This window comes from Acinetobacter faecalis (assembly GCF_034187745.1).
GTDB classification, from domain to species: domain Bacteria; phylum Pseudomonadota; class Gammaproteobacteria; order Pseudomonadales; family Moraxellaceae; genus Acinetobacter; species Acinetobacter faecalis.
In genome coordinates this window covers 115,344-173,014 of the sequence record NZ_JAXHPF010000005.1, presented here as the reverse complement: position 1 = coordinate 173,014, position 57,671 = coordinate 115,344, and the positions used below count along the sequence as shown (strand labels likewise).

Annotated in this window: 50 protein-coding genes (2 of these 50 cut by a window edge); 27 read left to right on the top strand and 23 right to left on the bottom strand. The window is 36.8% G+C overall.

What is annotated here, in order from left to right; translation table 11 throughout:
* The 8 genes from hcaE to SKM54_RS07325 all read left to right on the top strand — a co-directional run.
* Nucleotides 1-785: the 3' portion of a 3-phenylpropionate/cinnamic acid dioxygenase subunit alpha gene (hcaE, locus tag SKM54_RS07360; RefSeq protein WP_154771787.1), read on the top strand. Its footprint begins 583 nt before the window's first position; only the last 785 of its 1,368 coding nucleotides appear in the window; the start codon falls outside the window, past its left edge; the stop codon is at nucleotides 783-785.
* Entirely contained in the window at nucleotides 782-1,300 is a 519-nt protein-coding gene (hcaF, locus tag SKM54_RS07355) for a 3-phenylpropionate/cinnamic acid dioxygenase subunit beta (protein WP_154771786.1), read from the top strand. The genes hcaE and hcaF overlap by 4 nt, the downstream gene beginning before the upstream one ends.
* A complete protein-coding gene (gene hcaC, locus SKM54_RS07350) occupies nucleotides 1,300-1,626 on the top strand; it encodes a 3-phenylpropionate/cinnamic acid dioxygenase ferredoxin subunit (RefSeq protein WP_154771785.1) in 327 nt (108 codons plus the stop codon). Before hcaF ends, hcaC begins: the two co-directional genes overlap by 1 nt.
* A gap of 2 nt (nucleotides 1,627-1,628) precedes the next feature.
* Entirely contained in the window at nucleotides 1,629-2,444 is an 816-nt protein-coding gene (hcaB, locus tag SKM54_RS07345; RefSeq protein ID WP_154771784.1) for a 3-phenylpropionate-dihydrodiol/cinnamic acid-dihydrodiol dehydrogenase, read from the top strand.
* 65 nt (nucleotides 2,445-2,509) lie between these two features.
* On the top strand, nucleotides 2,510-3,472 hold the full coding sequence (locus SKM54_RS07340; RefSeq protein ID WP_321095004.1) for a 3-carboxyethylcatechol 2,3-dioxygenase: 963 nt from the start codon (nucleotides 2,510-2,512) through the stop codon (nucleotides 3,470-3,472).
* Nucleotides 3,473-3,487: 15 nt separating this feature from the next.
* The gene (hcaD, locus tag SKM54_RS07335; protein WP_321095002.1) at nucleotides 3,488-4,717 is read left to right on the top strand and encodes a 3-phenylpropionate/cinnamic acid dioxygenase ferredoxin--NAD(+) reductase subunit; all 1,230 of its coding nucleotides are present in this window, start codon (nucleotides 3,488-3,490) and stop codon (nucleotides 4,715-4,717) included.
* Between the two features lie 121 nt (nucleotides 4,718-4,838).
* Nucleotides 4,839-5,744, top strand: a complete 906-nt coding sequence (locus SKM54_RS07330) for a DMT family transporter (RefSeq protein WP_154771781.1) — start codon at nucleotides 4,839-4,841, stop codon at nucleotides 5,742-5,744.
* 177 nt (nucleotides 5,745-5,921) lie between these two features.
* Entirely contained in the window at nucleotides 5,922-6,995 is a 1,074-nt protein-coding gene (locus tag SKM54_RS07325) for an MBL fold metallo-hydrolase (protein ID WP_248101955.1), read from the top strand.
* Nucleotides 6,996-7,065: 70 nt separating this feature from the next.
* Here SKM54_RS07325 and SKM54_RS07320 read toward each other — a convergent pair whose 3' ends face one another.
* Nucleotides 7,066-8,586: a catalase gene (locus SKM54_RS07320; protein ID WP_248101958.1), complete on the bottom strand. Its 1,521-nt coding sequence runs from the start codon at nucleotides 8,584-8,586 to the stop codon at nucleotides 7,066-7,068.
* 519 nt (nucleotides 8,587-9,105) lie between these two features.
* Here SKM54_RS07320 and SKM54_RS07315 point away from each other — a divergent pair.
* On the top strand, nucleotides 9,106-9,297 hold the full coding sequence (locus tag SKM54_RS07315; protein ID WP_321095001.1) for a DUF7230 family protein: 192 nt from the start codon (nucleotides 9,106-9,108) through the stop codon (nucleotides 9,295-9,297).
* A gap of 4 nt (nucleotides 9,298-9,301) precedes the next feature.
* Here the strand turns inward: SKM54_RS07315 and ptsP are convergent, their stop codons facing one another.
* The gene (ptsP, locus tag SKM54_RS07310) at nucleotides 9,302-11,599 is read right to left on the bottom strand and encodes a phosphoenolpyruvate--protein phosphotransferase (RefSeq protein WP_321095000.1); all 2,298 of its coding nucleotides are present in this window, start codon (nucleotides 11,597-11,599) and stop codon (nucleotides 9,302-9,304) included.
* Nucleotides 11,600-11,681: 82 nt separating this feature from the next.
* Nucleotides 11,682-12,164 carry an RNA pyrophosphohydrolase gene (locus SKM54_RS07305; protein WP_154771776.1) on the bottom strand — a complete coding sequence of 161 codons (483 nt, stop codon included), beginning with the start codon at nucleotides 12,162-12,164 and terminating at the stop codon, nucleotides 11,682-11,684.
* Between the two features lie 183 nt (nucleotides 12,165-12,347).
* Between SKM54_RS07305 and SKM54_RS07300 the strand changes: the two genes are divergently transcribed.
* From SKM54_RS07300 to SKM54_RS07290, 3 genes are all read left to right on the top strand, one after another.
* On the top strand, nucleotides 12,348-12,998 hold the full coding sequence (locus SKM54_RS07300; RefSeq protein WP_321087702.1) for an HAD family hydrolase: 651 nt from the start codon (nucleotides 12,348-12,350) through the stop codon (nucleotides 12,996-12,998).
* Nucleotides 12,999-13,134: 136 nt separating this feature from the next.
* Nucleotides 13,135-13,383 carry a DUF2789 family protein gene (locus SKM54_RS07295; protein ID WP_216071071.1) on the top strand — a complete coding sequence of 83 codons (249 nt, stop codon included), beginning with the start codon at nucleotides 13,135-13,137 and terminating at the stop codon, nucleotides 13,381-13,383.
* A gap of 45 nt (nucleotides 13,384-13,428) precedes the next feature.
* A complete protein-coding gene (locus SKM54_RS07290) occupies nucleotides 13,429-13,932 on the top strand; it encodes a DUF2628 domain-containing protein (RefSeq protein WP_321087701.1) in 504 nt (167 codons plus the stop codon).
* A 59-nt stretch (nucleotides 13,933-13,991) separates the two neighbouring features.
* Here the strand turns inward: SKM54_RS07290 and SKM54_RS07285 are convergent, their stop codons facing one another.
* Nucleotides 13,992-14,849, bottom strand: coding sequence for a LysR family transcriptional regulator (locus tag SKM54_RS07285; protein ID WP_154771773.1), 858 nt, complete (start codon nucleotides 14,847-14,849; stop codon nucleotides 13,992-13,994).
* 144 nt (nucleotides 14,850-14,993) lie between these two features.
* Nucleotides 14,994-15,221: a DUF2061 domain-containing protein gene (locus SKM54_RS07280; protein ID WP_311918183.1), complete on the bottom strand. Its 228-nt coding sequence runs from the start codon at nucleotides 15,219-15,221 to the stop codon at nucleotides 14,994-14,996.
* A 372-nt stretch (nucleotides 15,222-15,593) separates the two neighbouring features.
* On the opposite strand from SKM54_RS07280, the gene SKM54_RS07275 reads away from it, so the two are divergent.
* Nucleotides 15,594-16,124 (top strand): CHAP domain-containing protein, encoded by a 531-nt coding sequence (locus SKM54_RS07275; protein WP_311918184.1) that lies wholly within the window; start codon nucleotides 15,594-15,596, stop codon nucleotides 16,122-16,124.
* Nucleotides 16,125-16,132: 8 nt separating this feature from the next.
* On the opposite strand, the gene SKM54_RS07270 is transcribed toward SKM54_RS07275, so the two are convergent.
* The 3 genes from SKM54_RS07270 to lgt all read right to left on the bottom strand — a co-directional run bounded on the left by SKM54_RS07270 (nucleotide 16,133) and on the right by lgt (nucleotide 17,789).
* A complete protein-coding gene (locus tag SKM54_RS07270) occupies nucleotides 16,133-16,507 on the bottom strand; it encodes a hypothetical protein (RefSeq protein ID WP_321087699.1) in 375 nt (124 codons plus the stop codon).
* Nucleotides 16,507-16,896 (bottom strand): hypothetical protein, encoded by a 390-nt coding sequence (locus tag SKM54_RS07265; protein WP_321094999.1) that lies wholly within the window; start codon nucleotides 16,894-16,896, stop codon nucleotides 16,507-16,509. The genes SKM54_RS07270 and SKM54_RS07265 overlap by 1 nt, the downstream gene beginning before the upstream one ends.
* Before the next feature lie 83 nt (nucleotides 16,897-16,979).
* Nucleotides 16,980-17,789, bottom strand: a complete 810-nt coding sequence (lgt, locus tag SKM54_RS07260; protein WP_154771768.1) for a prolipoprotein diacylglyceryl transferase — start codon at nucleotides 17,787-17,789, stop codon at nucleotides 16,980-16,982.
* Between the two features lie 93 nt (nucleotides 17,790-17,882).
* Between lgt and SKM54_RS07255 the strand changes: the two genes are divergently transcribed.
* Nucleotides 17,883-18,662, top strand: a complete 780-nt coding sequence (locus SKM54_RS07255; protein WP_321089358.1) for an NRDE family protein — start codon at nucleotides 17,883-17,885, stop codon at nucleotides 18,660-18,662.
* Nucleotides 18,663-18,752: 90 nt separating this feature from the next.
* A complete protein-coding gene (locus SKM54_RS07250) occupies nucleotides 18,753-19,628 on the top strand; it encodes an AEC family transporter (RefSeq protein WP_321094997.1) in 876 nt (291 codons plus the stop codon).
* 57 nt (nucleotides 19,629-19,685) lie between these two features.
* Here SKM54_RS07250 and rdgB read toward each other — a convergent pair whose 3' ends face one another.
* From rdgB to SKM54_RS07200, 10 genes are all read right to left on the bottom strand, one after another.
* Nucleotides 19,686-20,312 (bottom strand): RdgB/HAM1 family non-canonical purine NTP pyrophosphatase, encoded by a 627-nt coding sequence (rdgB, locus tag SKM54_RS07245; RefSeq protein WP_311918188.1) that lies wholly within the window; start codon nucleotides 20,310-20,312, stop codon nucleotides 19,686-19,688.
* An 89-nt stretch (nucleotides 20,313-20,401) separates the two neighbouring features.
* Nucleotides 20,402-20,623, bottom strand: a complete 222-nt coding sequence (locus SKM54_RS07240) for a hypothetical protein (RefSeq protein WP_311918189.1) — start codon at nucleotides 20,621-20,623, stop codon at nucleotides 20,402-20,404.
* Between the two features lie 136 nt (nucleotides 20,624-20,759).
* Nucleotides 20,760-21,350 carry a tetratricopeptide repeat protein gene (locus SKM54_RS07235; protein WP_321087695.1) on the bottom strand — a complete coding sequence of 197 codons (591 nt, stop codon included), beginning with the start codon at nucleotides 21,348-21,350 and terminating at the stop codon, nucleotides 20,760-20,762.
* Nucleotides 21,347-21,940, bottom strand: a complete 594-nt coding sequence (metW, locus tag SKM54_RS07230; RefSeq protein WP_321094996.1) for a methionine biosynthesis protein MetW — start codon at nucleotides 21,938-21,940, stop codon at nucleotides 21,347-21,349. The genes SKM54_RS07235 and metW overlap by 4 nt, the downstream gene beginning before the upstream one ends.
* The gene (metX, locus tag SKM54_RS07225; protein WP_321094995.1) at nucleotides 21,940-23,097 is read right to left on the bottom strand and encodes a homoserine O-succinyltransferase MetX; all 1,158 of its coding nucleotides are present in this window, start codon (nucleotides 23,095-23,097) and stop codon (nucleotides 21,940-21,942) included. The genes metW and metX overlap by 1 nt, the downstream gene beginning before the upstream one ends.
* Before the next feature lie 82 nt (nucleotides 23,098-23,179).
* Nucleotides 23,180-24,877 carry a 2-isopropylmalate synthase gene (gene leuA, locus SKM54_RS07220; protein ID WP_311918192.1) on the bottom strand — a complete coding sequence of 566 codons (1,698 nt, stop codon included), beginning with the start codon at nucleotides 24,875-24,877 and terminating at the stop codon, nucleotides 23,180-23,182.
* Nucleotides 24,878-25,142: 265 nt separating this feature from the next.
* A complete protein-coding gene (locus SKM54_RS07215) occupies nucleotides 25,143-26,246 on the bottom strand; it encodes an alpha-hydroxy acid oxidase (protein ID WP_321094994.1) in 1,104 nt (367 codons plus the stop codon).
* A 34-nt stretch (nucleotides 26,247-26,280) separates the two neighbouring features.
* Nucleotides 26,281-26,964 carry a Fe2+-dependent dioxygenase gene (locus SKM54_RS07210; RefSeq protein ID WP_321094992.1) on the bottom strand — a complete coding sequence of 228 codons (684 nt, stop codon included), beginning with the start codon at nucleotides 26,962-26,964 and terminating at the stop codon, nucleotides 26,281-26,283.
* Nucleotides 26,965-27,087: 123 nt separating this feature from the next.
* Nucleotides 27,088-29,364 (bottom strand): TonB-dependent receptor, encoded by a 2,277-nt coding sequence (locus tag SKM54_RS07205; RefSeq protein WP_321094990.1) that lies wholly within the window; start codon nucleotides 29,362-29,364, stop codon nucleotides 27,088-27,090.
* A gap of 267 nt (nucleotides 29,365-29,631) precedes the next feature.
* Nucleotides 29,632-31,797 (bottom strand): TonB-dependent receptor domain-containing protein, encoded by a 2,166-nt coding sequence (locus tag SKM54_RS07200; RefSeq protein ID WP_321094988.1) that lies wholly within the window; start codon nucleotides 31,795-31,797, stop codon nucleotides 29,632-29,634.
* A gap of 254 nt (nucleotides 31,798-32,051) precedes the next feature.
* Between SKM54_RS07200 and tig the strand changes: the two genes are divergently transcribed.
* The 3 genes from tig (at nucleotide 32,052) to clpX (ending at nucleotide 35,525) form a co-directional block, all read left to right on the top strand.
* The gene (tig, locus tag SKM54_RS07195; RefSeq protein WP_248101987.1) at nucleotides 32,052-33,383 is read left to right on the top strand and encodes a trigger factor; all 1,332 of its coding nucleotides are present in this window, start codon (nucleotides 32,052-32,054) and stop codon (nucleotides 33,381-33,383) included.
* A gap of 195 nt (nucleotides 33,384-33,578) precedes the next feature.
* Nucleotides 33,579-34,190: an ATP-dependent Clp endopeptidase proteolytic subunit ClpP gene (gene clpP / locus SKM54_RS07190; RefSeq protein WP_154771756.1), complete on the top strand. Its 612-nt coding sequence runs from the start codon at nucleotides 33,579-33,581 to the stop codon at nucleotides 34,188-34,190.
* 24 nt (nucleotides 34,191-34,214) lie between these two features.
* Nucleotides 34,215-35,525 (top strand): ATP-dependent protease ATP-binding subunit ClpX, encoded by a 1,311-nt coding sequence (gene clpX / locus SKM54_RS07185; protein ID WP_321094986.1) that lies wholly within the window; start codon nucleotides 34,215-34,217, stop codon nucleotides 35,523-35,525.
* A 126-nt stretch (nucleotides 35,526-35,651) separates the two neighbouring features.
* On the opposite strand, the gene SKM54_RS07180 is transcribed toward clpX, so the two are convergent.
* The gene (locus SKM54_RS07180) at nucleotides 35,652-37,178 is read right to left on the bottom strand and encodes a fumarate hydratase (RefSeq protein ID WP_321094984.1); all 1,527 of its coding nucleotides are present in this window, start codon (nucleotides 37,176-37,178) and stop codon (nucleotides 35,652-35,654) included.
* 679 nt (nucleotides 37,179-37,857) lie between these two features.
* On the opposite strand from SKM54_RS07180, the gene SKM54_RS07175 reads away from it, so the two are divergent.
* From SKM54_RS07175 to SKM54_RS07165, 3 genes are all read left to right on the top strand, one after another.
* Nucleotides 37,858-38,319 (top strand): nucleoside deaminase, encoded by a 462-nt coding sequence (locus SKM54_RS07175; protein ID WP_407061299.1) that lies wholly within the window; start codon nucleotides 37,858-37,860, stop codon nucleotides 38,317-38,319.
* Between the two features lie 172 nt (nucleotides 38,320-38,491).
* Nucleotides 38,492-38,941: a hypothetical protein gene (locus SKM54_RS07170; protein ID WP_321094980.1), complete on the top strand. Its 450-nt coding sequence runs from the start codon at nucleotides 38,492-38,494 to the stop codon at nucleotides 38,939-38,941.
* A 286-nt stretch (nucleotides 38,942-39,227) separates the two neighbouring features.
* Nucleotides 39,228-39,428, top strand: coding sequence for a hypothetical protein (locus SKM54_RS07165; protein WP_321094978.1), 201 nt, complete (start codon nucleotides 39,228-39,230; stop codon nucleotides 39,426-39,428).
* A 128-nt stretch (nucleotides 39,429-39,556) separates the two neighbouring features.
* Here the strand turns inward: SKM54_RS07165 and pta are convergent, their stop codons facing one another.
* The 4 genes from pta to nagZ form a co-directional block, all read right to left on the bottom strand.
* Complete coding sequence (gene pta, locus SKM54_RS07160; RefSeq protein ID WP_321094975.1) at nucleotides 39,557-41,698, bottom strand: phosphate acetyltransferase; 2,142 nt, start codon at nucleotides 41,696-41,698, stop codon at nucleotides 39,557-39,559.
* Between the two features lie 49 nt (nucleotides 41,699-41,747).
* On the bottom strand, nucleotides 41,748-42,962 hold the full coding sequence (locus SKM54_RS07155; protein WP_321094973.1) for an acetate/propionate family kinase: 1,215 nt from the start codon (nucleotides 42,960-42,962) through the stop codon (nucleotides 41,748-41,750).
* A 409-nt stretch (nucleotides 42,963-43,371) separates the two neighbouring features.
* Nucleotides 43,372-44,637, bottom strand: coding sequence for a glutamate-5-semialdehyde dehydrogenase (locus SKM54_RS07150; protein WP_248103805.1), 1,266 nt, complete (start codon nucleotides 44,635-44,637; stop codon nucleotides 43,372-43,374).
* Nucleotides 44,638-44,851: 214 nt separating this feature from the next.
* Nucleotides 44,852-45,874: a beta-N-acetylhexosaminidase gene (gene nagZ / locus SKM54_RS07145; protein ID WP_321094971.1), complete on the bottom strand. Its 1,023-nt coding sequence runs from the start codon at nucleotides 45,872-45,874 to the stop codon at nucleotides 44,852-44,854.
* Between the two features lie 199 nt (nucleotides 45,875-46,073).
* Here nagZ and SKM54_RS07140 point away from each other — a divergent pair, with 199 nt between their 5' ends.
* From SKM54_RS07140 to SKM54_RS07115, 6 genes are all read left to right on the top strand, one after another.
* Entirely contained in the window at nucleotides 46,074-48,269 is a 2,196-nt protein-coding gene (locus SKM54_RS07140) for a carboxy terminal-processing peptidase (protein ID WP_321094969.1), read from the top strand.
* 248 nt (nucleotides 48,270-48,517) lie between these two features.
* Nucleotides 48,518-50,590: a bifunctional diguanylate cyclase/phosphodiesterase gene (locus SKM54_RS07135; RefSeq protein ID WP_321094967.1), complete on the top strand. Its 2,073-nt coding sequence runs from the start codon at nucleotides 48,518-48,520 to the stop codon at nucleotides 50,588-50,590.
* Nucleotides 50,591-51,356: 766 nt separating this feature from the next.
* The gene (locus SKM54_RS07130; RefSeq protein WP_321094965.1) at nucleotides 51,357-55,313 is read left to right on the top strand and encodes a S6 family peptidase; all 3,957 of its coding nucleotides are present in this window, start codon (nucleotides 51,357-51,359) and stop codon (nucleotides 55,311-55,313) included.
* A complete protein-coding gene (locus SKM54_RS07125) occupies nucleotides 55,297-55,530 on the top strand; it encodes an autotransporter outer membrane beta-barrel domain-containing protein (RefSeq protein WP_321094963.1) in 234 nt (77 codons plus the stop codon). Before SKM54_RS07130 ends, SKM54_RS07125 begins: the two co-directional genes overlap by 17 nt.
* A gap of 206 nt (nucleotides 55,531-55,736) precedes the next feature.
* On the top strand, nucleotides 55,737-57,329 hold the full coding sequence (locus tag SKM54_RS07120) for a peptide chain release factor 3 (protein WP_154771746.1): 1,593 nt from the start codon (nucleotides 55,737-55,739) through the stop codon (nucleotides 57,327-57,329).
* Nucleotides 57,330-57,414: 85 nt separating this feature from the next.
* A protein-coding gene (locus tag SKM54_RS07115; RefSeq protein WP_321094961.1) for a hypothetical protein crosses the window boundary here: on the top strand, nucleotides 57,415-57,671 show its 5' portion. Its footprint extends 553 nt past the window's final position; 257 of the gene's 810 nt are visible here — the first part of the coding sequence; the start codon lies at nucleotides 57,415-57,417; its stop codon lies beyond the right edge, outside the window.

The window sequence follows — 57,671 nt, the reverse complement described above, 5'->3', positions numbered from 1 at the left end:
GGGAAATCGAATGTAACTGGAAATTTGCAGCTGAACAGTTCGCATCTGACCAATATCATGCTTTGTTCTCGCATGCGTCTGCAATTCAAGTATTAGGTGCTAAACCTGATGATGAATCTTCTAAGAAATTAGGTGCTGCGCAAACTGCTCGTCCTGTATGGGAAACTGCGAAAGACGCAATCCAATACGGTTCACGCGGTCACGGTTCAGGCTTCTTCTTCACTGAAAAACCAGATGCTAACGTTTGGGTTGATGGTGAAGTTGCAAACTACTTCCGTGAAACATACGAAGAAGTTAAAGAGCGTTTAGGTGAAACTCGTGCATTGCGTTTAGCAGGTCACAACACCATGTTCCCAACACTTTCTTGGTTAAACGGTACTGCAACACTTCGCGTATGGCACCCACGTGGTCCAAACAAAACTGAAGTGTGGGCATTCTGTATTGCTGATGCTGAAGCATCTCAAGAAGTGAAAGAAGCATTTGAACGTTCTGCAACTCGTGCATTCGGTCCTGCTGGTTTCTTAGAGCAAGATGACTCTGAAAACTGGATCGAAATCCAAAAAGTTTTACGTGGTTATAAAGCACGTAAGAACAAACTCATTATGGAAATGGGTATGGGTAACGAGAAAATTCGTGAAGATGGTATTCCTGGTATTACCAACTACATTTTCTCTGAAACTGCAGCACGTGGTATGTACCGCCGTTGGGCAGACTTATTAATTCATGAAAAATGGGAAGACGTTGAAGCTGCGGCTGACGAATATGAGAAGGAGCTTATGAAATGAGTCAAATCAGTTTAGAACTTCATCACCAAATTAGTCAGTTCCTTTATCAAGAAGCCAAGCTTCTTGATGATTGGAAATTCCGCGACTGGTTAGATACGTTAGCTGAAGATATTTCTTACACGCTACGTACGACACCAAACGCACAAACCCGTGACCGTCGTCGTTCGGTTGAACCACCTACAACTTGGGTGTTCAACGATTCGAAAGATCTTTTAGAACGTCGTGTTGCACGTCTTGAAACAGGTATGGCTTGGGCTGAAGAGCCTCCATCACGTACAACTCACATGGTGAGCAACGTGATCGTAGAAGCAACTGAAGTAGAAGGCGAATACGATGTGTACGTAACTTATCTCCTATACCGTACACAAAAAGAGAAAGACGTCGTGATTTACTGTGGTAAACGTCATGACAAGATTCGCAAGGTTGAAGGTGGCTTAGGCTTCCAAATCTTTAACCGTAAGATCATGCTTGACCAAGTTACTTACAGCTCACATAACCTGAGTGTGTTCTTCTAATGAATAAGATTTTTGTATGCCAAGTTGATGAATTAGACGAAGGCGAAGCATTAAAAGTGGATTGTGGCGTAAACGGTATCGAAGCGCTTGCAGTATTTAATAACGGTGGTGAGTTCTTTGCAATGAACGACCGTTGTTCACACGGTAATGCATCTATGTCTGAAGGTTATTTAGAAGACGATGGTACTGTGGAATGTCCACTTCACGCTGCACGTTTTTGTTTAAAAACAGGTGAAGCACTTTGTTTACCTGCAACTGATCCAATCAAAACATTCCCAGTAATTGTTGAAGATGGTCAATTGTTTGTAGAGATGGCAGGAGAGTAATCATGGGTTGGCTACAAGGCGAAGTTGCACTAATCACAGGTGGTGGTTCAGGCTTAGGCTGGGCACTTGTTGAACGTTTTTTAGAAGAAGGTGCACAAGTTGCTGTTCTTCAGCGTTCACAAGATAAAGTTGATGCATTGAAAGCACATTTTGGTGACCGCGTGCTTGCAATCGCTGGTGATGTAACCAACTATGAGGACAACGTCCGCGCTGTAAATGCGACTGTAGAACACTTCGGTAAGCTCGATTGTTTCGTTGGTAACGCAGGTATCTGGGATCATTACGCAGATATCGTGAATACCTCAGGCGAAATGCTCGATAAAGCATTTAATGAAATTATGGGTATTAACACCAAGTCTCTTATTCTTGGTGCTAAGGCTGCATTAGATGCATTGATCGCTTCTGAAGGTTCTATCATATTTACTTTGTCTAATTCAGCGCTTTATACAGCAGGCGGAGGCCCTGTATATACAGCATCTAAGCATGCTGCGTTGGGTGTGATGAAAGAATTAGCGTATGAGCTTGCGCCTAAAGTACGAGTGAACGCTGTTGCTCCTTCAGGTATGAATGTGAATATCAAGGGTGCTGCATCATTAGGTCAAGAGAAACTTGGTTTACTTGATGCGCGTGATCCTGAAAAAATTGGTCGCGGTATGCCACTTGGCTTTTTACCTGAACCTGAAGATATGACAGGTTCTTACGTGCTTTTGGCTTCTCGTCAAAACAACCGTGCTTTGACTGGCGTTGTTATTAACGCGGAATGCGGTCTAGGTATTCGTGGTTTACGTCAACCACGTGCTGGTTTCTTTGACGAGTAATCTTGCTCAAAGCAAACAGGATTTATTCGGCAGCCTTTTGGCTGCCTTCCGTTTAGGAGTCTCTCATGGCCGTTAAACTTATTTGTGCATCACATAGCCCTCTTATGGAATTTGCTGCTCCTCAAGAAAAGCATAAAGAGGTAGCTGTACGTGAAGCATTTACAAAGCTTGCAAAAGAAGTAGAAGCATACGATCCAACACTGATCATTACTTTTGGTCCAGACCATTTTAATGGTTTCTTCTATGACCTAATGCCAAGCTTTTGTGTGGGTATCCGTGCGAAAGCTGCAGGCGATTGGGACTATGGTAAAGATAACGATCACATCAATGTACCAGAAGACACAGCATTAAATTTAGTGCGTCGTGTACTTGATGAAGGTGTGGATGTTTCGTATTCATACCGTATGCAAGCCGACCATGGTGTAACTCAGCCACTACATTTCTTATGTAATGGTCGATTAGATCGTTACCCAACGATTCCTGTTTTCATTAATGGCGCTGCTGCACCAATGCCTACAACAAAGCGTACAGTTGCTTTAGGTCGTGCTGTTGGTCAGTTTATTAAATCATTAAATCTTGAAAACGAACGTGTACTTGTATTAGGTACAGGTGGTCTTTCTCATGATCCACCTACACCGCAAATGGGTTCAGTTCCTCCTGAAGTGGAAGAATTCCTAATTGCTGGTCGTAATCCAACAGAAGAAGCACGTAATGCGCGTCAAGGTAAAATTATTGCTGTAGGGCAAAAGCTTGCAGCAGGTGATACTTCAGTTGCAGTGCCGCTTAATCCGGAATGGGATCGTAATCTTCTTGAAACTTTCAAGAATGCAGATTTCGCAACAATGGAAGCAATGACAGAAGCTGAAATTCGTCGTGATGGTGGTCGTGGTGGTCAAGAAGTTCGTTCTTGGATGGCTGCATTTGCTGCATTACACGAAGTGGGTGAGTACGAAATGACGACTCATTGTTACGAAGATATTAGTGAGTGGATTGCGGGCTTCGGTATCGTATCTGCAGAATTGAAATAATTTAAGGTTGAAAGCATGAGCAACATCGAAACTGTTGTAATTGTAGGTGCTGGTCAAGCAGGTGCAAGTGCAATTTTAGAACTTCGAGCTAACAAATACGAAGGCAAAATCATTTTGGTTGGTGATGAAACTCATCTTCCTTATGAACGTCCGCCTTTGTCTAAAGATGTAATTTTAAATCCTGCTGAGACAAAAATTGAAATTTTGTCTGAACAGAAATTAGCAGATTTAGGCGTAGAAGTTATTCGTGGTAACGGTGTTGTGAAAATCAACAGCGAAGCAAAAACAATTGATCTTCAAAATGGCGATAGCGTTGCATTCGATAAATTGTTGCTTGCAACAGGCGGTGCAGCACGTCGTTTACCAAACTTCGATGCTTTGGGTAAACACGTTTATACGCTTCGTAATTTAGAAGATTCTCAAGCTTTAGTACCTGTGCTTCAAGCTGGTCGTCGCATTGTATTAATTGGTGGTGGCGTAATTGGTTTAGAGCTTGCTTCATCTGCGCGTTACAAAGAATGTAATGTGACAGTAATTGAACAAGGTCCTATGGTAATGGGTCGTTCATCTCCACGTGTGTTAAGCGAATTCTTATTGGCTCAACAGCGTTTAGCAGGTGTTGATGTTCGTTTAGAAACGAAAATCGCAGATTGCAAATTGGATGGTGAAGAAGTTGTTATTACGCTTGAGGGCGGTGAAGAACTTCGTGCTGATGCTGTAGTTTACGGTATTGGTATTGTGCCAAATGCACAGCTTGCAGTTGAAGCTGGTCTAGATGTTGATTTTGCAATTAAAATCAATGAAAACTGCCAAACTTCAAATGCTGATATTTATGCGGCAGGCGATGTTGCAACTCAACTTCGCGCAGATGGTGAATTCCGTCGTGTTGAAACTTGGGAAAATGCAAATATTCAAGCAGGTGTTTTTGCACGCCATGTAATGAATGTTGAGCATCCTGTAGAGAATCCTGCATGGTTCTGGACAGATCAACTTAACATCAACTATCAATTTGTTGGTGATATGGCTGCTGCTGAATGGCTTGTTCGCGGTGAGATTAATCCAGAATTACGTCAAGAATCATCATTTGTTTTATTTGGTGTGACTGATGGTGTAATTGTAGGTGGTATCACTGTAAATGCTGCAAAAGAAATGCGTCACTTGAAAAAGTTGATTAGCAAGCAAGCTGCATTTGAAGCGGATAAATATTTAGATATTAGCCAAGATCTTCGTAAGCTAGTGAAGTAATATTTGTTTATACGAAAGCAGACCTTGGGTAACTTCGGTCTGCTTTTTTATGCCTGTTTGATCATGGATTTGAACAATAAGTTGGTTCAATTCTTTCATGTAAAATTTAATTGAGCTATTTATGAATTCAAACTCATCATCCTTAGTTGTTACAGCAAGTATTTATGCTTTGCTTGTTCTAATTTGGGCAACAACACCGCTTGCAATTGTTTGGAGTATTGCCGAATACCATCCAATGTGGGTGCTTATTATTCGCTATTTTGGTGCTTGTATTATTGCATTGGCTATTCTTGCAGTAATACGCAATCCTTTACCTTTCGATAAAATCTCTTTAAAAAGTTATGTGGCAGGAAGTTTAAATTTAATTGGTGCTCAGCTTTTTATTTACTTAGCTGCAAATTATTTAACATCTGGATTAATGGCATTACTTTTTGGTTTTTCGCCCTTAATTGCAGGCTTAATTGGTCATGTCATTTTAAAAACGCATAAGCTTGTTGCTTTGCAATGGTTTGGAATGGTCGTTGCTGTTTCAGGTTTAGTTTTTGTCTTTGCAGATTCAGCAGATTCAAAAGTGAACCCAATTGGCGTAGTGCTTATGCTCATTAGCATGGTGTCTTATATCAGCTCAATTTTTTGGGTGAAGCAAATTAATGCACCACTTAAACCTATGTCACAAGCAACAGGATCTTTATTGGTTTCGGCTGTAGGTTCATTGTTCTTAATTCCATTTATTTGGCAAAGCTTTCCAACTGCATTACCAAGTTCACAAGCAATGTTTGGTTTTTTATTCACAATGATTTTGTCATCTATTGTGGCAATGCTCTGTTATTTTTGGCTAATCAAACGCTTAGCGGCATCAACTGTATCTTTAAGTAACGTAATGACACCTATTATTGCCTTAGTTTTAGGGGCAACTTTAAATCATGAGCACATTAGTACTTATACATTTGTAGGGGTTGCCATTGTGATGTTTGGTATTGTTTTATACTTCTGGAAAGAGTGGAAAGTACAGTATTTTTCGGGCTAATTTTTATGTCTAAAGCACGACTATTTAATATGCTTTTGTTTATCTAAATCACTAAAAAAGAAACAAAAACCTACAGGAACTTGTCTGTAGGTTATAGGTATGATGTTGTCTATAAAAGAAACACCTCTAACAAAGAAATAACATGACTTGTAAAAAATAAGTGGAGGCGCTTAAACCTTGTATAAATCTTCTCATGACTCAAGCGTAACAGAACATCATCATACTCAGTTGGCGACTCAAAGTTGTCTTTCTCACTTGTGGGTGCAACCTAAATTTGAATACTTACAGTCAGAACATTTCAATGGTAAGCAGTTTTTTAATACGGTTAGTTTAGTAGAAAAAACATCAAAATCGGATTTGTACAAATGGCTTCTTACACGTAAATCTTATACGTGGGATGTTGATATTCAAAAAGAATATGAAGATAGAAATGGTTCTGTGCAAGTTGCTCCAGAACAAAGACCTCATGCCAGTTTAGATGATTGGAATGTTTGGTTTATAGGACATGCAACAGCACTTATAAAAATTGGTCCTTATAACTTTTTAACAGATCCTGTTTGGGCAGATTATGCAAGTCCGAAGCAGGGAATGGGACCTCGTCGTGTTTGTCCTGCGGGCATTCGCTTAGAAGATTTGCCGCATATTGATGGTGTTTTATTAAGCCATAATCATTATGACCATATGGATATTGCAACTTTACAATGGTTGCACAATAAATTTGGCATGATGATTTATACAGGGCTTGGAAACTCTTTTTACTTGCCTGATGAGTTCCATGTAACTGAGTTAGATTGGTGGGAATCTATAGAATTTCATGGTTTAAAAATTACGTATACACCAGCTCAACATGGTTCAGGGCGTGGTTTTAGAGATCAAGATTGTGCATTGTGGGGTGGCTTTTCTATTTCTAATGGTAAAGATCATTGTTATTTTGCTGGTGATACAGGTTATGCCTCACATTTTAAAGACATTAAGCAAAAATTAGGTGCGCCAAGAATTGCACTTTTACCTATTGGGGCTTATGAGCCACGTCATATTTTACGTTATATGCACATGAACCCTGAAGATGCTTTTCAAGCGCATAAGGACTTACATGCGAAATGCTCTCTTGCAATTCATTACCGTACGTTCCAACTAACGGATGAAAGCCGAGATCAGCCAGAAGAAGATTTGCATAAGGCAATGCGGAACTCATCTAAATTGGTGAATCCTTTTTATTGTATTCGTGAAGGCAAGAAAATTATTGTCTAACCAAAATAGTAACTGTAAAAAACCACCTCGAAAGGTGGTTTTTTTATTTTCAATTTCTAATATTTAGAAATTAAAGGAAACCAGGGTTGTTACGACCAGGATCAGAATCACGAGCTGCTTGAGCATCTGCAACAGTCATACCTAGTGCTTTTGCAACACCTTCGCCGTATGCAGGGTCACATGCATAACAGTTGCGAATATGACGGTATTTGATGAAGTCTAAAGCATCACCCATACCATCTGCTGTGTTACTAAACAAAGTTTGCTTTTGTTCATCTGTCATTAAGTTGAACAATGCACGTGGCTGGCTGAAATAATCGTTATCATCTTGACGATAATCCCAATGATCTGCATCACCTGAAATTTTAAGCGGTGGCTCTTTATATTCAGGTTGTTGTTGCCACTGACCAAAGCTGTTTGGTTCGTAGTGTGGTAAACCGCCATAATTAGCATCTACACGACCTTGACCATCACGATGGTTTGAGTGAACAGGGCAACGTGCTGCGTTTACAGGAATTTGTTGATAGTTCACGCCTAAACGATAGCGCTGTGCATCGGCATAGTTAAATAAACGAGCTTGCAACATACGGTCAGGTGAAACACCAATACCTGGAACAAGGTTGCTTGGCGCAAATGCAGATTGTTCAACATCTAAATAGAAGTTTTCAGAGTTTTTGTTTAATTCAAACTCACCAACTTCAATAAGAGGATAGTCAGCATGTGGCCAAACCTTAGTTAAGTCAAATGGGTGATATGGAACTTTCTCTGCATCAAGCTCAGGCATAATTTGAACGTACATTGTCCATTTCGGGAAGTCGCCTTTTTCGATTGCATCGAATAAATCTTTTTGATGACTTTCACGATCTTTACCAATGATCGCTTCAGCTTCAGCATTTGTTAGGTTTTTAATACCTTGCTGAGTTCTGAAGTGGAATTTAACCCAGAAACGTTCATTATTTGCATTAATGAAGCTGTATGTGTGGCTACCAAAACCGTGCATATGACGGTAGCTTGCAGGAATACCACGATCCGACATAACAATTGTTACTTGGTGGAACGCTTCAGGAAGAAGTGTCCAGAAATCCCAGTTGTATGTAGCACTACGTAAGTTTGTTTTTGGATCGCGTTTAACTGCTTTGTTTAAATCTGGGAATTTACGTGGATCACGTAGGAAGAACACAGGTGTGTTATTACCCACCATGTCCCAGTTGCCTTCTTCTGTATAGAATTTTAAAGCAAAACCACGGATATCGCGTTCAGCATCAGCTGCACCACGTTCACCCGCAACGGTTGTAAAACGTGCGAACATTTCAGTTTTTTTACCAACTTCACTGAAAATTTTTGCACGCGTATATTTTGTAATATCTTTAGTTACGGTAAAAGTACCGAAAGCACCTGAACCTTTTGCGTGCATACGACGCTCAGGCACAACTTCGCGTACAAAGTTAGCGAGTTTTTCATTTAACCATAAGTCTTGTGCTAAAAGCGGTCCGCGAGCACCTGCCGTTAAACTGTCTTGGTTATCTACTACTGGCGCACCAAAAGCTGTTGTAAGGTGGGATACAGGACATTTTTTTGGATCTTGGCTCATTGCGCTTCTCCGTTAATTCTTAAATAGTCTGTGGAAACAGTTAAGACTTTTAATATAAATATCATGCTTTAAATAGATGAAGTTTATATGTTTTGTAAAGCCAATTATGGCACGAGAATATTTTATTTAGATTAAAATTTTAAATAAAATGATTCTCAATTATATTTGTTCAATTTTTATCATACACGATCTAAAGTACTCATAAATATTGAATTTACTATAATTTAAAGTGAAACTACCTTTTTTACAAATTGGATAAACTGGTGTGCTTGAGTGGAAAGTTCGATAAAAATAAATAACTGTAATTAAATATAATTTCTAATATTTTATTTATAGTTAGGGTGATTTTCATGTGTATAAACACCATAGTGATTTAAAAATAGTGATTAACACGAGAATTAACTTAAACAGCCATAAACATTTTAATTTACCAAGTGTTGAATTGGACTTGAATTTTTTAAATTAGAGCGCATTATATGCACAACATCCTGATGATGTTTCAATTAAAAAGGTGTTCAAATGGCAAAGAAAAAACAAATGCCAGAAGTTGTAGTTCATAACTTTGTGGCAAAACACATGAATGATTTTAACAAGAGTCAAACTTTTGTAGATCGGAAAAAAGATGCCAAACGTGGTTATTCAAAACACAAAAAAGGGAGATACTCAAATGATTATCTCCCTTTTTGTTTCTTTAACTTTTCAATAATTTAAAAAATTAAGCACTCACAATTCGTGTAGATGGTTTTACCATATCTTCTAAACCATGCGTTTTAAAATAATATTCCATCATACTTTTCACAATTAACGGATTATCCATTTTCAAAGCACGCGCTAATAATTCTTGCGCATCTGTCATTGGAATATGGCAAATTGCTTTACGTACACGCAAAATATTACTCGAACTCATAGAAAGCGTATTAAAGCCCATTGCCATAAGTAAGGTTGCAGATAAAGGATCCCCCGCCATTTCGCCACATAAGCTAATTGGTTTTTCGTAGGTATGACATTCTTTAACTAAGCGAGTTAATGCACGCAAAACGGCAGGGTGGTAGTTCGAATATACATTGGCTACACGTGGGTTATTTCGGTCAACTGCAAGTAAATATTGTGTTAAGTCATTTGAGCCTACAGAGAAGAAATCTACAAGTTCTGCAAATTCTTCAATTTGTAAAAGTACGCTTGGCACTTCAACCATAATGCCAATTTTTGGCTTATTAATTTTTACTTGCTCTTCTTCTTGAACTGCAAGCCAGTCTCGGTCTAATAAATATAAAGCTTCTTCTACTTCACTTACGCTTGTAATCATTGGAAGTAAAATATGTAAGTTATTTAGCCCAATACTTGCTTTAAGCATGGCACGAATTTGTGAAGAGAAAATTTCAGGATGATCGAGCGTGAAGCGAATTCCGCGCCATCCTAAAGCTGAGTTTTCTTCTTCAATAGAAAAGTAAGGTAAGTCTTTATCTGCACCAATATCTAGGGTACGCATAACAACAGGTTTGTTGGCAAAGTGACTTAATTGTTGACGATAGATTGCACGTTGTTCTTCTTCACCTGGGAAGCGGTCACGGAGCATGAATGGAATTTCAGAGCGATATAAACCAACGCCTTTCGCACCACGCTGTACGCCACGTACAACATCAATCATTAAGCCTGTATTTACAAATAATTTAACTGCAACTCCATCTGGAGTAATCGCATCTTTGGTTTCGTATTGTTTTAAATCTTTGGCGATTAATTCTTCTTCTTTTTGAATTTCTTTATAGCGAGTTCTTAAACGTCTTGGTGGATTGGTAAATACACGTCCTTGATGTGCATCAACAATCATTTCAACATCATCGAGTGCATTAATTGGTAATTCAGTAACACCAACAACAGTTGGAATACCAAGCGCACGCGCGACAATAACCATATGTGAATTCATTGCGCCTTCAGTGGTCACAATGGCAGCAATTTTATCTACAGGAAGTTCAACCAATGCAGCGGTAGAAATTTCTTCGCCAATTAAAATACTTTCATCGGTTAATTCACGATGGCTTGAATCTGCTTCTTGTAAATAGGCAAGAATACGTCGACCTAAATCTTTAAGGTCTGAAACACGTTCACGTAAGTAGTCATCTTCCATTTGTGCAAAGAGCGCAATATGGTTTTCAATAACAATACGTACAGCGCCTTGTGCCCAATTACCATCTCGAATGATTTCTTTAATTTCAGCAGGTAATGCGTTTTCATCGAGCATGCGCAAGAATACGCTAAATAAAGCACGTTCTTCTGCCATCAAGGCATCTTGCATTTTGTCATCAAGAGATTGAATTTCGTTACGAACAGACTCTAAAGCCTGATCGAGCAATTCAAGTTCTTCACTAATATCTTCTGCTTCACGGTCAGGAACTGCTGCTAAATCTGCTGGAGGATATAAAACAACAGCGCGACCAAGAGCAATACCGCCAGAACCTGAAACGCCTTGAAATGTCTTATATGCAGGTAAATTGCTTGGTTTGCGGAAAACGTCAATCGTACCGACCGCATGTGTATGTGCAATAACCCCTGAAAGTTGTGCGCACAAAGTTACAAGGAAGGATTCGGCAGCTTCGCTAAAATCGTGAGATTCTTTATTCTGAACAACTAAAACCCCCATTACTTTTCGACGGTACATGACCGGTACGCCAAGGAATGAGTTGTAAATTTCTTCGCCTGTTTCAGGTACGAAAAGGAAGCGTTCATGTTTAGGCGCATTGTCTAAATTGACAATTTCCTCACGCTGCCCAACCAAACCAACAAGACCTTCACCTGTATGCAACGACACATGACCCACAGATTCAGGATTTAAACCCTTTGAAGCCATAAGCAAGTAACGTTGATTACGTTCGTCGAGCAAATAAATGGAGCAGACGTCAACATGCATGGCTTCTGCCACCTGATTGACCATAATGTCTAAAGATTCATGCAAGCTGGTTGACGCATTGATCTCTTGGACAATACGTCTTAGGGTATCCAGTTGCATATTCGACATTGAGCCCGCTCCATTTAGAATTCTAGTTTCAGTCTATTTATAACAATACTCGGCTAAAAAATCTGCATAAATATGTGACTTTTTAAGGTTTTTTATGCGGAAGTTGCTCGCACAATTCCACCATTGCCTTGCGATAAACATCGCGTTTAAAATTAACAACTTGACCCAATGGATACCAATAACTTACCCATTGCCACTGATCAAACTCGGGTGGATCCGATAAATTTAACTGAATATACTTTGCCGAAGCGGTGAGTTTCAGTAAAAACCACTTTTGTTTTTGACCAATACATACAGGGTCTGAGTCTGTACGAATAAATCGATTTGGCAAACGATAACGCAACCAATCTGAAGTTTGCGCTAAAATTTCGACGTGTTCGGGCAGTAAGCCAACTTCTTCTCTCAGCTCACGATAAAGTGCCTGTTCCGGAGATTCTCCAAGTTGGATTCCTCCTTGTGGAAATTGCCAAGCATTGTGTCCAATGCGTTTTGCCCATAAAACTTGTCCAAACTCATTTGCCAAAATGATCCCGACATTGGGTCGGAAACCTTCTGAGTCGATCATTTGGCTACCTAAATAATGTTTAATTTATGCCTTTGCCTTTGGGGATTTTTATTTCTTTCATCCAACTCAAAAAAAGCAAAGTTTAAAAATGTTAAAATTGCTATGATCTTAACGAATTTCTATCGACTAGCGGAGATAGATTTACAAATTTTTTCTTAAATTTCAGTTTTTACGAGTATTTTCATGAAATTGGCGCTATTTGATCTAGATCACACCTTACTTAATACAGATTCAGACCATTCTTGGGGTGAATTTCTTGTCAATGAGGGCTTAGTAGACCCTATTCGTCATCGTGAAATGAATAATAAGTTCTATGAAGATTATAAAGCAGGACAGTTAGACCCAATTGCATATAATGAATTTGTATTTGAGTTTTTAACTCAGCACGACAATGAATACTTAACTGAATTGCATCAATTGTTTATGCAAAAAGTGATTCGACCACAAATGCGTCCTGAAGGCTTTAAGGCAATTCAACGCCATAAAGATGCAGGACATGAACTTGTTGGTATTACTGCAACTTCAGATTTCATTACTGCACCTATTTTCAGAGAATTTGGTATTACCGAAATTATTGCGACCAATGCTGAAGTGGTTGATGGAAAATACACAGGAAAAGTCATTAATATTCCGTGTTACCAAAAAGGAAAATTAGCTCGTTTAGACCAATGGCTAGAGGGGCGTGAAGTTACAGAATCTTGGGCATATTCAGACTCTATTAATGATCGTTTTTTACTTGAATATGCAGACCATTCAATTGCTGTAAATCCTGATGACCGCTTAGAAGTTTTAGCGACTGAGCAAGGTTGGAATATTCAGGACTGGTCAATTTAAAATAAGTTTCAAATATATAAGCAGCATAAATGTGCTGCTTTTTTATGCCTAAAAAATTGGTACAAAAAGATGATTTAATTTTGAAATGGAAATGTTATGTTTAGTTTAATAATTCAAATAATTGCAGGATAAGACCATGACAGTACAACCAAGAATGACGAATTTGTTTGAACAATTAGGCTTAGACTCAAGTGAAGATGCAATTGCATTATTTATTGTGACGCATCAATTGAATGCTCAAACAAAAATTACAGAAGCCGATTATTGGACTGAAAGTCAGCGTCAGTTTTTAGCTGAAAAAATTAAATCGGATGGTTCATGGGCGCTCGTTGTTGATCAATTAAATGAATCTCTACATGAAGATTCACTCATTAAATCAAAGTAAACCGTACAAAACTTTTATATTTGACTCAAATAAAAAGGAAAAAACATGTCATTTGATGAGAAGAATATCCCATCACCTTTTGAATCATCTCTTAATCATTTTTTAAGTGATGATGATAAAAAAGCAAAATTTATTGGTGAAAAATACGAGAAATATTACAAAGAAAAATTTGAACGAATTACGCCTAAAAAACAGATGGCAGGGTTTCATATTGCCGCATTTATTTTAGGTCCCATTTGGTTGTTCTATCGAAAAATGTATACGTATGGAGCGATATACATCGCCTTTGTTTTTGCATCAGGTATGGTGACGAGCATTTTTGAATTGCCAGAATCTATCGATCGCGCTATTTCCATTGCTTTGTCGGTGACTATGGGCTTAGGTGCCAATACGCTTTATAAACATTTTGTGGAAAAGCGCATTAAAACAATTACAGAAAATCATCCGTCTAATTTTAATGAAGTGTTGGTGGAAAAGGGCGGAACAAGCCCAATTGCGGCATGGAGCTTACTCATTCTTTTTGTTATTTTGATTTATTTAAGTATCTAACTATTGAATGATTCAAGTTAAAAATAGATTTAAAAAAGCCACCGTAAAGGTGGCTTTTTTTATTTCATCATTTTAATTAATTCTTTTACAGCTTTAGATTGCGTACGTCCAGGATGCCAAACCATACCAAGTTGACGATTCATTTCAAGCTTAATATCAAGTTGTTTTAAATCATCACTTACTAGTGTTTTAGGTAAAACAGACCAGCCTAAACCAATTGAAACCAACATGCGAATAGATTCAAGTGGATTATTGCTCATCGTAATTTTAGGTTTTAAACCTTGCTTTTCAAACTCGGCCAAAGTGATTTGGCTTGTATAAGTTTGTGCCGCAGGTAATAAACTTGGATATTGAATTAAATCTTCCAATTGCAAATTTTGCTTATCTGCTAATGGATGAAAAGGTGCAGCAACAAAAACTAAAGGATCATTCCAGATAGTGACGTAAGAAAGACGATCATCACCTTCAGGAGGGAGTGTTAAAAAGGCTAACTCTAAATCACCTGCTAAAACTTGCTCATGCGCTTGTTCAGAATCTACAAAATGCACATCTAGTTTTACATTTGGAAATTGCTGAACATACTCTTTTAAATGATGAGGCAGATGATGCAAACCTAAGTGATGGCTTGTACCTATTTTGAGTTTACCTTGAACCTGATCTTGCTCATGGCTCAGTGTATGGTGAATATCACCCAACTCATTGAGCCAACCTTTTACTTTGGGCAAAAGTGAATGTGCAGCATGTGTTGCTTGAACACCACGACCGGCAGATTCAAATAATTTCACGCCAAAGTAATCTTCTAAACTATGAATACGTTTTGTTACTGCTGGCTGAGTAATAAATAAATGGTCGGCAGCTAGGGAGATAGAGCCAGTTTCCATAACCTTAACAAAGGCTTCAAATGCGGCAAGATTCATAAAAAATTTCAAGTTATTTAATTATGCTTTAATTATAAAATAAATTTATATGAAAAGCGAATTTGGAATGTATCGTGTTCGAAAATAAAAAAAGATCACTTAATTGTGATCTTTTTTTTGTTGGAGTATTCGTAATAATTTAAATCAGACAGCTGCTTCTTTAGGTGGTTTTTTATCCCAAACTTTTTCGTGGAAAAAGAATGCAACAGCTTGAATGGTTGGTTCCAATAAACTAAGTGTAAGTGCCATCCAAATATTACCAGTTACAAAGTAAGCCACTAACATAGCAATTGAAATGTGCATGAAATAGTAACTTACCGTTTTCTTTAAAGTTCGTTGATTACGATTTACAAATTTTTGAATATGAGCCATGAGAATACTCCAACATTGAGAATTTTGTCTAAATAAATAATAATCATTCTCAATAATTTTGTAAACAAGGATATTTTTATAAAGATGATTGAAAAATTAGATTTAACCTAAATTCTATTAAATAAATTGTTACAACCTTATTTGGCTGAAGTTTAATTAATATATTTAGTGATGATGCTTACAATCCCATGAAATTTATATGGATTATTATTTCAGTCACCTTTATATTTCATCAAATGATATAAAGTTACATTTATTTGCTTAAAAGAATGAGTAAATCGGGTTAGTATTGTGGCTCGAAGATTTTGAAATATAGTTTTATTTCATTGATTTAATTGTATATTTATTGGAATTTAGGGTTTAGATAGTATTATGGCTGGGGATGTAGGTTATATTAGTCAACAGGAAGGGAATGCTCCTGCAGTACAATACAACTTAGGTGTAGATAGTGCATATGCAAATAGAAATGCCGACTATGAAGCCTATTTACAGAAGTCTAAGGCTGCGCAAAAAGCAGCAGAGAAACCACGTAATTTCACTCAAATTGATGTGAGTAAATTTAGTCAGCTTTTAGCAAAAATCACTCGAACAACAAGTACGCAAAAGTGTGCAAGAAGTATTCGAGTTGCTTTGCAAAGTTCTGGTGCAAAAATTCAACAACATCCTGTTGCAGCATCTGACTGGGGAAATACGCTTCAAAAGTTAGGTTTCACTAAAATTATGCCGCAGTTTGATCGTCCTCAAAAAGGCGATATTTATATTATTAAAGCAACATCTAAACATTCATACGGTCATATTGCGGGTTATTCGGGTTCAGATTGGGTATCCGATTTTAAACAACGTACTTATGATGTTTATAAAGATAAAAAAGTGACTTACGAATATTATCGTTTACCCAATTAATCTCTTCATTATGAATTAAAGCGTTTAGCTCTATTTTCATAAATTGTCACAAGAAAGAAGCCTAGGCAGATAAAACCTAGGCTTTGTGCTGTTAGGCTTAATTTATTGGTTTCAGGCAGCGCTTGCACTAAAAATATCACTGCAAGAATTCGAATAGTAAAAAAAATAACTTTAAAGCCTTCGGCATATTTATTTTGCTGATTTAATTTTATATCCAAAAGACGTAGCACGTGAAAAAGTACGCCTATAGCAAGCGCAAAACAAACATATAAAGCCTCAAGAGGTGCAATGGTTGAAAAGTAGTAAATCATTACACATGTCACAATACACGAGACAAGTTTGATTTCACGAGTGCATTGTTCTGAGTACCAAAAATCGAGCATTATGATGATTCTTTATTTTCTGTAGATGTTTGATTCAGAAGTGACAAAGGTGAAAATAAGCAAATTGATAAAGCCATAAAACCAAGACCTTGAGCACCTGATAATAGTAATTCTCCGTTTTGCATATTCTTAAAAATAAGGGCAAGAACCAGTGCAATAGGAATCCATGTAAGAATACGATAAAGCATGCCTGTTGGTTTTTTCGCAGCAAAGTGTATTTTGCAATAACGACAAATGAGGTAAATTACCCCAGTACCTAAAAACATGAGTACTGCATCTAAAGAAAGCGGTGCCATCCAATATAAAACACCCGTTACTATTGCAATGCTAATAAATAAAAATAGTTTTTTTAGTACAGATATTTGAGGGTTAAACCAAAATTCAAGCATATAAATATTGACGTTAATAAATGAATAAAAAGCACTTTAGCATAAATAAGGTAAAAAAAAGCGAGGCATTTGCCTCGCATATTTTATGAATTTTTTAATGGACCCCAGTCGTATATTTTCTTTTGGTAAGCATACCAAAGCATCCATAAACCAATAAGAATCATAGGTACAGTTAGGAATTGTCCTTTGCTCATCCAACCAATAAATAGCTGACCATTGTCTGGTTCACGGAAGAATTCAACCACAAAACGTGCAATACCATAGCCAATTAAGAATAGAGCTGACACAGCAAAGCGTGGACGCGGTTTACTACTAAACCACCATAAAACAATAAACAGAATCAGACCTTCACACATTGCTTGATATAGTTGTGATGGATGTCGAACAAGCTGTAATGGATCTGTTGGGAAAATCATACCTAAAGCAAAGTTAGGGTCTGTCACAGGACGACCATATAATTCGCCACCAATGAAGTTACCAAAACGACCAAACATCAAGCCTGTTGGAACACATGGTGCAATAAAATCTAAAGTTTGGAACCATGTCATACTGTATTTTTTACACCAGAATAACATTGCGACCATTACACCTAAAAAGCCGCCGTGGAAGCTCATTCCACCTGTCCATACTTGGAATAACCAAAGTGGATTTTGTAAGAATTGCTCGAAACCATAAAAGAAGACATAGCCAAAGCGACCGCCAACAACTACACCTAAAGCCCCATAAAAAATGAGGTCTGAAACCATATCAGGTGTCCAACCACGTTGTTTTGCACGGTATGTTGCAAGTCCCCAAGCAAATAAAAATGCCATTAAATACATGAGTCCATACCAATGAACTTGTAGAGGCCCGAGCGCTACCGCAATTGGGTCAATATTTGGATAGGTCAGCATTGCTGCTCCTTGTCATTATGTTTTGTCTAGATTTTAGCTGAATAATATGAAAAATGTTGTACATTCAATGTGTAAAGAATTTGAGTGTGAAATATGTGCATTGTTGCCCTTGCTTGGCATGTCCTAGAAAATACACCTGTATGTATAATTTCGAACAGAGATGAGTTTTATAACCGACCATCTGAAAAGTTATTCTCTTGGCATAAAAGCCCTATTTTTGCAGGGCAAGATTTACAATCCGGCGGTACATGGATGGGGGTGACCGCATCAGGACGTTGGGCGGTAATTACCAATTTTAGAGATGCAACAGATCAAAAAAAATATCCAACATCACGCGGACATATCATCCAACAATTTTTAGAATCGGATTTAACACCTATTCGTTTTGCTCAAAAACTTGAGAAAAATCAGTGTGATTATGCAGGATTTAATTTATTTATTGGTCATGCAGAACAAGCTGTTTATATGAGTAATAGAGGCGAAGCACCGCAAGTTTTGCCTAAAGGTGTATATGTTCTTTCCAATGGTTTAATGACCGAACATTGGGAAAAAACACGACATTTAAGGAAGCGCTTCACGCAAGAGTTTTTACCAATGCTTCAGCAAGAAAATATGTCTGAACAAGATTTAGAATTTGCTGTTTGGGATATTCTGGAAGATGAACGTAAAATATCTACGTCATTATTGCCTAAAACAGGCATAAGCCAAGAAATGGAAAAATTATTATCCTCAACATTTATACAAAGTCGAACTTATGGAACACGGTGTTCAAATTTTTTAAGAATGAATAAAGATAAATGGCTTTGGCAGGAAAAACAGCAACATGAGCCTAAAGGGTATATTACAAACTTAAATATTCCATTAGAAAAGTAATATTAATTATTTGAATAATATTGTGTGTTCTTTTAAAGCAAATTTTAAAAGGTGCTAGCATGTATCACCTGAATGTTTTTGGAATGTAAGATGGCTTTGCTTCTACCACTTTTTGCTTTTATATGTGGGCTAGGACTAGCTTCAGCTTCATTTTCTACGCAGCTTAAAACACTTTTTTCAAGTTTACTCGCACGATGTTTTATTCCATTTGTCATTATTTATAATATGGTTTTTTATCAGGCTGGAAGTTTGAGCCTGATGTTTTTTAGTTTTACTGTTGCCATTTTTATGTTCTATTTTTTTAGGCATATTTTTAAAGATAAATTACGTGCCTTATGCGTGAGCTATGTCAATTTAGCTTGGTTAGGGTTTCCATTTGCACTTGCTATTTTCGGTCCTGAAATTAGTGCACCAATGGTGGCTTTATATGTGGGGGGATCAGTTTTTGGCAATATTTGGGCGGTAACTGCACTAAATAAAGAGCAACAAGAATTATCATCTATTATTAAAAAAGTTGTATTTTCTCCACCTGTTTTTGCTTTGTTTATTGCACTTATTTGCCGAATGATTGGTGTGCAAAATTTACAGAATCATCAAATTTTAGATGTGTTATATAGCTTTGCAAAAGTTGGAATGAGCTTTACTGGAATGTGTGTTTTAGGCATGTGGTTGCGCAGTACACAAGTTCAATGGGATGATATTTTTCGTAGTATGAATGTCTTTGCAATGAAAATTATAGTTGGCTTAGTACTATGCGGATTAACTTATTTATTCATTCCAATTCCAAATATTAATCAATATATTGGCGTGATGTTTTTAATTTTTTGTTTACCGCCAGCAGCAAATATTGTGGCTTTAGAAACACATTATTTAGGAACTGGTGAGTCTGCAAGATATATTGCGGCAGGCACAATTGTGAGCTGTATATTGGTATTTATTTACGGTTCTATTTTGCATTTTGTATAAATCGATAAATAAAAAAGCCCTTGGAAAAGGGCTTTTAAATATCTACGCATCTAAAAATTATTGAGCAATACTTTGCTTGAATAATTTCATTGCCTGACCACGATGGCTAATTTTATTTTTATCTTCTTTGCTCATTTCAGCACTCGAAATATTTAATTCAGGTAGCCAAAATAAAGGGTCGTAACCAAAGCCATTTTCACCACGCGCTTGTTCTAAAACTTCACCTTTCCAAATACCTTGGAAAATTTGTGGTAATGGATCATCTGCATGTTGAACAAGTGCCAATACGCACACAAACATCGCTTCAATTGCTTCACCATCTTTACGTAATGGTTTTAAGTCTGAAAGAAGTTTCGTATTGTTTGCAGCATCGTCGCCATGCTCACCTGCGTAGCGTGCAGAATAAATACCAGGTGCTCCGCCTAAAACTGGTACGCAAATGCCTGAATCATCTGCAATAGCAGGTTTGCCTGAAATTTTAGATGCATGACGAGCTTTAATAATCGCATTTTCTACAAAGCTTAAACCGTCTTCAATCGCATCTTCAATATTAAGTTTACCTTGTGCAACAACTTCTACAGGCAGGTTTAATTCTGCAAATAGTTTTTCAAACTCAGCGATTTTTCCTTTGTTATTGCTCGCAAGTACGAGAGTTCCTTGAGATAACCAATCTTGAGAAGACATTCTATTTCGCTCTGGAATGTAAATAATATTTTCTATTTTAACAAATTTGAGTGCTTCTTATGCCAATAAAAAAACACCTTGCGGTGTTTTTATTTTCTAAAGCGATAGCCTTGGGAAATCATACAATTTTTTTCCATCACTTTTTTATCGCGAGCACTTACTTTTGCAAGTCCCACATCGTATCGGCATTTTGCTAAGGTGTTTTGCATATCATAACGAGATACACCATTCTTTTTCCATGAAGCTTTTGAGCCACAACCAGTTATTACTAAAAGGGTTACAGCAAGGAGAGCAATTAAATATTTTTTCATTTTTTATCCAAAGTAAAATAATTAAGATTTATTGAATATATAAGCCGCTATTAATAATAATTTTTGAAAAGTCTGTAAGTTTAATTTTTGTAATAAAAAAAGCACCTTACGGTGCTTTTTCACATGAAATGGAAGCTTATTGTGCTTGAATCCATTTGTCTGCACGGTCACGCGCAGCACGAATTTGATCTTGTGTTAGGTTGGCAGCCAAAGCTGTTTTTTTACCTTCTGAAAGCGTAATAACTTTGTTGTCGAGCATGCCATCACGTGTAGAAAGTTCATACCACTGGTATGCACCTACGTAATTTTTCTTTTGCTCTTCCATCATTGCTAAATTAAAGCTTGCACGGTTATCACCATGGCTTGCTGCTTTTTCAAAGTATTTACGTGCTAAAGCTTCGTCTTTGCGTGTGCCAATACCATCTGCAAGCATACGACCTACATTTAATTGTGCAGGTGATAGACCTTGGTCAGCAGCAGCTTTGTACCAAGCAAATGCTTGAGCATCACTTTGTTTTACGTCTTTACCTTGTTGATATTTAGTTGCAAGGTAAAATTGTGCCCCAGCTTGTCCAGATTTTGCGGCTTTACTCAAGCTGTTAATATCCATAATTGAATATTGTGCAGCTTGACTCGAAATTGTTGGCTTTGGAGCAACATAATCTGCATGGGCTTGTATGCTATAAAGTCCAACAAGAAGCGTCGTGCTTAATAATAGTTTTTTCATAGAGCGCTCACTCGATAAATAGCGACTTCACCAAACAAATTAGGAAAACGCTTGCTTAACAAGCTGTCTTCTTGGTGTTCATTGACGGCAAGTCTATTAATAATCCGAATATTGTTTTCTGCACAAAGTGCTTCAAAGTCTCGGAAAGTACATAAATGAATATTAGGTGTGTTGTACCACATATAGGGTAACGCATCTGAAACAGGCATCATTCCTTTTAGCGCAAGGAAAGAACGCGTCTTCCAATGTGCAAAATTAGGGAATGTGATAATGGCTTGTTTCCCCACACGCACCATATCTCGTAATAATACGTCTGGTGCGTCTACAGCTTGCAAAGCTTGTGCCATGACAACATAGTCAAAAGACTGGTTGGCAAAACGACTTAAACCTAAATTTAAGTCCTGCTGAACAATATTTAACCCTCTACTGACTGCAATTGCAATCTTTTCTTGATCAATTTCTAGTCCATATGCACGAATGTTGTGCTTTTTACTCATATGAGCAAGCAGTTCACCATCGCCACAACCTAAATCTAGAACGCTAGAATCTGGCTTAATCCACTTTTCAGCAAGTTGATGATCGATACGCATTACACAGCCTCCTTAGTTGATTGGAGGTGTTCTTCACCACCTAAGAATGCACGTAAAGATTTTACATACAACGGAATAGGGAATAAGAAAGAATCGTGCCCTTGTTCTGCATCAATATCTAAATAGCTCACTGGTTTAAAGTTGCTAATTAATGCATCTACAATTTCTTGCGAACGAGCAGGGGTAAAACGCCAATCTGTCGTAAATGAAATAACTAAGAATTTACATTTGGTATTTGCCATTGCTTTTTTAAGTGAAAGTTCATATTCACGTGCAGGGTCAAAATAGTCCAAAGCTTTGGTCATAATTAAATAAGTATTGGCGTCAAAGTTACGGCTGAATTGTTCGCCTTGATAGCGTAAATAACTTTCAACTTGGAATTCGACATCGAAACCATACATAAATTTGCCAGACTTTAAGTCACGACCAAATTTTTGCTTCATGGCTTCTTCAGACAAGTAGGTAATATGACCAACCATACGTGCCAAAATTAGACCACGTTTAGGATAGCTATCATTTTCTAAATAGCGACCATCATAAAAATCTGGATCAGATAAAATAGACTGGCGTGCTACTTCGTTAAATGCGATATTTTGTGCAGATAATTTTGGTGCGCTGGCAATAATTACGCATTTTAGTAAGCGATCAGGATAATCAACCGACCACTGTAGTGCTTGCATACCACCTAAAGAACCGCCAACTACAGCATACCAAACATCAATACCTAAACGGTCAGATAGAAGTGCTTGAGTTTTTACCCAATCACGTACTGTCACAAGAGGAAAGTCTGGGCCGTAAGGACGATTTTCATTTTCAGGGTTTGGTGATGTTGGCCCTGTAGAGCCGCTACATCCGCCAATGTTGTTGAGCGCAACGACAAAGAACTTTGAAGTATCAATTGCTTTTCCAGGCCCAATACAAGCATCCCACCAACCTGGCTTTTTATCATCTTCATGATGATAACCCGCAGCATGATGATGCCCCGATAAGGCATGGCAGATGAGAATGGCATTTGACTTATCGGCATTAAGTTCGCCGTAAGTTTCAACCATAAGTTCAAAACGTGGAAGAATTCGATCACATTCGAGCTCTAATGGCTCTTCGAAAAGGAACTTTTGCGGGGTAACTAAACCCACTGAGTCAGCTGGAAAAGACACAGGAATAATTCGCCTTAAATCTTTGGGATCAATAAAGAAAAGGATACCACTTGGGGTATCCTTTTCAAAACAGTTTTATAGCTTAAACTGCTGCCGCAATCACTTGATCTGTGCTAAGAACACCTTGATCAATTAAACGGTTGGTACATGCAATAATTGCTTCAATTGATGAGGTCACAATGTTGTCATGAATACCCGCACCAAAGGCAGATTTTCCTGTACCTTTCACTTGAAGTTCAATTAAAGCCAATGCTTTTGCATGAGCACCAGAGCTAATGCTGCGTTCTTCATAGCTTAAAACGTCAATTGGAAGTTGTAATGCATCTAAAATTGCAGAAATTGGACCATTACCTTCACCGCGTAAGTGTTGTACTTGACCATTTACTTCAATGTCTAGCTCAATAACTTGATTGCCATTTTCATCTGATAATTTGTAGTTTTTAGTTGAATAGTGCGTATCTTTTGCAGCAACGTAAGTTTTTTGGAATAAATCCCAAATTTTTGCAGCAGAAACTTCAACGCCTTCATCATCTGCAACTTGTTGAACTACTTGTGAGAATTCAATTTGAATTCGGCGTGGTAATGTCACGTTGTATTGTGATTCTAACAAGTAAGCAATACCACCTTTACCAGACTGAGAATTCACACGAATTACAGCATCATAATCACGACCTAAATCTTTAGGGTCGATTGGTAAGTATGGCATATCCCAAATTTCTTCGTTCTTTTGGAACTCGAAACCTTTTTTAATTGCATCTTGATGTGAGCCAGAGAACGCTGTAAATACCAAGTCACCCGCATATGGATGGCGAGGGTGAACAGGCAAGCCTGTGCATTCTTCAACAGTTGCAATAATTTCGTTAATGTTCGAGAAATCTAATTCTGGCGCAACACCTTGGGTGTACATGTTTAATGCAATTGCAGCAACGTCAACGTTACCTGTACGTTCGCCATTACCAAATACACAGCCTTCGACTCGGTCTGCACCAGCCATAATTGCAAGTTCAGATGCTGCAATACCACAGCCACGGTCGTTATGACAGTGAACTGAAATAATCACACCATCACGACGTTCTAAGTTACGGTGCATCCATTCAACTTGGTCTGCATATACGTTTGGTGTAGACACTTCAACCGTAGCTGGTAAGTTTAAAATAACTTTGTTTGTTGGCGATGCTTCCCAAATTTCAGTGACAGCATCACAAACATCTTTAGCAACTTCTAATTCTGTTGCAGTAAAGCATTCTGGGCTGTACTGGAAAATAAACTCAGTTTCAGGTTGTTTTGCAGCATATTCTTTAACAGTTGTTGCTGCATTAATTGCTAATTTTTTTGCACCAGCAATATCAACATTCAATACTTTATTACGGAATGTTGGAGAGTTTGAGTTGTAAATATGTACAATGGCACGTTTAGCACCCTGCAAAGATTCAAAAGTACGTTGAATTAAATGATCACGTGCTTGAACTAAAACTTCAATATAAACGTCATCTGGAATATGACCTTCTTCAATCAATTTACGTGTGAAATCGAAGTCAATTTGAGATGCAGAAGGGAAGCCAATTTCAATATGTTTGAAACCAATTTTCACAAGCATTTGGAACATTTTGAACTTTTGTTCAATGTTCATTGGCTCAAAGATCGCTTGGTTACCGTCACGTAGGTCGGTACTCATCCAGATAGGCGCTTTATTGATTTCGTTATTTGGCCATTGACGGTCTGGTAAGTCAACACGTTGATACATGCGACGGTATTTTTTGCTTGGATCTGCCAACATCATGTGAAAACTCCTTTATAGCACCCGAATGATTGTCGTGGATAACGCTAAGGTACTATGAATATAGATTGTGTCTATTTTAGCAATTTACAAGAGTGTTAAGGCATTATTTAGGCTAAAGTTATAAAAAATCTTTTTAATTCTTTAGAACTTAGCTTTACTACAATCTTGTAAATCTATAACTTAATTTTAAGATAATCATTCCGAAAAAAAATTCCTAAAATTGCGTATTAACAAGAATTAATGAAAAAATATTCCGCATATATGTTTATTTTTGGAAAATACATTCTTTATTGATGTCCTTTAAGGTTGCTGTTCCCATAAGTGCCATTGTAATTTCAAATTCTTCTTTTAAAATTTTGAGTACGTGAGCAACGCCTAAAGCACCTGCTGTAGCTAATCCATAAATATAAGGGCGACCAATACAAACCGCAGAAGCACCTAAGGCTAGGGCTTTGAAAACATCGGAACCACGTCGAATTCCACCATCATAAATAAGTGGGAAATCATCATGAACTACTTTTTTTATCATCTGCAATGAAAGTAGTGGGGAGATGCAAGTATCTAAAACACGCCCGCCGTGATTCGAAATAATTAAACCTTTCACGCCATGTTGAATTGCAAGCAATGCATCTTGAGGATGCGTTACACCTTTTAAAATAATGGGTAAATCTGTTTGTTGAACCATCCATGCGATGTCATCCCAAGCGGGTGCAATACGCATTAGCCCATTAAATACTGGATGATCACCTTGTTTTAATTCAGGTAAGGGAATATGCGAAGGTGTGTGAGGATGTTGCATATTTTTAGGTAAATGGAAAAAAGCTTTACGCTCACGATCACGAATGCCTGTATGTGGTGAATCAACTGTAATAACAATGGCTTTATATTGATGTTCTTCTGCCATTTTCACTAAATTTAAAGATTTTTCACGTTCACCTTGCCAATATAATTGGAACCATTTATACGGATTTTCTTGTTTAAGACTTCGCATATCGGTATTGGTAAATGTGCTTAATATAATATTACTTCCCATCACTTCAGCAGCTAATGCAGAGGCTGCTTCAGCATCAGGATGAAACTGTTGCTGATGTCCAATTGGCGCAAGAAAAATAGGGTGAGGGTAGCGTTGACCTAAAATTTCACATTCGGTATTGCCATGTGTTAAGTCTTTTAACATGCGTGGTAAAAGTTGAATATCTTTAAAAATGGAAATATTTTCCTGAACACTGTATTCATCCATAGAGCCACCTTGTAAGTAACTCCATACCATTTCTGAAAGATGTTTTTCAGCTTCAATTTCATAATCATGAATTGTTTGAAGATACGCTGGAATTTGTTTCAGCGGTTCTAAAATTGTTTTACTTTTCATGAGAAATCCTTTGAAAATGGAAGATAGCTGTGACTTAGAGTTCTGCCCATTTTCGTATAAGGTTGTGGTAGAGGCTTGTAAGTTTTATAACTTCTTCGTGAGTATCACCCAATTGTGTTCTTAAGTTTTGAATGCTTTGATCTAAGTTAAATAATATGTGTCGATTCGCATCATCACGAATCATACTTTGTAGCCAAAAAAATGAAGCTACACGACAGCCAGATGTCACAGGACTAACTTCATGCACACTTGTTGATGGGTATAAAATTAAATCGCCCGCAGGAAGTTTTATTTCGTGATAGCCATAGGTATCTTCAACAACCAGTTCACCACCTTCATATTCTTCAGGTTCGCTTAAAAAAAGTGTGCAAGATAAATCTGTGCGAACTTTTTGATTTGTCCCTTTAATCCAACGAATTGAATTGTCGACATGAAAGCCAAAAGTTTCGCCATTTTCATAGCGATTAAAATAGGGCGGTAAAATATTCAGTGGTAATGCAGCAGATATAAATAAAGGATGTTTGGAAAGTGCATCTAAAATAATGTCACCCAAATGACTTGTTAATGGATGATCTTCAGGTAATTGTTGATTTTGTTTTACATTTGCAGAAAGTGATCCCGTAGAAACTTTGCCATCAACCCAATTGACCTTGTCCATTTCTGTACGGAAATAGTGGACTTGTTCTTTAGTTAAGACATTGGGAATATGATGAATCACGGCAATACCTTTTGAAAATATAATAAATTTATTTATAGCAGTTATATTAAAAAATAGCCTCTAGCGTTAGAGGCTATTCTATCTTTTACCCCATAAATAAATTATGGGATAAATGTTTCAAACTTAGTATTTAAAGTTGATCGCTAATACTGCGCTACGACCTTCTGCCTCAGTTGCATAGTGTGAAGCATATGCTTTATTGAAGTAGCGTTTGTCTGAAAGGTTATTAATGTTTAATTGCAGATTAACATCCTTGTTTACGTTGTAACGTGCCATTGCATCGTAGCGAACGTAGCCTGAAACCCATTTTGTATTTGCAGCATCGCCATATACTTTATCCATTGCAACTGCGCCAGCACCCACTGTAAATGCAGGTGTTAAAGCATAAGTTGTCCAAAGTGTTGCAGAGTTTTTCGCAACGTTTTGAACTTGATTGCCATTGTTAGGGTTTGGTTGATAGTTTTTAGAACCTTTCGGTGCTTCTACAAAACCGCCATCAATAAGTTCACTATCTAAATAAGTATAGCCTGCAGAAACAGCCCATTTATCTGTGATATTACCGTTTGCGCCTAACTCAATACCATCTACACGAGTTTCGCCAATATTGCTTGTTAAACCATTAGCATCTGTTGAACGAGTATTGGTTTTTTCTGTACGGAAAATAGCAGCAGTTAAGTTTAACTTTTGGTTAAATAAGTCCCATTTTGTACCAAGTTCCATAGTGCGAACTTCTTCAGGTTTTAATTCATTAATATATGAATTTGCGCCTGAGTTAATGCCTTCAGAACCATCGCCACCATCTACACCCACAGGGTTTGAAGATGTTGCATAACTTGCATAAATTGAACCATTTTCAGTTGGTTTATAAGTTAAACCTGCTTGGTAGTTGAAAAAGTCAGATTTACTCTTGTATTGAGTACCTGCTTTATCTGTAACTGTACCATCTCTACCTGTTTGGTCTTGAATAGCTGTCCATTTGCTATCAAATTGATCCCAACGAACGCCAACATCTAATAGCCATTGCGGGCTAAGTTCAATATTATCTAAGAAATAAAGAGATGTATTTTGCGTTGTAACATTGGTTGATCTTCTATTTGAAGCAATGTCACCTAACCACGGATCATTTGCATTTGGATTATTTAAATCTGTGCACCAACCATTTGAATTGGCTAAAAGGCATGAATCTTTGTTAATAGCAGATGTATTTGTATCGGTTACTTTGTAGTTACCACGGTCAGAATCTTGACGACTATATTCAACACCTGTGTTGAAAGAGTGTTTGAATGAGCCTGTATTAAACTTACCTGTTAATGCGAGTTGGTCTGTAAAAGACGTTGTATCTGTAATGCGAGTGTTTGCACGACGCCAAACTTGACCATTGGCAACGTTGCCTTGAGAATCATCGGGTTGTGTAATCACATAGTTATTTTTTGATTTACCGTAAACCGCTGTATTACTGATTGTCAGATTATCAGTTAAATCGTGTTCTAACTTAATTGTACCATTTTGGTTTTCTTGCTTTTGGAAATCACGATCTTTCCAACCATAGTAAACTCCTGGTTTAACTTCTACAGGTTTTCCTGCCGAACCTTTATTCACAGTGTCGTATTGGTATGGAACACCTGAATCTGGCGTATCATCCGATTTTAAATAGTAATAACTTAAAGTTGCACGTGTATCTGTGTCTAAACCGAATGTGATACTTGGGGCAATACCAACACGTGAATATTCTGCACCATTATGTTGACCTGCTTTTTCATTTTCGTGACCCATAATAGCTACACGAGCAGCAATACCATTACCAAAATCTTTATTGGCATCTAAGGTAATGCGTTTATATGCATCTGTACCCGCAGCAACAGAACCTTCTAAAGCATCTCCTTTTTTAGCAACTTTAGAAACCATGTTGATGCTACCACCAGTGGTACCAGCACCGCCCATTGCAGATGCAGAACCTTTGGTCACTTCAACTTGTTCTACAGCAAACATTTCACGGTTTTGAGAGGTTGAGCTACGCACGCCATCTACATACATAGAGCTTTCAGAGTTATAACCGCGAATAAATGGACGGTCACCATTTGGATTGCCACCTTCACCTGCACCTAAGGTGATGCCCGGAACGGTACGAAGTGCATCGCTTAAAGTTGTGACTTGAGTGTCTTCAAGTAGTTGTTTTGAAATTACAGAAACCGATTTTGGCGTATTTAAAAGGGGAGCAACAAATTTACTATTTGCAGATTTATCTACTTTTAAGCTTTGCTTTTGCTCAGCAGATGCCTCTGAATGAATTGTTTCAAGTTGTGCTGCTTGATCTTGGGCAATTGCGTGTCCAGCCATAATACTTAGTGATGATACAATCGCAGAAGATACGATTTTTTTACGCGTTTTAATGAAAGCCATTTCAAACCCAGTGGAGAGAGACAATAAATGAGGTGTAAAGAGTAATGATTCTTATTTAATTATTCTTTATATTGGAATTGGTAATAGCGATTCTTTAAAATATTTAAAATGATTTTTTAAATGTAATAATATAACAAAATGGTTTTAAGTAAGTGTTTTATATAAAAATGGAAAAAGCCGCAATTTTAGGGCTGTTTTATGGGGAATATAAATGTAGTTTAAGTGTAAAAAAACCTGCCGAAGCAGGTTTTGTATTTGATCTAAAAATTAGAAGTCGTATGAAATAGATAACCAGTAGTTACGGCCTGCGATATAAGTACCTTCATTACCAGATAGATATTTATATGATTGAGTTTCATCACCAGAACCATAAGGGATAGTTTGGTTTTCTGTAAAATCTTTATCAAGAAGATTATTTACAGCCATATTCAAGCGCAATCGGTCTGTGACAGTATAGCTTGCACCTAAGTTAAATAGGTTGTAACCAGAATATTCATTGCCTGATGCATTATAAATAGCTAACTCTTCTAGCTCTGTAGAATTAGGGACTTCTTTATAGCGAACACGGCTTGATTTATATTCATGTTGCAGCCACACATCAATTGCTGGATTGATATGCCATGTTGAAGTTAGGTTGAATGCATTGCGAGGATTGTTGTTGTAGTAGCTACCTACAGTTTCAGGATTATTGCTATCGGTAATTTTACTTTTTGTATAGGTGTACGCTGCTTTAATATCCCATTCTGGAATAATACTGTATTGTAAGGTAACCTCAGCTCCATATACTTTAGCTTTATCAGCGTTGATGCTACGTGAGCAGCCGCGTGAGGCTGTACAGTTGTTAGTTATAGATTCAGAGGTAATTACATCTTTAATTTGATTATAAAAACCAGTCGCAGAAAGGTTTAATTTATCCGTAGGTTGAAGGTTAAAGCCTAGCTCGTAGTTTGTTGAGGTTTCAGGCTTTAAGTCTGGATTTCCAAAAACATGGGCACGCCCTTGTGAGCGTAAGTTAATAAGGCCATCAAATAAATCTTTAGCTGAAGGGGCTTTATAACCAGTACTAACACCGCCTTTTATAGTCAGGATATCATTGGTGTTCCAAACTAAATATGCTCGTGGACTAAACTTTCCACCAAAACCAGAATGCTTTTCATAGCGAGTGCCATAAGTAAACATGAGATTTTCTAAGAGAGTCCATTCATCTTCGGTATAAATAGACCAAGAATCTTTATCAAATTTTTCACTTCCTTTCGGATCATGAGCTGTAAGATTATCTTTGATAATTAATTTTTTATACTCAGCACCTGTTGTGATTTTATGGTTATCGAGTCTTGAAATTAAATGGGTATTGGCAATCAAGTCTTCATTTTTTAAAACTCGATCTGTACCAATTAATGGGTTGTTAATTTGTTGAGCTGCAAGGAATGCTTCAGTTGGGATTGTACGGCCCTTTGTTTCTGTTTCAGATAGACTGATATAAGATTTCCAAACACCAAAATTATAGTCTCCATCATGCCCAATTGCGAATTGAGAGCGATTGAATTTAAGCTCATCTTTATAGCCAGCAGCCTTATTTGGCTCTTTTACCCAGTCTAAATCGCCTAGTCTGCTATCTTTGTTATCATAGCTTTGACTTGAGTGGAAGGCATCTATCCATAGGGCATTTTTTTCATCAGCTTTAAATGTTAATTTTCCACCAAAATCGAAATTTTCAGCAGTATTTGGACGAGGATCTCTACTTGTTGAACCTTCTACAACACGCTCAGAACTGCTACGATCAAAATAACTACCACGCAGTTGTAGACCTAATTTATTGTTAATTAATGGACCATTAAGCAAAAAGCTAGTTTTCCAAGAGTCAGCTTCTGCTCCGCTTTCCATTACGTTACCACTAACTGTGATATTGCCATTCCATTCATCAGATACTTTTTTAGTAATGATGTTAATTACACCACCCATAGCATCAGAGCCATATAAGGTTGACATGGGGCCACGAATGACTTCAATACGTTCAATAGCAGAAACAGGAGGCATAAAACTAGTAGAGGTTTCTGCAAAGCCATTAGGTGTTACATCTGTTGATGTTGTTTGACGACGTCCATCAATTAGAATAAGAGTGTCATCCGCCCCCATGCCACGCATGCTGATATTTAGACCAGTAGTTTTACCGACACCATTACGAACATCGACACCAGGAATATCTACTAATAGATCAGCAATGCTTGTCGCATTTTTACGTTCAATATCTTCTTTTGTTACAACGCTTATTGATGCAGGTGCATTTTTAATATCTTGTTCAAAACCTGCTGCAGAAACAACAATTGTTGATAATTGATGATTCTGATTTTCTGTAGTTGTTTCTGCAAAAGTTGGAGTTGCAATTGCCCCAAGCAATGCGATAGATAAAGGATTTAGTTTGAACTTACTCATAACAGAATTCCAAATTTGGACGAGAAAGAAGGGCTTGAATAATAATTGATCGCAATAATAACGATAAACATTATCATTAGCAATAAAAAGTAAACAATTTTCTCTTGATTGTTACTTATAAAATATGAGCAAACGCTTTGTGCTACGAATTTAGCTAAAAGTGCTATAATCCTTTTTTTGTATATCTTTAAATGTTGTCATATAATATGGCACTTTTAAAAAAACCTGTTATTTCCAATTATATCGAGGAAGCCATGCAAGTAACTTCTGAAGCGGTTTCGGGCGTTGCCCGTCGTTTAAATGTATCAGTACCGACGAGCCGTATTAATGAGCAATTTGAAGCTCGTTTGAAACGCACTGCCAAAACTGTAAAGATTAACGGCTTCCGTGCAGGTAAAGTACCTGTGAACGTAGTTCGTCGCGAATACGGTGCTGGTATCTATCAAGAAGTTGTTAACGACATTATTCGTGACACAGTTTTCGAAGCAATCCAACAAGAGAAAATCAACGCTGTTGGTATGCCAAACATCGATTCAACTGAAATGAAAGATGATGCTTTAGTGTATCAAGCGACTGTAGAAGTTTATCCTGAAGTTGATGTTAAATTTGACGGTTTAGAAGTTGAACGTAAAGCAACTGAAGTAACTGATAAAGATGTAGATCAAATGATCGAAAATCTTCAAAAACAACGCGCTTCTTGGGCTGAAACAAAAGGTATGGCTAAAAAAGACATGCAAGTAACTTTTGATTTCGAAGGTTCTGTAGATGGCGAGAAGTTTGAAGGCGGTTCTTCTGAAGACTTTAAACTTGTTTTAGGTTCAGGTCGTATGATCCCTGGCTTCGAAGACGGTATCGTTGGTATGAAGAAAGGCGAAGAGAAAGTTATTGATGTAACTTTCCCTGAAGACTACCAAGCTGAAAACCTTGCTGGTAAAGCTGCTCAATTCAAAATTACTGTTAAGCTTGTTGAAAAACAAAAGCTTCCAGAAATTGATGCTGAATTCTTAAAAGTATTTGGTTTGACTGAAGAAGAAGGCGTTGAAAAACTTAAAGCTGACGTTCGTAAAAACATGGAACGTGAAGTGAAAAATGGTCTTCGTAACCAAGTTAAAGGTGCAACTTTTGATGCGCTTGTAGCTGCTAACGAAGTAGAAATTCCAGAGTCTATGTTGTCTCAAGAAATTGACCGTCAACGTCAACAAATGATTCAGCAATTCACTCAACAGTTTGGTGCTCAAGGTGCTAAAGCATTTGACAGCAGCATGCTTCCAGATGATTTGTTCAAAGAACAAGCTGAAAAATCAGTTAAACTTGGTGTATTAGTAAGCCGTGTTTTAGCTGAATCTAAAATTGAAGTAGATGCTGCTCGTGTTGAAGCTTACATTGCTGACATGGCTTCTTCTTACGAAGATCCAAACGAAGTAATTGAATTCTTCAAAAACGATGCGCAACAACGTCAACAAATTGAAGCTGTTGTATTAGAAGATCAAGTTGTTGATCACATTTTAGCGTCTGCTAAAGTAACTGATACAAAAGTAAGCTATGAAGACTTATTGAAAGAGCAACAAGCTCGTCAACAAGGCTAATTTCTAGCTGAAATAAAAAAAGGCGCTCAAAGCGCCTTTTTTTATGAAAAATAAAATAAAAGAAAGCACTTTTTATTTGATATGTTTGGTGTAAAAATTTCTGCTATTTAATCGTGAATATTTTGCAATTTTGGCAAATATCCCTCATATTGTTGCTATGGGTTAACTCACAAGAATTTAGGAATAAATAAACGTATGTATGTTCCAACAATTGAAAATGCTTTAGTTCCAATGGTGGTAGAACAGTCTTCCCGTGGTGAACGTTCATTTGATATTTTTTCACGCCTTTTACGTGAGCGTGTGATTTTTTTAACAGGTGAAGTTGAAGACAATATGGCGAACTTAATTGTTGCGCAAATGTTGTTTTTAGAAGCTGAAAATCCAGATAAAGACATTCACTTATATATCAACTCTCCAGGCGGTTCTGTAACTGCGGGTATGGCAATTTACGATACCATGCAATTTATAAAACCAGATGTTGTGACTTATTGTATGGGGCAAGCAGCATCAATGGGTGCATTCTTATTAAATGCTGGTGCAAAAGGTAAGCGTTATTGCCTTGAAAATGCACGTGTTATGATTCACCAACCATTAGGTGGTTTCCGTGGTCAAGCATCTGACATTGAAATTCACGCACGTGAAATTCTATTTATTAAAGAACGTTTAAACCGTTTGATGGCTGAACATAGCGGTCAAGATTATGAACGCCTTGCTAAAGATACAGATCGTGACAACTTCATGACTGCACAGCAAGCAAAAGAATACGGTTTAGTGGATGAAGTTTTATCTAAACGTCCATCAATTTAAAAAAGATTAGTTATTGGAGTAAATATGTCCGATCATCCTCAAGAACATAAGAATTGTTCATTTTGCGGTAAAACGCAGTCTGAAGTCGGGAAACTGATTGCAGGCGAGGACGCATACATCTGTAATGAGTGTGTGGACGTATGTTTAGATTTAGTTCAAACCAGTCAACAAGTAGAATCAAGTGATTGGGCGACTAAACTTTTACCAAAACCGCATGAAATTCGTGCTGCATTAGATCAATATGTGATTGGTCAAGATGTTGCGAAGAAGACTTTATCTGTTGCTGTATATAATCACTATAAGCGCCTAAAAGTGCAAAATAGCGGTCATAAAGCAGAAGATGGTGTTGAGATTTCAAAAAGTAACATCATGCTTGTAGGTCCTACGGGTTCAGGTAAAACATTACTTGCGCAAACGCTTGCTCGTTTACTTGATGTGCCTTTTGCAATGGCAGATGCAACTACATTAACCGAAGCTGGTTATGTAGGTGAAGATGTTGAAAATATTGTTCAAAAGCTTCTTCAAAAAGCAGACTACGATGTAGAAAAAGCTCAAAAGGGTATTATCTATATTGATGAAATTGACAAGATTACACGTAAGTCTGAAAACCCATCTATTACACGTGATGTGTCTGGTGAAGGTGTTCAACAAGCTTTACTGAAAATGATTGAAGGAACAGTTGCTGCAATTCCACCACAAGGTGGTCGTAAGCATCCTCAACAAGAGCTTATTCAGGTTGATACTTCAAACATCTTGTTCATTTGTGGTGGTGCATTCTCTGGACTTGAGAAAATTGTACAACAGCGTCAAGAAAAGGGTGGCATTGGCTTTACAGCAGAAGTGCGTAAAAAAGATGAAACCAAAAAGCTTTCTGATTTGTTCCGTCAAGTTGAAGCAACTGACCTTGTGAAGTTTGGTTTAATTCCAGAATTTATTGGTCGTGTTCCTGTTGTTGCAACTTTAGATGAGCTTGATGAAGAAGCTTTAATGCAAATTTTGACTGAGCCAAAAAATGCATTAACACGTCAATACCAATACTTATTCGACATGGAAAATGTAGATTTAGTATTTGAAGATACTGCATTACGTGCTGTTGCGAAGAAAGCATTAGAGCGTAATACAGGTGCACGTGGTTTGCGTTCAATTCTTGAAAACTCATTGCTTGAAACTATGTATGACTTACCAAGTCGTACAGATGTAGGCACAGTTGTTGTGACAGAAGCTGTCATTAATGACAATGCTCAACCAGAGTTGAAAGCTGAGCGTCAGCCGAAGCAAGAAGAAAAGCAAGAAGAAGCAAAGTCGGATTTAAAAATTGTGAATAAATCTGCTTAATTTCTTTAAGTTATAAAAAACGCGCATTTAGATGCGCGTTTTTTTATATTTGATTTTAATTTTTGAAGCAAATAAAAATGCCACACACTCCTAGAAGTGGTGGCATTTCATATGCAAAATTAGTAATTATTTCGCAGCAGCATCAACTACTGGAATTTTACCAATTTTAGCTTGCCAAATTTTTGGCGCAGTTGCATGAACAGATGTACCGTTTACGTCAACTGCAACAGATACAGGCATGTCTTTTACCACAAACTTGTAGATTGCTTCCATACCTAAGTCAGCAAAGGCAACCACTTCAGCTTCGCGGATCGCTTTAGATACTAAGTAAGCAGCACCACCAACAGCCATGAGGTAAGTTGCTTTGTTATCTTTGATTGCTTCAACAGCAGCAGGGCCACGATCCGCTTTACCGATCATACCGAACATGCCAGTCGCTTCAAGGACTTGACGTGTGAATTTGTCCATACGTGTTGCTGTTGTTGGACCTGCAGGACCTACAACTTCATCGCCAACTGGATCTACAGGACCTACGTAGTAGATGAACTTACCTTTAAGGTCTACAGGAAGCTCTTCACCGTTGTTCAGCATGTCAACCATACGTTTGTGCGCAGCGTCACGACCTGTATAGATCGTACCGTTAAGAAGTAACGTATCACCTGGTTTCCAAGAGTTCATTTCTTCTTGAGTGATGTTGTCTAAGTCAACACGTTTAGAAGAAGATGAATCCCAAGTAACGGATGGATAGTCTTCAAGTTTAGGCGCAATAATATTTGCAACGCCTGAACCATCAAGTGTGAAGTGTGCATGACGCGTTGCAGCACAGTTCGGAATCATACCGACTGGTTTGCCCGCAGCGTGACATGGGTAATCTTTAATTTTGATGTCTAGAACAGTTGTTAAACCACCAAGACCTTGTGCACCAATACCGAGTGCGTTTACTTTCTCGAAGATTTCGATACGAAGTTCTTCAAGTTTAGATTGTGGACCACGACGAAGAAGTTCGTCCATGTTGATCTCTTCCATGAGTGCTTCTTTCGCAAGCATCATGGCTTTTTCAGCTGTACCACCGATACCAATACCCAGCATACCTGGTGGACACCAGCCTGCACCCATGGTTGGAACAGTTTTAAGTACCCAATCTACAATTGAGTCAGATGGGTTCAACATTGCAAGTTTAGATTTGTTTTCTGAACCGCCACCCTTCGCTGCAACAGTAATGTCTACTTTGTTACCTGGAACAAGTTTGTGGTAGATCACAGCAGGGGTGTTATCTTTGGTGTTCTTACGACCAAATGCTGGGTCAGCAAGTACAGATGCACGAAGTACGTTAGAATTTTCTAAGTAACCTTGGCGTACACCTTCGTTAATCGCGTCGTCTAAGCTCATCGTTAAATCGAATTTAACGTCCATGCCCACTTCAACGAATACGTTTACGATACCAGTATCTTGGCAGATTGGACGATGTCCCTCTGCACACATACGAGAGTTAATTAAGATTTGTGCGATCGCATCTTTTGCTGCTTTGTTTTCTTCACGGTCATACGCACGGCTCATCGCTTGGATGAAGTCTTGTGGGTGATAGTATGAAATGAACTGAAGCGCATCTTTAACCGATGTGATCAAGTCATCTTGCTTGATAATAGTAGTCATACAAAAATCTCTTGAGCGGGCTGTTAGCTAGCGGGCTAAATTATAAGACAAAATGTATGATTTGTGGGTGTTTTGATCAAGCTTTGGGCGAAAGTTTAATATGTTCTTATAATTTTAATTTTAGCTGTCATATTTGATGGTTTTTAATGCATTATTTGTCATATTTCATGAAACATATGTCATATAAGATAAACTAAAATTCATAAATTTGTCTTAAGGTATTGAATAATATTGTCATTTTTAATTTTACTAATGTCTTGTACTTGTCATATAACTGTCATAAAACTTTAAGATAATGTTCATATCAAAGTTAGAGTATGAAATTATGATTACAGCAATTGTTTCAGTCGTTGGTTTTTCTATGTTTATCGCAGCAACTTGGTTCTACGGTCAACAAGAAGATCAAGCCTAAGCTTTATCTTCTTTTTTTTTTGCTTAAAATTTTATAAAAGTAATATTCTTCTCAAATCTCAAATCTCAAATCTCAAATCTCAAATCTCAAATCTCAAATCTCAAATCTCAAATCTCAAATCTCAAATCTCAAATCTCAAATCTCAAATCTCAAATCTCAAATCTCAAATCTCAAATTTTCGTAATTTACATAACTTCCCTATATCTATAAAGCTTTGGTGATAAATTAAAATATTTCTGTCATTGGTTTTATGAGGTTGTACTTATGCTGAATACAGCATCTACTTTTATACAAGAAGCATTAAATTTGGCTTATAAAAATGCGGATGAGGGTGGTCGACCATTTGGGGCTGTAGTGGTGAAAGATGGAAAAATTATAGCCTCAGGTGTTAATGAAATTTTGACAACGAATGATCCAACTGCACATGCAGAATTGTCGGCAATTAGAAAAGCCAGTCAAGTTTTGGGTTCAAGTCGTTTAGATAGTTGTATTGTCTATGCAAGTGGACATCCTTGTCCGATGTGTTTAGCTGCAATTCATATGGTTGGTATTAATGAAGTGCATTATGCATATTCAAATGAAGAAGCAGAGCCTTTTGGGTTATCGACACAGCATATTTATAACGAGTTAGTAAAACCACTTAGCGAACAAAAAGTTTTAATTCAATTTTTGCCTGTTCGATTAGATGGGAAAGTAGATTTATACAGGTATTGGAAAGATAAGAATTAATGTTTTAATAAATTAAAGAAGATGGTAATTCATTATTTTTGCGATGAGTTTGGTTGTTGCTGATGTATTTAAATGTAGAAAATAATTCTATATTTTGAATATTTTTAAAGTTTTATTAATCATTGTATAGATTAAAATTTATAAGGGTTTCATTTACCTGTTGGAGTAAACAATGGGCTATCATGTACACATAATAAATACTAATTCAAAGGGCTATAAAATTATAAATAATTTTGGAGTATTAAGAGTTATATTAGAAAATAGATTTAATTTTATTTATAGAGAGTCTAATAATACATCAATGTTTTGTAGCAATGATGACGAAGATTTTACGCTATTCTATTCGGATAATAGTCTGTGGGCAAATACCACAAATGATAGATTTATTATTAAAATGATAGAAATTGCAGAATATTTTGATGATGGTTCTAGAGTACGTGGTGACCATGGTGAAACTTTTAGAAGTTTATCCGAGACATATATTCATAATGATGATATGGAGGAAATGATCAATGAGGTTGATCAATCTCATATTAAGCATTTTCTTTATCGGTATGGTGGTTTATTAATCATTGTACTCATTTCATTATTGATACATACATTAATTTATATTTTTGATTGATTAATGTGTTTTTGTGTGTAATGTGTTCTATGTTAATTTGGGGGAAATTTAAAAATTAATTTAATAATTATGGATTTAAAAAGTTAAAAAAAACACAATCCAATTTGATCAATTTCCATTACATTGGAGATTTGATGATGAGTCTTATGCAAAGCTCAATCAAATACATTTAGATCAAATAAAACCTATTGTTCCCAAAGCAGTAAGATTTCTTTGGCGTTATAGTTCAGAGATAGCTAAAAACTTAATTTTCCGACAAAACTTTAATTGTTTCAGAGAAATCAGTGTGGAAGATGAAACACTTAAAAAGTGGTTATTTCATACAGGATTAGCTTTTCAAAAAGATGTTTACATAGTTTGGCAACCTGATATGGCTGTTATAACAAAATGGAAGATTTTCGTGAAATTTTTCGATGATTTTTATTACTCTCCAGATGAAATATTAATTTTTGATAATAGTTTAAATTGGGTGGGTATTAATTCATAATGGAAAGGTGATTTTTGGTTCTAATACATATGATTAGAGCTTATTTAATATAATAGAGGTTATACAAAATAAAAAACCACCCCATCTTTCGATGAGGTGGGGAACGCGGAGACGTTAATTTTTAAAGCTTAAGCAGATTGTTGCTCTGCTTGAATTGCCGTTAATGCAATTGTAAATACAATATCATCGACCAATGCACCACGAGACAAGTCATTTACAGGCTTGTTTAAACCTTGAAGCATTGGACCAACGCTTACTACATTTGCAGAACGCTGAACGGCTTTATAAGTCGTATTACCTGTATTTAAATCTGGGAAAATAAATACATTGGCACGACCTGCAACTTTAGAATCTGGCGCTTTAGAGCGACCAACACTTTCAACAGATGCTGCATCGTATTGAAGTGGACCATCAATTAGTAAATCAGGGCGACGCTCTTTCGCAATACGAGTTGCTTCAGCCACTTTTTCAACTTCCGCACCTGCACCTGAAGTGCCAGTAGAATATGAAATCATTGCAATACGTGGGTCAATACCAAATGCTTTTGCAGAATCGGCAGATTGAATTGCAATTTCCGCAAGTTGTTCTGCATTAGGATCTGGGTTAATTGCACAGTCACCATATACATAAACTTCATCTGGTAACAACATGAAGAATACAGATGATACAAGCGAGTAATCTGGCGCAGTTTTAATGAGCTGGAACGCAGGACGAACTGTATTTGCAGTTGTGTGAACAGCACCTGAAACTAAACCATCAACTTGGTCTAAAGCCAACATCATTGTGCCTAAAACAACAGTATCTTGAAGCTGTTCTTTTGCTTGAAGATCGTTGATTTTACCTTTGCGAAGCTCAACCATTTTCGTAACGTAATTATCACGAATGAGATCAGGATCAATAATTTCTAAATCGTTTGGAAGTTCAATACCACGCGCTTTTGCAACTTCAACGACAGATTCAGGTTTTGCCAACAATATACATTGTGCAATACCACGAGATTGGCAAATCGCTGCTGCTTGAATAGTACGAGGTTCATCGCCTTCAGGAAGCACAATACGCTTTTTCGCAGCAATTGATTTTTGTACCAATTCATGGCGAAAAGCAGAAGGTGACAGACGTTGTTGATGCGTGCCATTAATTAGACTTGTTAACCAATCCGGATGAATATGGCTTGAAACAAAACGAGTTACTTGTTCAGCGCGCTCTGTATCATCTACAGGAATTTCATTACCAAAGTTAGCAAGACGTTGAGATGTTTCGAACGTGCTTAATGGCGTATGTAAAATTGGTAAACCAAGTTTAATTGCAGATTGGCAGAAATTCAGAACATCATTATTTGGCTGATGGTGTTCTGTAAGCACTAAACCAGCAAGTGGAATACCATTGCTACTTGCAAGGCTACTTGCTAAAAGCACATCAATACGGTCAGATGCACTAATAATTAGCTCACCAGCAACAAATTTATTAAGTTCACGTTCAATATTTGAAGCAATTAAACTACTGTGTAAAACACGGCGTTGATTTGCATCACCACGGTTAATCCAGCTTGCTTGAATATGAGATGCAAGATCGGAAATGCGAGGTACGCTAAGTGTATTACTAAAAGGCACTAAGCCAATTACAGGTAAATCTTTTGAACCAATATGTGCATGCGTTTTTTGGATTTGAGTAACAAAACTTTGAGTTTCATCTACTAAACGTAAGCTTGGATCTAGCGTTACAGGAATTTGTGCAGATTCTTCTGACAAACCTTTGGTACGCATGAATAAAACGCCCGACATGCGACCGCAAGAAACACCACCATATTGGCGTAATAGGCTTTCAACTTTTTCAGCAGATGCGGTCGCTTGATTAATATTTGCGTTGCTTACAATCACTACTTTTGCATCAAGTGCTTTTGCAAGTGCTGTATTAATTTCTGCTGCAAAAGGGTCGCGGCTTGTTGGTACAAGACCTTCAACAATAATTAACTCATGCTTTTTTGCAATTTGACGATGAAAACGAACTGCATCTTCAAGTAACTCATCATTTTCGCCTTGGTTAAGGCGCTGAGTAAGTGTTTCGAAGTCTATTGGTTCAACAGTTTCATCTTTAAATAAATGCTGATAAAGCGCTGCTGTACGATCTTCCGTTTTTGCTTGCGCTTCTTGAGAGAAGGGCTTTAAGAAACCAGCTTTTATGCCTTGGCATTCCAAAGCATAAATTAGACCTAAACACGCAGATGTTAAACCTATGCCTTCACCTGTTGGAACCAATAAAATCGTTTTCATATACGTCTAAATCTTAAAAATTAAATTAAATTGAGTTAAATGTAATACGTTAAGCCGATACTGCTTCAGACTTTTTTGCGGTTAATGATCCAAATTCGCTTTGAACAACAGACGCAGTTTCTTTCGCAATACGACCTTCTTCATCGGTTGGAACTACCCAAATTTGAGGACCAGTTCCATTGTCGATACGACCTTCTGTACCGCGTTTTAAGTTGTTATTACCATCTTTACTTAGGTTGAAACCAAAGTGTGGCATGTAGCCTAATGTTTTTTCACGGATGTAAGCAGAGTTTTCACCAATACCACCTGTGAAGAATAAGCCATCTAAGCGTGGTAAACCACAGCTTAATGCAGAAAGAGATTTAGCAAGACGGTAGCAGAATACTTCAATTGCTAAAGCAGCATCTTCATTGCCTTGTTCTGAAGCTTCGATCAATGTACGCATATCGTTAGAAAGATCAGATAAACCTAAAAGACCAGATTGGCTATTGAGCATTTTGTCAATTTTGTAGATATCCCAACCTAAGTTTTTCGCAAGGAAACTGTGCATACTTGGGTCAACATCACCACTACGTGTACCCATTACAAGGCCTTCAAGTGGTGTTAATCCCATAGAAGTATCTACAGATTGACCATTCCATACTGCGCAAGTTGAACTACCATTACCTAAGTGTGCAACTAACCAACCACCTTGTTTGAAGCTCCCTGCAAGTTCAGAACCACGTTCAGAAACGTAAGCATGGCTTGTACCGTGGAAACCGTAACGACGTACGTTATGTTCTGTGTATAGGAACTTAGGCACAGCATAGCGATAAGCATGAGCAGGCATTGTTTGATGGAATGCTGTATCGAAAACAGCAACTTGTGGTAAATCTGGGAATAAACGACGAGTCGCTTCAATACCTACTAAGTGAGCAGGGTTGTGAAGCGGAGCAAGTGGTGTAGCTTGACGAATCGTATCAATAATATCGTCTGTAATAAGTTCGGCTTTAGTTAATGTACCGCCGTGTACAATACGGTGACCAATTGCATCTGGTTTGTAGTTTGCTAAGCGTGATAAGCCAACTTCTAATGCTTCGCTATGGTCTGCATTTGGAATACGGATATCTACAGGTTCATTGCCGATAGTGACACCTTTAATTCGGGCTTCGGGTGTACCTAAATTTTCAGCTAAACCGTGAATGCGAAAGTCTTGATCTTCGAGTAAAAGTGCAAATTTGATTGAAGATGAACCGCAATTGATTACGAGTACTGATTTAGGCATGACCTTTCCCTTAATTAAAAATTATCGTACTTGAATTGTTGTATTACCCTTGATCATTGATATTCATTATCTTTTGATCTATGTGTATATTTGTATCATGTGCTTTTTTCTTGTCCTAGATAGACTTTAGGAGATTAGACTTAAGCACAATCGACCCTTCATTCAATAATAATTAAAATTTATGGATCTATTGATTCCATTTATTACTGAAATAGTGGTATTTCATTTGAAATATGCAATTAACATAGCATAGTTTGCAAAATATCCATAAAAATAATATGTGATTATTTTTTAATACATTAAATGCGATTTATAAATTATTTCTTATGAAATTATCAACTTATTTTTTCAAATAAATAAAAAAAGGGTTAATTCAAAATTAACCCTTTTTGTTTGTCTTTAATTTGATCTATTGGCGAATTTGACCATCGCCAAAAACAATCCATTTTTGCGATGTTAAGCCTTCTAAACCTACTGGACCACGTGCATGAATTTTGTCTGTAGAAATACCAATTTCAGCACCTAGACCATATTCAAAACCATCCGCAAAACGAGTTGATGCATTAATCATGACGGAGCTTGAATCTACGCAAGCAAGGAATTGGCGCGCAAGACTAAAGTTTTCAGTAATAATTGAATCGGTATGATGTGAACCATATTTGTTAATATGATCAATTGCTTCATCCATGCCTGAAACAACTTTAACAGCTAGAATTGGTCCTAAATATTCTGTGTACCAATCTTCTTCTGTAGCCGCAATAACAGTACTTCCAAGGATTTTCTGAGTTTCTGGGCAACCACGAAGTTCAACTTGTTTTTCTGCATAAAGTTTTGCTACTTGAGGTAAAAACTCAGCTGCAACTTTTTCATCTACAAGTAAAGTTTCCATGGCATTACATACGCCATAACGATGTGTTTTTGCATTTAAGGCAATAGGAAGTGCTTTGTTAAAGTCTGCTTGTGCTTCAACAAATACGTGGCAATTGCCATCTAAATGTTTAATAACAGGAATGCGAGCATCGTTAGTAATACGTTCAATTAAGCCTTTGCCGCCACGTGGAATAATCACATCCACAAATTCGGTTAAGGTAATGAGTTGACCTACAGCCGCACGATCTGAAGTATTAATCACTTGTACAGAATTTTCAGGTAAACCTGCAGTTTTTAAACCGTGCTGAACCGCTTCAGCAATGGCTTTATTCGATTCAAGTGCTTCTGAGCCACCACGTAAAATAATGGCATTACCAGATTTAAGCGCAAGCGAAGCAGCTTCTAAAGTTACGTTTGGACGAGATTCGTAAATCATACCGACAACGCCTAAAGGTACGCGCATTTTACCTAGGTGAATACCTGATGGACGGTATGCCATATCTGTAATTTGACCAATAGGGTCAGCAAGTCCAATGACATCTTTTAAGCCATCTAACATGCCTTGAAAGCGTGTGGGTGTAAGTTCTAAGCGATCAAGTAAGGCACTGTCCAAATTGTTGGCATGTGCTTTGGTCATATCAATTTGATTAGCAGCTAAAATTGCAGATTCACTGTTTTGTAAAGCAGTATAAATTGCAGATAAAGCGTTATTCTTTGCTTGGGTAGAGGCACTTGCGAGCACGCGTGATGCTTTGCGAGCTTGTTGTCCTACCGTTTGCATATATTGTTCAATAGACTCTTGCATAGCGGTTTGATCACTTAGAAATTTCTACTCGATATTAACAGTCCTAAGCAGGACAATGAAGCATCAATCAAGAAAAATACAATGAATCATACTGTTGAGATAATGTTTTTGATTTATATATTTGGAAAATACATGAAATTTAAAGTTTTATAATATTTTTTAGCATCTATTATTTATAAAAAAAAGAGCATCCAAAGATGCTCTTTAAAAACGATTAATCTAATGAATTCTTAAATGCGACAATATTGTCTCTAACTTTTAGCCATTCATCGCCTAGCGCAAGTTCATCGTCAATTTTAATATCTAGAATACGACCACGCATGCGTTCTAAACGTGTTTGGTTGGGTAATGGTAAATCTACAATTCCTTCTAAAGCAATGTATTGTGCTTCACGGTCATTACATACTAAGCCCATATCACAGCCTGCTTTTAGGGCAGCTTGGATTCGGGCATCTGCACCACCTGCAACACATGCAGCTTGCATACTTAAATCATCAGAGAAAAGCACACCATCAAAATCTAAATCTTTACGCAAAACTTGCTGAATCCAAAAATCAGAAAAACCAGCAGGGTTTGGATCTACTTTGTCGTAAATCACATGTGCAGGCATTAATGCATCTAACTGTGGTTTAAGTTGAATAAATGTTTGCATGTCTTTTTGTTGAATTTCTTCAAATGAGCGCGAATCGATTGCTGCGGCAACATGTGAATCTGCTTTTACCGAACCGTGTCCAGGGAAATGTTTACCTGTAGATGCCATTCCTGCACGTTTCATGCCTTTTAAGAAGGCTTCAGCAAGTGGAATAATGTCATCAATATTGGTGGCAAAGCTACGATCGCCAATAACATCGCTAATGTCATTTAAGTCCAAAACAGGTGCAAAACTGAAGTCGATGCCAACAGCAAGTACTTCCGTTGCCATTAACCATCCGCATTGTTCGGTTAAATCTAAAGCTTTATTAGGATTAGTTTTATACAGTTCACCAAAGCGACCCATTGCAGGAAGTAAGGTAAAGCCTTTTCTAAGGCGTTGTACACGCCCACCTTCTTGATCGACTGCAATTAAAATTTCAGGTCGAATTTGTCGCATATGGTCTGTTAGCGCACGAACTTGCTTTGGCGATTCAATATTTCGCCCAAATAAAATGACACCACCGACTTGCGGAGTTTGTAATAGTTGAATATCTTCTTGAGTAAGTTCTGTGCCAGCGATGTCGAGCATCAATGCGCCAATCATATCGGTATCCGTTTTTGGAGTTTTTCATGAAAAACAATAACCGAATTTTGCAATGATTTGCTACATTTTGTCAGCACAGTTTATGATAAAACTACATTATAAAATTAAGTTAAGCTGTTTAAGTCATTGAATATATCCAATTTCAAGACAAAATAGGCACAGAAATTTGGTCAAAATACCAAGGAAGTACAAATTATTTATGAAACTTCAAACAATCGCATGTGCAGTTGCAATAGCAACGGGTGGCTTTTTCTTTAGCCATGTCATTAATGAGGCTGTTGCTGCAACTGAAACGGCGGCTACAACTAAAAAAATCGTTCCGACTCAAGAACAGGCTTTAGTTTCTCGTCAATTGGCAACTTTGGTAGATCGACAACATTATTTAAATCAACGTTTAGATGCAAATACATCTAAGCGTATTCTAGATTTTTATTTAGATAGCTTAGATCCAGATCATTCATTATTTTTAGCACCAGAAATTGAAAAATATCAAAAAAGCTACGGTGCGACTTTGGGTGCTGCATTAAAAGCAGGTGACTTGTCTGGGCCATATATTATTCATGAACAATATCGTAATCGTTTAAAGCAGTTCTATGAATATATGTTGGCAGAGTTGAAAAAGCCGCAGAACTTGAATCAACCGAATGTGGTTATTGAAACTGATCGAGAAAAAGCGCCATTCTTTAAAACAGAAGCGGAACAAAAAGCACATTGGAATAAAATGCTAGTTTCGCAGCTTATTAATTTAACGATTAGTAAAGAAGAAGAGCAGGCGAAACAAAAAGCTTTAAAAGAAAATCCTGAGCTTGCAAATGGTCAAGACTTAACAGGCCCTGAAGATTTAACACCTGTTCAAACGTTGACGAAACGTTATACGCGTCAGCTTGAACGCATGAGCCGTGTAAAGAGTGATGATGTTTTAGATAAAACATTAAATGCGATGACTTTAACTTACGATCCGCATAGTAACTACTTCCCACCTGTAGATGCGATGGAGTTGAATCGTCAAACGACATTGCAATTAGAAGGGATTGGGGTTTCTATTCGACCTGAGCGTGGCAATGAAGATTACACCAAAATTGAAACCATTGTAGAAGGTGGTCCTGCAAGTAAATCGGGACAAATTAAATCAGGAGATCGCATTATTGGGGTTGCCCAAGATGGCGAGAAAATGGTGGATGTAATTGGTTGGCCAAGCAATGAAATTGTAGGTTTAATTCGTGGTAAACGTGGCACAAAAGTAACAATTCAGTTACTTGGTGCAGGCGCATCTATGAATCAAGCGCGTACAGTTCCGTTGGTGCGTGATGTGATTCAAGAAGAAGATTCAGGTGTGCGTTCACGTACAGTTGAAATTACGCGAGATGGTAAAAAACATACGTATGGCGTAATTGAAATTCCATCTTTCTATTTAAATTATCGTGCTCGTAGAGCAGGTACAGAATATCGTTCTGTTTCTGAAGATACCAATAATGCTTTGAAATCTTTAGCAGCTCAAAATGTCGATGGTATTTTAATTGACTTGCGTAATAACCCCGGCGGTTCATTAGAAGAAGTTGCACGGATGCTTGGTCAGGTGATTAAGTCTGGTCCTGTCGTTCAAATTCGTGATGGCAACGGCAATGTAAATGTCTTTGAAGATACCGATGGCGGTGCGCAAACTTATGCAGGTCCATTGGCTGTCATGATTAACCTAGCTTCTGCTTCTGCAAGTGAAATTTACTCTGCTGCAATTCAAGATTATGAGCGTGGTATTGTGATTGGCAGTACTACAACAGGTAAGGGAACTGCGCAAGTTCAGTTAGATAATTTAGCACATGGTCAAGCAACATTAACTCAGCGTAAATTCTATAGAATTACAGGTGGAAGTACGCAAAATAAAGGTGTTGTACCAGATATTAAATTGGTCGATATTTACAATGAGGCATTTGGTGAACGTAAATCTAAAAATGCTTTAGAGTGGGATACTATTCCAACGGCACCATTTAAACGTGAAGGTTCTGTTCAGCCATATATTTCTGAGTTAACAAAATTATCTCAGCAACGCGTGAAGTTAGATCCTCAATTTAAATATTTGGAAAAACGTACCGCAATATCTAAGAAAGCAGATGACAAGAAAACTGCCGTGTTAGATATTGAACAACGTAAAGCTGAATTAAAGGCACTTGAGAAACAGACCTTGGATGCTGAAAACTTGCGTCGTCAGGAAACAGGGTTAAAACCGCATGCTAACTGGGAAAGTTATCAGGCTTCTTTAGATGCTTTAGCTGAATCTAGAGCGAAAATGAAGGCTAATAAACGCCCTCCATTAGCAGAAGAGGAGGCTTTTGTAACCGAAGCTGCAAATGTTTTATTTGATTATCATCAGCTAAATAAAAACGCAGTTGTGAAATAAATACCAAGAAGACCAGTAGATGCTGGTCTTCTTTTGAGCATTATATTTACTCTTAAGCTATTTTTGAGTTATAAACATAAAAATGTAGAAAGATATATGATAAATTCTTGACCTTCAGTGAGTTATATAACATTCTAGGTTTGGGTTTTGCATTTATAATCATTTACGAAAGTTTTTTACATTTAATAGATGAGTACGTATATTGGATAAAGTGCAAAATAAAAATAAGATAAATATAGAGGCGGGCTATGCTTCCACTTCACTATGATATCGATTTGGTTATAGGCTCAATAGTCATTTCTATTTTGGCTTGCTATATCGCTTTATCAGTAGAAAGTGCAGTTCCTCTAAATATTAAAAGTAATCTAGGCTATAAAAAAGTTTCAATTCTGTTAAGTGGATTTTTCTTTGGTATTGCAATTTGGCTTATGCATTTTATAGGCATGCTTGCATGTCATTTACCAAGCGGTTATTACTTTGATTACACGCTAACCATTGTTTCCTTGCTTATCGCATTTATCGCATCTTCTTTCGCTGTTTGGCTTACCTCACAAGCAACCCTGACGACCCCAAAATTAATGTTGGGTTCTGTACTTATGGGGCTTGGTATTTCCGGTATGCATTACTTGGGAATGATGGGTTTAATTATTGATGGCTATTCAAGTTTTTACGATTTATTGATTGTTACTTTTTCTGTTCTGATTGCCATTTTTGGTTCAGGTATTACGTTTTGGCTTTTATTTAAATATAAAAATGCGGTGTTGAATAAATCTTGGTATAAGCTTTTATTGGCTGTAATGATGGCATTTACGATTGTCGGAATGCATTACACAGGAATGGCAGCGGTATCTTTTCACCTAAACTCAGCAACAAGTGCTGAAGTTGTTGCACAGCAAAGCCAGGGTATTATTTTCTTTTTAATTGTATTTGTGACCAGTTTAGTATTGGCAGTTTCTTTTATTATTGCTTTATTGGAACAAAGACTAGAAGAGCGTAATAAAGAGCTCTTAAATGTAAATAGAGATTTAGCTAGCCAAGCCTTACAAGATAATTTAACAAAACTACCTAACCGATTATTTCTGACAGAATATGCAAATCTTCTTTTTTCTCAACAGCGTTTGAGCAAAGGGAAAAGTGCATTTTTATATATTGATATAGATCGCTTTAAAGCTGTAAATGACGTTTTTGGGCATCATATTGGCGATCAGTTGCTCATACAAGTTGCAAATAGAATTCATAAACAACTCGCAAGTAATGAAAAACTCATGCGAATTGGTGGAGATGAATTTTTACTTGTGATTGAAGACTCGACTATTGAATATGCGACTTATACAGCAGAACGTACACATCAAATTGTTCAAGAGGGTTTTTTAATTGCGGGTAAAGAAATTAATATGTCGATTAGTATTGGCATAGCGATATTTCCTGAGCATGGTAATAACTTACAAGATCTCATGATGAATGCTGATTCAGCGATGTTACATTCTAAAAAGCAAGGACGAAATACTTATAGCATTTTTAGTTATAGTGACGTTCAGTCTGAGTCAAAAAGCCAAACAAAATTAATTAATGATTTATATAAAGCGGTAGAGGAACAGCAATTCACATTGTTCTATCAACCTAAATTTATTACAAACACCGAAGATATTTGTGGTGTTGAAGCTCTGATTCGTTGGAACCATCCTATACATGGTCTATTAGGGCCGAATATGTTTATTCATGGTGCAGAGAAAACAGGCCTAATTATTCAAATGGGGTATTGGGCTTTAGAGCAAGCTTGTAAGCAAATTCAAATTTGGGAAAATGCAAATCAAAATCAATTTTTTCCATTAGCAGTAAATTTATCAGCGATTCAATTTGAGCATAAGCATCTATTTTCAATTTTAGAAAATCTATTTAGTCGCTACGAAATTAAGAATGATCGTTTAATGATAGAAATTACTGAATCTACAGCCATGCATCATATAGATTCGAGTCTACGTAGCTTTCTTCGATTACGACAAATGGGTATTAAGTTAGCAATTGATGATTTTGGTACGGGGCATTCAAGTTTCTTGTATTTAAAGCAATTACCTGTAGATGAGTTGAAAATTGACCGTGCTTTTATTAAAGATTTAGAACAAAACAGTAAAGATGAACTTATTTTAGAAAGTATAATAAAGTTGGCTACAAACTTAGGTTTAACTGTAACAGCGGAAGGCGTTGAAACAGAATTTCAAAGAGATGTTTTAAAGCGTCTCGGCTGTCATCAGATACAAGGCTTTTTACTTGGTGTTCCTATGTCAATCAATGAGTTGGAAGTTTTTTCTAGTCATTTGTAGTGGTTTTAAGATAGGTATCATGTGATAAATGATAACTATATGTAAAATAAAAAAGCACCAAAACGGAATTGCATAGTTCAGTGTTATTTTAATACTAAGAAATTATTTTTTAATTTTAATGGTTTACAGTATCTTTTTTTGAGTGTTATAGAATTCCCATCCTTATTGAAATCCATAATTAAACGGATTTGATCATAATTTTATAAATATTTTTTAGACAGAGGTAGCTTGGTGTGCCTTAGTGAATATTTCATTTATAAATTCATTCTAGTCTTTTTTATTTGAAATTATTCTTTTATGTTTTTGTAAGTCATTGTATCTATTAAATATAACATTAGATTTAATATCATATTTAGGTAAGTTAAATTAAATATGGTTTGTTGAATCTAATATACAAATGGCTTTAATAAATGATCATAAATTATGTTAGAGATAGGTCTGAAATTATGTTGAAAGATGTTCAGATTCGATCGTTATTGATTAATTAATATGAGGTGAATGAGGTGGCGATAAGTAAATCTGATTAAGTAACTAAATATTAAATGCTTTTATAGGCTATGTGGCTGAAATATCTCAGTTTAATGAATTATGTTTAATGATAAATTATTAAAAAAACAAAAGAATACGTATTGCAAAAAAAACAAAATATATGTGATATAGTTAACACAAAAAACAATAAAGCATAAAGAATTGGTGTTTTAATCATTGGTCGATATGGACAGTGTTTTAGAGCATCAACACTATGTGTAATTGAATGAGATAAATCATGAGTAATGAGAAAAATAAATTTTTATTTCCGTATAAGCAATTCGTAACTAACTCAACATACGATAATAAATTTTTTGATATCGATATTGAAAGCTATAAAGGAAAATTAAATATTATTAACTTTGATAAGATATTAGAGTCAAGATATCAAAAAAATACTTTATCCAAGGCTTTGTCTAATATATTCAAAATTATGATGGTATCCAGTCTATTTGGTGGAAGTGTAATATACTCAAATCAGTTGAAAGCTGGTGCAGTAAGGGATGATGTGCCGTATCAAACTTTTAAAGATTTTGGTTCTAATAAGGGGGTATTTCAGCCAGGTGCAGTAAATATTCCTATTTTTAATAAAGATGGAGTACAAATTGGTATATTAGATCAAGCACCGATGCCTGACTTTTCTAGTGTGGATGTGAAGCAAAAGGTTGCTACCTTAATTGCTCCTGGCTATGTCGCAAGTGTAAAACATAATACTGGGTATAAAAATGTTAGATTTGGTTCAGCTAGTGATGCTTTATATACGCTGGTTGATCGCAATAATCATGGTTCAATTGATTATCATACACCGCGCTTGGATAAAATAGTAACTGAAGTTGCACCAGTTGAATATACTAATGTAACTAAAGACGGTGTAAGTGCAGAAAAATCGGAAGTTTTTTTAGATTCTGTTAGATACCCTGTAATGTATCGTGTTGGTACGGGGACATCTAAAATATTAGATGCTGATAATAATACTCAACTTGTTGATAGAGGCGGAAATCCTTCAAATATTCCGCTATCCTATGATCATATTACAGGCGGAACTATTCGGTTGCCGACTGAGATTAAAACTAATGGTTTGCACTTGTTTTCAGAAACTAAAGACTCACATTCACAAAATGCAAATAAAAAGCATCCATTGACAAATAATGTTTGGGAAGGTGATAGTGGGAGTCCTTTATTTGCTTATGATACTGTTGAAAAAAAATGGATTGTATTAGGCTATTCTGCTTTGATAACTGTGGAAAAAATTACAAGGAAACAACAATCACATTGGTGGTTGTTTCCGGACTATGATTTTACTGAGGAAAAAATTTCTGAAGATACAGCACCAGAAATACAACTTAGAGGAACTGAAGAAGCAGTTTGGCGCTCAACAGATACAAACGGTGGGGCTGAAATTTCACAAAATAATACTGACTTCTCTGCACAAGGTAAAAGTTCTAATACAAACCAAACAGTCGCCTTAAATGATGGAAAAAACTTAATAATTACTAATTTGGATGATGTTCAATCCACAATTGTTTTGGAAAACAATATTCACCAAGGTGCTGGTTCAATTACATTTAAAACAGATGCAATTGTTAAAAGTAATAATGACTCAAATTGGCAAGGTGCCGGGATTATTGTAGAAAAGGATAAATCTGTAGAGTGGAAAATTGATGGTGTAGAGGGTGATGCACTTCATCGATTGGGTGAAGGTACTTTGATTGTTAATGGTACTGGTGTAAATAAAGGTGATCTAAATACTGGTGATAGTGTAACTATTCTTGCACAGCAAGCAGATGAGCACGGTAATGTTCAGGCATTTAATTCTGTCCGTATTGTGAGTGGACGTTCTAAGGTTGTATTAGCAGATTCTAAACAAGTGAATGCTGATAACATTTTGTGGGGGTTTAGAGGTGGTGAATTAGATGTAAATGGTAATGATCTTATATTTAATAGAATTAGAGCCACAGATTATGGCGCAATCCTGAACAACTCAAGTAGTCAAACTGCAAATATTACATTTAATTCTGATAAAAAAAATTATATTTTCCACGGCAAAATTGAAGGAAATATAGATCTTTTCAATGAAGCACCTTTAGCTTATGAAGATCAAAACTTTATTTTAGATGGCTCATTGGAATTAGAAAACAATCAATTTACTAAAGAAAATGGTGCACTAGTATTCCAAGGGCATGCGATTAGCCATGCTATCGGTAGTGATAAAAAAGCAACGTATTTAACACAAGAAGATTGGGAAGACAGAAGCTTTAAATTAAAGCAATTAAATTTAATAAATACTGATTTCACGCTAGGTAGAAATGCGACATTAACGGGCAACATTTCTTCTCAAAACAGTATTATTAAAATTGGAAGTGATAACGCATTTGTAGATACGAATGATGGTGATAATGTTGATTATACGGAGTCATTAAATGCAGCAGGTATTGCAAAAGATATCCAAAAGGTTGTAGGTGGTTTATCACTTAATGGTGAAAGGTCTAGCCAATATTATGGAATAATGGACTTAGATAATAGTCAAGCTATTGTTAATGATTACTGGAACGGTGGCGTTATCGCGACAGACAGCCAAATCGAGCTGGTGCAAGGTCAACAAGTTTGGAATAAAGACAGTCAACTCACAGGATCAAGCCTAGATATTCAATCAGCACAACTGACAGTTGAAGACAAATTAAAACTCAATGCCAGCCAATTGAATCTTAGCGATAAAGGCGAATTGATCGGAGATATCCAAGCCAAAGCAGACAGCCACATCCAACTCGGAGATGGCACAGATGCGACCGCACAATACCAAGGCCAGATCGCACTTGAAAACAGTCAACTCCAGGTTAAACAAAACTGGGAAGGCGGAGTCCAAGCGACAGACAGTTCAATTGAGATGTTGAGTGGTGTTCATCAGTGGAATGCAGCAAGTATTCTGGAAAATACAACAGTTAAAATGAATCAAACTGACTTAACAGTCCGTAGTAACTTAAATGGTATATTTCAGCTTAATTCTGCTGTTTTAAATCTAATGAATGATATTAATGCGAATAAAAAGTATACGATTGATAGTGTTGATTTAAATGATAGTACATTGAATGTTGATTCAGATATAAATGGATCAATATCCAAATTAAATTCATTTAATAGTAGTGTTAGTTTTAAAATAAATAATAATTCACCTGCTCATTTTTCGATATTAAATGTAGATGAGTTTAATGTAAATAACACATATTTTTCGTTAAATACCGACACTATTAATAGCGACAAAATTATAATTAATCATAAAGCAGAGGGTTCAGGCAATCAGCTCGATATTAGCTTATTAAGAGATAAGAATATTGATATTCATAAAGATTATGATGTTTTATTGGTATCGGCGCCATTGGATACGAAAGATGATGTATTTAATGCCGTACCCGTTTTACATGGTTTTAGTGAGTTGAAGCCAGAATTAAAAAAACAAATTATCAATAACAACAAGGAATGGAGATTGTCACAAGTTGTTGCGAGTGAGAATAAAAAAGCAACGTCTATGGCAAATCATTTCCTCAATTCAGACTATGGTTTGTTTATTCATAATTTAGGTAATTTAGATCAGCGCTTTGGAGATTTAAGAGAGTCACAAGAGCACTCATTAGGTGGTTGGGGGCGAGTGAAAACAGGTAAAGGTGAGTTTTTATCGGAGGTGACAGATAAGTACACCCAATACCAACTCGGTTTTGATCAGCAACTGAATGCTAAAAACGGTACTTTAATTGCTGGCTTAGTCGGAATAATGACTCAAGGCGATACAACAAGTTCTAACTATAAAATTAATTCTAAATCTTATGCTGCGGGTTTATATGGTACATATCTATCGGATAAGGGGGCCTATATTGATGTACTAGGTCAGTATGTTCAACATAGAAACGATTATAGCTTGAATTATTTAGGGGTAAATAAAACCAAAGCAGACTATCACTCAATTCAGTTGGAAACAGAAGTAGGTTATCGTTTTCATCCAACAGATCGTTTTTATATTGAACCTCAGGCAAAGCTAGCTTATGCAAATGTGTCTGGTAAAGATTTTAATTGGGTAAATCAACAAGATATATCAATGAGTATGAGTACACCAAGCTATAATTTACTCGTGAGTAGAGCAGGGCTGCACATCGGTAAATTTATAGATACAGATAAGGCAAATTCATATGGGTGTAGATTATGAAAAGGACTTGATTAATACACAAGAAAATAGACTATCAGATCGAATCTCTACATATTATTCAGAGCCGGAAAAGGATGATCGAACTTTAGTATCATTTGGTGGTAGTGTTAAAATTAAAGATAGGTTAACTGCTGGTTTAGATGTTGAGCGTTCATTTGGTGGGCGTTACGATATTAAGAATGCGCTAAACTTTAATTTAAAATATACATTTAAATAAGAATTAAATAGGTAAAAAAGCAAACTTCGGTTTGCTTTTTTATTACTCTAAAATAAGCAAATGATCTAATCAATAGGTAATGTAAATTGAACTTCCTTTTGATAATAATCACTCGAAAACAATATTTAGAATTCTGCTACAATATCGCCAATTTTTATATTGATCTCTCTGATCTTTGCACTGCGAGTCTGCAGTAGGTGTATTTCATGAGCTTTAAACAAGAACTAGCGGAACAAGTTGCACAACGACGGACATTCGCTATTATTTCCCACCCCGATGCTGGTAAAACAACAATGACAGAAAAACTGTTGTTATGGGGGCAAGCAATCCAAGTTGCAGGTATGGTGAAAAGCCGTAAGTCCGATCGTGCTGCAACATCGGATTGGATGGAAATGGAAAAAGAACGTGGTATTTCTATTACTACGTCTGTTATGCAGTTCCCGTTCAAAGATAAAATGATTAACTTGCTCGATACACCAGGGCATGAAGACTTCTCTGAAGATACTTACCGTACATTAACAGCAGTTGATTCGGCTTTAATGGTAATTGATGGTGCAAAAGGTGTCGAAGATCGTACTATTAAATTGATGGAAGTGTGTCGCATGCGCGACACACCAATTATTTCATTCGTGAACAAAATGGACCGTGAAATTCGTGAGCCATTGGAACTTCTTGATGAAATTGAAAATGTCCTAAAAATTAAATGTGTTCCATTAACATGGCCTTTAGGTACAGGTCGTGATTTTGCGGGCGTGTATAACTTAATTGAAGAAAAGTTTTATGTATATAAAGCTGGCTTTGGTTCGGTTATTACAGATATAGAAGTACGTGATGGTTATGATCATGCAGATTTACGTGAAAAAGTAGGTGAACTTGCTTGGGCTGCATTTGAAGAGTCTTTAGAACTTGTACAAATGGCAAATGATCCGTTAGATCGTGAGGAATTCCTTGCGGGTCGTCAAACACCTGTATTATTTGGTACAGCTTTAGGTAACTTTGGTGTAGATCATGTGCTAGATGCATTTAGTCTATATGCGCCTGAACCAAAAGCTCATCCAACAGCTGACCGTATTGTGGAAGCAACAGAAGAAGGCTTTACTGGTTTTGTATTTAAAATTCAAGCGAATATGGATCCAAAGCATCGTGACCGTATTGCATTCATGCGTATTTGTTCAGGTCGTTATGAAAAAGGCTTGAAAATGAAGCATGTTCGCTTAGATAAAGATGTGCGTATTAGTGATGCACTGACGTTCTTAGCGGGCGACCGTCAGCATTTAGAGGAAGCTTGGCCGGGTGATATTATTGGTTTGCATAACCACGGTACCATTCAAATTGGTGATACATTCACTTCAGGTGAAAAATTACAATTTACAGGTATTCCTCACTTTGCACCTGAAATGTTCCGCCGTGTTCGCTTGAAAGATCCTTTGAAATCTAAACAATTGCAAAAAGGTTTGAAAGAACTTTCAGAAGAAGGTGCAACGCAAGTATTTATGCCACAAAACAGTAATGACTTAATTGTTGGTGCTGTGGGTGTACTTCAATTTGAAGTAGTTGCATATCGCTTGAAAGAAGAATACAAAGTAGATTGCGTGTACGAGCCTGTAAATATTAATACAGTGCGTTGGGTTTCATGTGATGATGAAAAGAAATTTAATGAATTTAAGAAAAAAGCACATGACCAATTATCTGTAGATGGTGGTGGTCACTTAACGTATCTTGCACCAAGTCGTGTAAATTTACAGTTAATGCAAGAGCGATATCCAGATATTCAGTTCCGTAACACACGTGAACATTAATATTTTGATATGAAAAATGAACAGCTTCCAATGGAAGCTGTTTTATTATGTAACGTGATTTTTAAAATAAAGAAGAGAAGTTTAGATGTATAAAAAGCTTTTATTGGTAACGATTATTGCAACTAGTTTAGCTTTAAGTGCATGTGACTCATCGTCTGAAAAAACAGACCAAGAACAAAATGAATCTGCGCATTCATCAAATCCAGATATATTGCCATATTTAAATATTAAACAACAAAGTGCCAATTTTGCCTTACCATTTTGTGAAAATAAAAACTGTATAGATGTCGATATTCAAACCATTCAAACCCAAGATACTTGGTTGAATTCATGGATTGAAAA

What these genes read in the sequence shown, in the direction of transcription:
- hcaF (WP_154771786.1), top strand. Translation starts at nt 782, where the DNA reads ATGAGTCAAATCAGTTTAGAACTTCATCACCAAATTAGTCAGTTCCTT.
- hcaC (WP_154771785.1), top strand. Translation starts at nt 1,300, where the DNA reads ATGAATAAGATTTTTGTATGCCAAGTTGATGAATTAGACGAAGGCGAA.
- hcaB (WP_154771784.1), top strand. Translation starts at nt 1,629, where the DNA reads ATGGGTTGGCTACAAGGCGAAGTTGCACTAATCACAGGTGGTGGTTCA.
- SKM54_RS07340 (WP_321095004.1), top strand. Translation starts at nt 2,510, where the DNA reads ATGGCCGTTAAACTTATTTGTGCATCACATAGCCCTCTTATGGAATTT.
- hcaD (WP_321095002.1), top strand. Translation starts at nt 3,488, where the DNA reads ATGAGCAACATCGAAACTGTTGTAATTGTAGGTGCTGGTCAAGCAGGT.
- SKM54_RS07330 (WP_154771781.1), top strand. Translation starts at nt 4,839, where the DNA reads ATGAATTCAAACTCATCATCCTTAGTTGTTACAGCAAGTATTTATGCT.
- SKM54_RS07320 (WP_248101958.1), bottom strand. Translation starts at nt 8,586, where the DNA reads ATGAGCCAAGATCCAAAAAAATGTCCTGTATCCCACCTTACAACAGCT.
- SKM54_RS07315 (WP_321095001.1), top strand. Translation starts at nt 9,106, where the DNA reads ATGGCAAAGAAAAAACAAATGCCAGAAGTTGTAGTTCATAACTTTGTG.
- ptsP (WP_321095000.1), bottom strand. Translation starts at nt 11,599, where the DNA reads ATGTCGAATATGCAACTGGATACCCTAAGACGTATTGTCCAAGAGATC.
- SKM54_RS07305 (WP_154771776.1), bottom strand. Translation starts at nt 12,164, where the DNA reads ATGATCGACTCAGAAGGTTTCCGACCCAATGTCGGGATCATTTTGGCA.
- SKM54_RS07300 (WP_321087702.1), top strand. Translation starts at nt 12,348, where the DNA reads ATGAAATTGGCGCTATTTGATCTAGATCACACCTTACTTAATACAGAT.
- SKM54_RS07295 (WP_216071071.1), top strand. Translation starts at nt 13,135, where the DNA reads ATGACAGTACAACCAAGAATGACGAATTTGTTTGAACAATTAGGCTTA.
- SKM54_RS07290 (WP_321087701.1), top strand. Translation starts at nt 13,429, where the DNA reads ATGTCATTTGATGAGAAGAATATCCCATCACCTTTTGAATCATCTCTT.
- SKM54_RS07285 (WP_154771773.1), bottom strand. Translation starts at nt 14,849, where the DNA reads ATGAATCTTGCCGCATTTGAAGCCTTTGTTAAGGTTATGGAAACTGGC.
- SKM54_RS07280 (WP_311918183.1), bottom strand. Translation starts at nt 15,221, where the DNA reads ATGGCTCATATTCAAAAATTTGTAAATCGTAATCAACGAACTTTAAAG.
- SKM54_RS07275 (WP_311918184.1), top strand. Translation starts at nt 15,594, where the DNA reads ATGGCTGGGGATGTAGGTTATATTAGTCAACAGGAAGGGAATGCTCCT.
- SKM54_RS07270 (WP_321087699.1), bottom strand. Translation starts at nt 16,507, where the DNA reads ATGCTCGATTTTTGGTACTCAGAACAATGCACTCGTGAAATCAAACTT.
- SKM54_RS07265 (WP_321094999.1), bottom strand. Translation starts at nt 16,896, where the DNA reads ATGCTTGAATTTTGGTTTAACCCTCAAATATCTGTACTAAAAAAACTA.
- lgt (WP_154771768.1), bottom strand. Translation starts at nt 17,789, where the DNA reads ATGCTGACCTATCCAAATATTGACCCAATTGCGGTAGCGCTCGGGCCT.
- SKM54_RS07255 (WP_321089358.1), top strand. Translation starts at nt 17,883, where the DNA reads ATGTGCATTGTTGCCCTTGCTTGGCATGTCCTAGAAAATACACCTGTA.
- SKM54_RS07250 (WP_321094997.1), top strand. Translation starts at nt 18,753, where the DNA reads ATGGCTTTGCTTCTACCACTTTTTGCTTTTATATGTGGGCTAGGACTA.
- rdgB (WP_311918188.1), bottom strand. Translation starts at nt 20,312, where the DNA reads ATGTCTTCTCAAGATTGGTTATCTCAAGGAACTCTCGTACTTGCGAGC.
- SKM54_RS07240 (WP_311918189.1), bottom strand. Translation starts at nt 20,623, where the DNA reads ATGAAAAAATATTTAATTGCTCTCCTTGCTGTAACCCTTTTAGTAATA.
- SKM54_RS07235 (WP_321087695.1), bottom strand. Translation starts at nt 21,350, where the DNA reads ATGAAAAAACTATTATTAAGCACGACGCTTCTTGTTGGACTTTATAGC.
- metW (WP_321094996.1), bottom strand. Translation starts at nt 21,940, where the DNA reads ATGCGTATCGATCATCAACTTGCTGAAAAGTGGATTAAGCCAGATTCT.
- leuA (WP_311918192.1), bottom strand. Translation starts at nt 24,877, where the DNA reads ATGATGTTGGCAGATCCAAGCAAAAAATACCGTCGCATGTATCAACGT.
- SKM54_RS07215 (WP_321094994.1), bottom strand. Translation starts at nt 26,246, where the DNA reads ATGAAAAGTAAAACAATTTTAGAACCGCTGAAACAAATTCCAGCGTAT.
- SKM54_RS07205 (WP_321094990.1), bottom strand. Translation starts at nt 29,364, where the DNA reads ATGGCTTTCATTAAAACGCGTAAAAAAATCGTATCTTCTGCGATTGTA.
- SKM54_RS07200 (WP_321094988.1), bottom strand. Translation starts at nt 31,797, where the DNA reads ATGAGTAAGTTCAAACTAAATCCTTTATCTATCGCATTGCTTGGGGCA.
- tig (WP_248101987.1), top strand. Translation starts at nt 32,052, where the DNA reads ATGCAAGTAACTTCTGAAGCGGTTTCGGGCGTTGCCCGTCGTTTAAAT.
- clpP (WP_154771756.1), top strand. Translation starts at nt 33,579, where the DNA reads ATGTATGTTCCAACAATTGAAAATGCTTTAGTTCCAATGGTGGTAGAA.
- clpX (WP_321094986.1), top strand. Translation starts at nt 34,215, where the DNA reads ATGTCCGATCATCCTCAAGAACATAAGAATTGTTCATTTTGCGGTAAA.
- SKM54_RS07180 (WP_321094984.1), bottom strand. Translation starts at nt 37,178, where the DNA reads ATGACTACTATTATCAAGCAAGATGACTTGATCACATCGGTTAAAGAT.
- SKM54_RS07170 (WP_321094980.1), top strand. Translation starts at nt 38,492, where the DNA reads ATGGGCTATCATGTACACATAATAAATACTAATTCAAAGGGCTATAAA.
- pta (WP_321094975.1), bottom strand. Translation starts at nt 41,698, where the DNA reads ATGAAAACGATTTTATTGGTTCCAACAGGTGAAGGCATAGGTTTAACA.
- SKM54_RS07155 (WP_321094973.1), bottom strand. Translation starts at nt 42,962, where the DNA reads ATGCCTAAATCAGTACTCGTAATCAATTGCGGTTCATCTTCAATCAAA.
- SKM54_RS07150 (WP_248103805.1), bottom strand. Translation starts at nt 44,637, where the DNA reads ATGCAAGAGTCTATTGAACAATATATGCAAACGGTAGGACAACAAGCT.
- nagZ (WP_321094971.1), bottom strand. Translation starts at nt 45,874, where the DNA reads ATGATTGGCGCATTGATGCTCGACATCGCTGGCACAGAACTTACTCAA.
- SKM54_RS07140 (WP_321094969.1), top strand. Translation starts at nt 46,074, where the DNA reads ATGAAACTTCAAACAATCGCATGTGCAGTTGCAATAGCAACGGGTGGC.
- SKM54_RS07135 (WP_321094967.1), top strand. Translation starts at nt 48,518, where the DNA reads ATGCTTCCACTTCACTATGATATCGATTTGGTTATAGGCTCAATAGTC.
- SKM54_RS07130 (WP_321094965.1), top strand. Translation starts at nt 51,357, where the DNA reads ATGAGTAATGAGAAAAATAAATTTTTATTTCCGTATAAGCAATTCGTA.
- SKM54_RS07125 (WP_321094963.1), top strand. Translation starts at nt 55,297, where the DNA reads ATGGGTGTAGATTATGAAAAGGACTTGATTAATACACAAGAAAATAGA.
- SKM54_RS07120 (WP_154771746.1), top strand. Translation starts at nt 55,737, where the DNA reads ATGAGCTTTAAACAAGAACTAGCGGAACAAGTTGCACAACGACGGACA.